The following is a 57,671-nucleotide window of genomic DNA, read 5'->3' on the forward strand; positions in this document are numbered from 1 at the left end:
AGAGTTGACACAGCTGGAAAAAATTACTTTCCGTGTTGTGGAGCTACATGGAAAAAAACAACTTTCCGCGCTATATCATCATACCACCCAAGATGTGACTAAAAATTATTCATTCGAAGATGGCTTAGAACAGATTGCAGTGCTGATTACGCAATGCAAACAAGCGAATTTATTTGCCACTCATCAAGAAATCCAGCTTAAAAAAAATAAGAAAAAAGCCATGCTTAATATGGGTAAAAAACACAGCGTGACTACCGTTCCAACTGTACAAGCTCATGATCGTGAGAAACAGCGTTATGTACAGCAGGGTAGTGCATTTTTAAAAGAGCTTGGCATTACCGATGAGAAAGCTCAAATCATTCCAAGCATGGCTCGTAAATGGAAGCAGATTAATAAATTTATCGAAATTTTTGCGAGCGCATATGAGCAGATTGATGCTGAGCAAAAAGAGTTAAATATTGTCGATTTTGGTTCAGGAAAAGGGTATTTAACTTTTGCTTTGTATGATTATTTACAAGAACAACAAAAGGTTCCGCTCATTACGGGTGTAGAGCTGCGCCGTAATTTAGTGGAATTTTGCCAGAACGTTGCAGACAAAGTACATTTTAATCATTTAGACTTTTTTGAAGGTGACGTTCGTAGTTATCAGCCGGAAAAGCTGGACGTGATGATTGCTTTGCATGCATGTGATATTGCGACTGACTTTGCTATCCATACTGGAATTCGCTTAAATGCTTCGATGATTATGTGTGCGCCATGCTGTCACAAAGAGTTGCGTCCACAACTACATAGTCCTGAAGTTTTACAGCCAATGCTACAGTTTGGTATTCATGCGGGGCAACAAGCCGAGATGTTGACCGATACCTTACGTGCGTTACTTTTAAAAGCATATGGTTATGAAACTAAAGTTTTTGAGTTTGTATCGCTTGAACACACCAGCAAAAATAAAATGATTTTGGCGACTAAACGCAAAAACGTGACACAACCTGATGCCAAGATTATGGCTCAAATTCAAGCATTGAAAGAAATGTATGGAATTAAAAAACAGACATTGGAATTGTTATTACAAGATCAGCTGCCGATCGAAAATATTGGCTGCAAATGCTAGGAAGGTGAGTGGATGTATAAAGTTATAGCGGGTAGTTGGACGCAGTTTGAGGAAGATGCAAAATACATCCGTGAACAAGTCTTTATTCAAGAGCAAGGCATTGAGCCCAAAGATGAATGGGATGATTTCGACAGCACTGCTGTGCACTTTATGGTGTATGACAAAGAGCAGCCTATCGCTACAGCACGTTTGTTGCCACAGCATAGCGTAGGGCGTGTTGCTGTTTTAATGCTTTATCGAAAGCAGGGTATAGGTAAAATTCTAATGCAGCATATTATTGAATATGCGCGCCAACATAAATTGCCTTATTTAAAGCTTTCCGCGCAAACCTATGTAACAGCTTTTTATGAAGCTCTAGGTTTTAAAGTGCAGGGTGAAGTGTACCAAGACTGTGGTATTCCACATATTGATATGACTTTAGCGTTAAGTTGAGATTCCTTTTTAGAAATCTCAACTTTGAACTACTTCATCGCATTCCAGTTTTCGATGGCTTGTAAGCCTGTTTCCAAACCAACTTCATAACTGTAACGAAGCTTTTTCGGATTTGTCGTTAAACGCCCTGCCATATTTTTAAGAGGCGGTGGACATACCTCTAAAATTTGCTGTTCTGGGTTACTGCTACGAACAAATTCAACTGAAGCATTATAACGGGCACAGCGGTTACGCAAACTATTTGCAAAACCATAATGGTGTTTAAAAGCATATTTCGCAAGGAATTGGTCGCCTCGGCTACTGGCTTTAAAATAGTTCTTCGGACGAGTACGTAAAACTAATAGCTTTTTGACACCACTTTGCTGAGCCGCCCAGCGAACGGGTAGAGCATCTGCAACGCCGCCATCAAAGTAGGGTTCACCCATAATATCGACGGGATGACGAGTTAAAACCGGAATTGAGCTAGAAGCACGCAGTGCATTTAGCAAATTATCTTTACCAGCACGAAGATACTCAGCATGACCAGTTTTAGCATGCGTCAATACCATATAAAAATCTGGATTTTTGGCAAAAAGGCTCTGTTGATCGAGAGGATGTTCTTGCTCGCCAATTTCCCACATCCATTTTAAATCGAGTAAATCCCCTCCTTTAAAGAAGCGCTTGTAATCGATAAATTCAGGACGTAGTGAATGATCAATATAGAAGGTTAACGTGCGACCTTGTTGGCCTGCCAGGTAGTTAGCTACATTGGTCGAACCAGAAGATACACCAACGTATAAGTTAAAAGGATTGAACTGCTGTTGTAGAAAAGCATCAAGTACACCACTGGTAAAGGCACCACGCATGCCTCCACCTTCTACAACCAGTGCATTGCGAGAAAAATCTGTCATTTGAAAAATATCTGATTACTGATGTGAATGCTGATGTTCTTGCATGTCCATTTCAGGCATATTGTCATGCTGAGTTTGCTGATCTGTTGATTTCTCAGCTTTTTGCTGCATTTCATGCTGTTGAGCTTTGCGTTGTGCTCCTGGCATATAGTCAGGCTCATTACTCATTGCTAAATAGAAAAAGCCAAGGAAGATCGCACTTAAAACACCGACGATTAGAACAAATTTCCAGCCTAAAATTGCTGATTCGGAAGAATTTTTATCGGACATAAGGATATCTCGAATGTGCTGTAGAAGCACAGAAATGAAGTCTATTTATAGCATATTTAGGTATAAGGCTGAAATCTTAAAGGTCATAAAGAAAAACCCATATAAATAAAATATATTTATATGGGTAAGGTTTATGCAATTTTTAAATATTCAAGAGCTCTAACTTATTGAATATTTTGCTTCTGCTCAGCTTTAGTTTTTAGTAACGTTGGGGGCGTGAAGCGCTCACCATATTTGGCAGCCAGCTCTTCGGCACGTTTTTGTGCTTTATCAATACCATATTGATTTAAGAATTGAATCGCTCCTCCCGTCCACGGGGCATAACCAATTCCAAAAATAGAACCGACATTGGCATCAATCACTGACTCTAATACCCCTTCTTCGTAACAACGTAGGGTATCTAAGGCTTGTACAAACAAAATACGGTCAATCATATCTTGCTCGGAGATATCATGATCTTTTTGCCAACGGTTTAAACCTTCCCATAGGTGCTTTTTACCATTTTCAGGATAATCATAAAAACCTGCGCCAGCAGCTTTACCTTTACGGTTTAATTCATGAATCAAGGTATGAATCACTTCATCTACCGGTGTTTTCGGTAACTCTTTGCCTTCAGCTTGTAGTGCCTTACGCGTTTCACTTGCAACATGCTCGGTTAAAGTTAAAGACACTTCATCTTGAATCGCAAGTGGTCCCACTGGCATGCCAGCTTTCAGTGCTGCCATTTCAATACGCGCTGGATGGACGCCTTCTGCAAGTAAGCGCATGCCTTCTTGAATAAAAGTACCAAACACACGACTGGTAAAGAAGCCACGGCTATCATTGACAACAATTGGCGTTTTTCCAATTTGCTGTACAAAGTCGTAGGCTTTAGCAAGTGTTTCTGCGGAGGTGTTTTTACCTTTAATAATCTCAACCAACTGCATTTTGTCGACAGGGCTAAAGAAATGCAGGCCAATAAATGCTTTATCATCCTTACTTGCTTGCGCTAAACCTGTAATCGGTAGGGTGGATGTATTTGATGCCATTACACCATTAGGCGCTAAGTATTGTTCAGCTTCTTGAGTGACTTTCGCTTTGAGCTCTTGGTTTTCAAATACGGCTTCAATAATTAAATCACAACCTTGTAAGTCTTCAGCAGAAGCTGTAGCCGTAATGAGCGATAAAATCTGATCACGTTTTTCTGCCGTCATGCGGCCTTGTGAAACACGTTTATCTAAGAGCTTTTGTGAATATGCTTTGCCTTTTTCAGCATTTTCAACAGATACATCTTTAAGGATAACAGGAATGCCTTTAATTGCAGTGGCGTAGGCAATACCGGCACCCATCATGCCCGCACCCAACACGCCCACTTTAGTGGCTTGCCATTTTGCAATATCGGCAGGACGGCTAGCACCCGACTTAATTGCATTTAGACCATGCCAGAAAGTGCCAATCATATTTTTAGAAATTTGGCCTGTTGCTAGTTGAGTAAAGTAGCGAGACTCGATGCGCAAGGCGGTATCGACATCAACTTGAGCACCTTCAACTGCGGCAGCCATAATCGCTTCAGGAGCAGGATAGCAGCCCTTGGTTTTGTCTTTTAACATGGCAGGCGCAATGGCAAGAACTTGTGCAACTGCCGGAGTTTTTGGATCGCCACCCGGAATTTTATAACCCTTCACATCAAAAGGCTGTTGAGATTTTGGATTGGCTTTGATCCAAGCAATCGCTTTATCTAAAAGTTCTTGTTCATTTTCAGCTGTGTCATGAATTAAGCCTAAAGATTTTGCTTTATCGACACCGAACTGCTTACCTTCCATTAAAAATGGGAATGCATTTTGAAGACCAAGCAGACGGACCATACGTACAATACCACCGCCGCCCGGTAGTAAACCTAAGGTAACTTCTGGTAGGCCAAATTTGCTTTTCGGGTCATTGATTGCAATACGGTGATGGCAACTTAATGCGATTTCCCATCCTCCGCCCAGTGCCGTGCCATTTAATGCTGCAACAACTGGAACTCCTAGTGTTTCAATCGTTCTTAGATGACCTTTTAACTTCTCAACCATATTGAAAAAGTCAGTTGCATGCTCAGGTTGAACTTGAATCAGTTCATCTAAATCACCACCAGCAAAGAAAGTTTTTTTTGCTGAGCGAAAAATAACACCTGAAAGTTCTGTTTCTGCTTTAAGTTTCTGGGTGACCTCATCAAGCGAGTCACGAAATTCTGCATTCATGGTATTGGCAGACTGACCAGTTGAATCAAGTGTCAAGATGACAATATTGTCGGCATTTTTTTCGTATTGAATTGCACTCATCTTTATATATCCCTAAATTTTTATACACGTTCAATAATGGTGGCAATACCCATACCACCGCCGACACAGAGCGTTGCTAAACCGCGTTTTTTATTTTGACGTTCAAGCTCATCAAGTAATGTACCCAAAATCATGGCACCGGTTGCCCCTAATGGGTGGCCTAAAGCAATCGCACCGCCATTTACGTTGACTTTTTCAGCAGGTACATTAAGTTCATTTATAAAACGCATCACGACAGCTGCAAATGCTTCGTTAACTTCAAATAGGTCAATATCATCAATTGTTAAACCAGCTTTTTCCAAAGCTTTGCGTGCGGCAGGGGCAGGGCCAGTCAGCATAATGGTTGGATCAGTACCGACTAATGCAGTCGCCAAAACTTTAGCGCGTGGTTTTAAGTTTTGTTCTTTCACTGCTTTTTCTGAAGCCAGTAAAACAAGAGCTGCTCCATCGACAATACCTGATGAGTTACCGGCATGATGAACATGATTTACTTTTTGTGCTTCTGGATATTTTTGCAGGGCAACAGCATCAAAGCCCATTTGCCCCATCATTTCAAAACTTGGGTTGAGCTTTGCTAACCCTTCAAGTGTGGTATTGCCTTTAATAAATTCATCTTTTTCTAAAATCACAACACCTGCGTGATCTTTGACTGGCACAACTGATTGATCGAAATAACCATTTGCTTGAGCTGCCGCTGCTTTTTGTTGTGACTTTACGGCAAAATTATCAACATCTTCTCGGCTATAGCCATCTAAGGTTGCAATGAGGTCAGCGCCGACACCTTGTGGAACAAAAGATGATTTAAGGTTGGTTTCCGGATCTAACGCCCACGGTCCGCCATCAGAACCCATTGGGATACGTGACATTGATTCAACGCCACCAGCAACCACTAAATCTTCCCAACCAGAACGAACTTTCATGGCTGCCATGTTGACCGCTTCTAAACCTGAAGCACAAAAGCGGTTAATTTGCACACCTGCAACATCATCATTCCAGCCCGCTGCAATCGCTGCTGTTTTGGCAATATCACCGCCCTGATCACCAATTGGTGTCACGCAGCCCAGAACAATATCATCTACTTTAGATGTATCGAGTTGATGGCGTTGCTGTAATTCGTTTAATAGAGTGGTGAGTAATGTGATTGGTTTTACTTCGTAAAGAGAGCCGTCTTTTTTTCCTTTTCCGCGTGGTGTGCGAATGGCGTCAATAATATAAGCCTCGCTCATAACAGTTCCTTTTTTTATTACTTAAACTTTGTCGTGTTTTTGAGTGTACTGTTTTTAAGAGGGAGTGCAATGACGATAAGCGCACCAGTCAGGTGATGATTTTTGCCAATGGCGATACAAAAAAGCCCAAGTTGAACTTGGGCTAAATGTGAAACTAAAGAGATTTAAGAATTAATGGTAACCATGGAGCTGGCGATATAGACCGGGAGTAACACCAGTCCACTTTTTAAATGCACGGTGGAATGTACTGGTTTCACTAAAACCAACTTGCTGAGCAACATCTTCAAGTGTTAACTCAGGATTGAGTAATAAATGAATCGCAGCATCTCGGCGTAAAGCGTCTTTCACGCCCTGATAGCTTTTACCTTCGGCAGCTAGGCGGCGGCGTAAAGTTTGCGGAGATAAATACAACATTGATGCAACGTCATTGAGCGTTGGCATTTCTTCACCAATTTGGCTTTTGAGTACTTCACGAATACGTGAAGTCAACGAATTGGTATTTTTGAATTTTACTAAAAGCTGAGCAGGGGCTGCTTTTAAGAATTCTTCTAATGTTTTTTCATCTTGGCGAATTGGTAAGTCAAGATAATCAGCCGCAAAGGTTATTTCGGTACGCGGTGCGTCGAATTGCATAACCGGCGCAAAGAATAACGCGTCATATTCATCTGCATGTGCAGGACGTGGATAGCTAAAATGAACACGTTCTAATGGTAAGCGACGTTCAATCAGCCATGATGCCAATCCATGCCAGATCATGAGCATACTTTCAGTAATGAAATGATCCGGATCTAATGTTTTTGGAATGAGAGGTACTAAACGTGCTTCGTGTTTGTCACGCTCCAGTGTTACTGACCATTCATCACCAAATAATTTGTAAAATTGAGATGAAAGTTCAAGGGCTTGGCCCAAGGTTTTTGCATGAATAATCAACTGACACATAATGGCAAAAGTGCCCAAACGACGCGGTTGTACATCGAAACCGACGTGTTCGTCTTGTGTGACCATCCATAACATTTTTATAAAACGGGTATATTGTTCTGGTGAGATTCGAGCTTTAGGTTGACGTAATAGTTCCGCTTCGATACCCACATGTGAAAGTAACGTCTCGACATCCATGCCAAGGCGCTTTACGCCTGTCAAAGCCGCATTCACGAAGTGGATGCTAATCGTATCGCGACTCATATTGAATCCTTCAGTCTCTTTGATGTTCACTTTAAATTGACCTAAATGACCGTCTAAAAAAATAAATTGGCGATTTACAACAGTGTAAAAGCACTTTTTACATGTTAAATTGCCGAAATGATCAAGGTAAATGGCTGAACATGACATTGTTTTAGAATATTTGCTTAACTAATATAAAAGAAAATTCGAATAATAGTGGTTAAAAAAACGATGACGACTGCATTAAATGGACTTAAAGTTCTCGATTTCTCGACGCTCTTACCTGGACCTTTCGCCACAATGTATTTAGCCGATATGGGGGCAGAAGTCATCCATATTGAATCTCCATCACGTCCAGATCTCATTCGGATTATGCCGCCCTATGCAAATGGGCAGGCGACTGCACATAGTTATCTAAACCGAAATAAGCAGTCGATTGTTCTCGACTTAAAAGATGCTGCAAGTATTGATCTGATTAAAGCCAAGATTTCTGAATTTGATATTGTGATTGAGCAGTTTCGGCCAGATGTCATGCGCCGTTTAGGGCTGGACTATGCCACTCTTGCAGAAATTAACCCGCGTTTAATTTATTGTTCAATTACAGGTTATGGCCAAACTGGAAGTTATAAAGATCGGGCGGGACACGACATTAATTATTTAGCCTTAGCTGGTATTGCTGGGTATAGCGGCCGACAAGATAGCGGCCCACCACCGCTTGGTATTCAGGTTGCCGATATTGCTGGTGGTTCATTACATGCAGTCATTGCGATCTTGGCTGCTGTAGTTGAACGTAGCCGTAGCGGTATAGGTCAATATATTGATATTTCCATGACGGACTGTGTTGCGAGTCTAAATAGCATGGCAGCTTCAGCCACGCTTGCCGCACAAGTTGAACAGGCGCCCGAGCAGGGGATGCTCAATGGTGGGATTTTTTATGACTATTATATGACGCAAGATGGCCGTTATTTTTCTATCGGTAGCCTTGAACCACAATTTATGGCAGGTTTGTCTGCGGCATTAGACTTACCTGTGTTATTACAAAAAGGTGCGTCATTAGATGAGCAAGATCGACAGGAAGTTAAGCAAGCCATTCAAGAAAAAATTAAAGCCAAAACATTTAAAGAATGGCATGAAATTTTTGCAAATCTCGATGTTTGTGTAGAGCCCGTATTGAGTTTAAGTGAAGCTTTAAATTCACCGTTAGCACAACAACGTGGATGGATTGTGAATGTTCCTTTGCAAAATAATACGCCAGATACAGAACCACAAATTGCATGCCCAATTAAGTTTTCACGTTCGCAAATGCGATATTCCTTTGTAGGTCAAAAACTTGGCGAAGGGCAGTGGTGAGGTTAAGGGGCTATTTCTTATACAGTATGTATTGAAATTATTATCTGAATAATCAATTGATTAACATTTTGAATAATTTCTTTACATAAAATTAGCGTAACCTTTATAAACAAAGACATAAAAGGTTCGTAAACATGAAAACGCATAAATCTTTGATGGTTTCCTGTTTATCCGTTTTATCAATTACTCTTTTTGTTCAGCATGCACAAGCTGCTGCTGCATTTGACCCAAATGGTTCTTGGATGTTGGGTGATTGGAACGGGCAACGTACAGCGTTGCAAGCACAAGGTTATGATTTTTCTTTTGGATATACCGGTGAATATGCCGGTATTTTAGATTCCAAACAAACATCTACACACGGTAGTGCTTATACAGGGCAACTTGCTTTAGGTTCTCATTTGGACCTAGGTAAAATTTTAGGGTGGCAAGATACAGAAGCTCAAATCACATTAACTTATCGTGATGGGCAATCGCTTTCTGAACATTCTCCAGCATTGGCTGGGCACCAAAGTTCTGTTCAAGAAGTGTGGGGCCGTGAACAAACTTGGCGTTTAACAGATTTATGGATCAAGAAAAAATTCCTTGATCAGAAGTTAGATGTTAAAGTGGGCCGTTTTGGTGAGGGTGAAGACTTTAATAGTTTTGACTGTGATTTCCAGAACTTGGCACTTTGTGGTTCACAAGTGGGTAACTGGGTAGGCGATCAGTGGTATAACTGGCCAGTTAGCCAATGGGCAATGCGTGTCAAATATAACTTGCAACCTGATTTATATACACAAGTGGGTGTATATGAATATAACCCTGAAAACTTGGAACGTGGCAAAGGCTTCAACCTAAGTACAGATGGTTCTCACGGTGCAATTATTCCAGCAGAAGTAGTTTGGTCACCTAAATTAGGTGTGCAAAGCATGCCTGGTGAATACCGTTTAGGTTATTACTATAGTACTGCCGATGCCAAAGAAATTGCAGATTCAACTAAAACATCTCATAAGCAAGGTGTTTGGGTAACTGCAAAACAGAAATTATTCCAGCCAGCTGATCAAACTGACCGTGGTTTAACAGGGTTTGTGAACCTGACTTTCCACGACTCAGATACCAACAAAGTTGATAACATGCAAAATATAGGCTTAGTCTATAAAGGTTTGCTCAATCAACGTCCTCAAGATGAGTTGGCACTTGGTGTTGCTCGTATCCATATCAATGATGATTGGAACGATGTTCAAGCCAAAGAATACGACACCGAATATAATACCGAGCTTTACTATGGTATTCATGCCACTAACTGGCTAACTATTCGTCCAAATGTGCAATATGTTCGTCATGTTGGTGCATTAAAAAATGGTGATAACACTTGGGTAGGCGGTATTAAGTTCTCAACTGCATTCTAAGTAATTATTCCGAAAACGGATTGTCGAGGGCTAAATCATTGATTGAAGTATCCTGACCTTCCGTTTTTTTCTTTATGCCTGAATTTTGTTTTAGACGTATTGGTGATGTCATTTTTCTATAAGTTTTTTGGCACATCTTTCCGATAAAAATGATGATTGATAAGAGGTGGTTTATGAATCAACCTTCTTCAAGATCAGGTTTAACGACTTTTACCGTAATTATTATTGGGTTATTGGCGTTATTCCTGCTAATTGGAGGTATTTGGCTCGCTACACTAGGCGGTTCAATTTACTATATTGTAGCTGGAGTCTTACTTCTCATTGTTGCATGGCAACTCTACAAGCGCGCTTCTGCTGCTTTGTGGGTTTATGCCGCATTAATGCTAGGTACTATTATCTGGAGTGTCTGGGAAGTTGGAACAGACTTTTGGGCGCTTGCACCACGTTTAGATATTTTAGGTATTCTTGGTTTATGGTTATTGGTTCCGGCTGTAACTCGTGGAATCAACAACCTTGGATCAAGTAAAGTTGCCTTATCTTCAACTTTAGCAATTGCAATCGTGTTGATGGTTTATTCTATCTTCAATGATCCGCAAGAAATTAATGGTGAAATCAAGACACCTCAACCAGAAACTGCTCAAGCCGTTCCGGGTGTTGCAGAGAGCGACTGGCCTGCTTATGGTCGTACTCAAGCTGGTGAACGTTATTCTCCATTGAAACAGATTAATGACCAGAACGTAAAAGATCTGAAAGTTGCCTGGACATTCCGTACTGGTGATTTCAAAACAGATAATGACTCTGGCGAAACAACCAATCAGGTTACACCAATTAAAATTGGTAATAACATGTTTATCTGTACGGCTCACCAGCAGTTAATTGCGATTGACCCAGCTACAGGTAAAGAAAAATGGCGTTTTGATCCGAAGCTTAAAACGGATAAATCGTTCCAGCATTTAACTTGTCGTGGTGTAATGTATTACGATGCAAACAACACAACTGAATTTGCGACAAGCTTACAAACTAAAAAGTCGACTTCAACTCAATGTCCACGTAAAGTCTTTGTTCCAGTCAATGACGGACGTTTAGTTGCTGTAAATGCTGACACAGGTAAAGCATGTACTGACTTTGGTCAAAATGGTGAAGTGAATTTACAAGAATTCATGCCATATGCTTATCCAGGTGGTTATAACCCAACATCTCCAGGTGTTGTTACTGGTTCAACAGTGGTTATTGCCGGTTCAGTTACCGACAACTATTCAAATAAAGAGCCATCAGGTGTTATCCGTGGATATGACGTAAACACTGGTAAGCTTCTTTGGGTATTTGATACTGGAGCAGCAGATCCAAATGCAATGCCAGGTGAAGGTACAACCTTTGTTCATAACTCACCAAATGCTTGGGCACCTTTAGCATACGATGCCAAACTTGATATCGTTTATGTTCCAACAGGTGTAGGTACTCCAGATATCTGGGGTGGTGACCGTACCGAGTTGAAAGAACGTTATGCAAACTCTATGTTAGCGATTAACGCTTCAACAGGTAAATTGATTTGGAACTTCCAGACAACCCATCACGATTTATGGGATATGGACGTACCGTCACAACCATCTTTGGCAGATATTAAAGATAAATCTGGTAAAACTGTTCCAGCAATTTATGTCTTGACCAAAACAGGTAATGCCTTTGTTCTTGATCGTCGTAATGGTCAGCCAATTGTTCCTGTAACTGAGAAACCAGTTCCACAAACAGTTAAACGCGGACCACAGACTAAAGGTGAGCATTATTCAAAAACTCAGCCATTCTCTGATTTGAACTTGGCACCACAAGATAAATTAACTGATAAAGACATGTGGGGTGCTACTATGCTTGATCAGCTTATGTGTCGTGTGTCTTTCAAACGCCTCAATTACGATGGTATTTATACGCCACCATCTGAAAACGGTACTTTAGTTTTCCCTGGTAACTTAGGTGTGTTTGAATGGGGCGGTATGTCAGTTAACCCTGACCGTCAAGTTGCTGTAATGAACCCGATTGGTCTGCCATTCGTGAGTCGTTTAATTCCTGCTGATCCAAACCGTGCGCAAACTGCAAAAGGTGCGGGAACTGAGCAGGGTGTACAGCCAATGTATGGCGTACCTTATGGTGTTGAAATCAGCGCATTCTTATCTCCACTTGGTTTACCTTGTAAACAACCTGCTTGGGGATATGTTGCTGGCGTAGATTTGAAAACTCATGAAGTCGTTTGGAAAAAACGTATTGGTACAATTCGTGACAGTTTACCGAACTTGTTCCAGTTACCAGCTGTAAAAATTGGTGTTCCTGGTTTAGGTGGTTCTATTTCTACCGCAGGTAATGTCATGTTTGTTGGTGCAACTCAAGATAACTACATCCGTGCGTTTAACGTAACGAATGGTGAGAAACTTTGGGAAGCGCGTTTACCAGCAGGTGGACAAGCAACACCAATGACTTATGAAATTAATGGTAAACAATATGTTGTAATTATGGCCGGTGGTCATGGTTCATTTGGTACAAAAATGGGCGACTATTTAGTGGCTTATGCATTACCAGATAACAAATAAAAGTTTGCTATCAAAAAAGCCCGGATTTATCTGGGCTTTTTTTATGTCAATTTAGATTAAAGCTTATCAATAAAACCGTTATTAAATATGCAAAAAAAGCATTTTATTGATGAATAAAAGCTCGCTATGCTATCCGCCTTAATAATGAATCTACTAGCCATACGCCATGTATTTATATACCGATTTCGATCAGCAGCTGATTAATCAACGAGTTGCTCAGTTCCGCGATCAGACAGAGCGCTATTTAGCGGGCAAACTTTCTGAAGATGAATACCGCCCATTACGTTTGCAAAATGGTTTATATGTGCAACGTTATGCACCAATGCTACGTATTGCTGTGCCGTATGGCTTAATGAACTCAAAACAATTACGTAAAATTGCTGAAGTATCAACTCAATATGACCGTGGCTATGCACACGTATCTACGCGTCAAAATATTCAGCTAAACTGGCCTGCACTTGAAGATGTGCCAGAAATTTTAGCTGAACTCGCAACTGTACAAATGCATGCCATTCAAACCAGTGGTAACTGTATTCGTAACACGACTACTGACCAGTATGCAGGTGTAGTTGCTGGTGAAATTGCTGATCCACGCCCAACATGTGAATTGATTCGTCAGTGGAGTACATTCCACCCGGAATTTGCATTCTTACCACGTAAATTTAAAATTGCCGTTTCTGCACTTGAAGAAAAAGACCGTGCAGCAACAGCATTCCATGATATTGGTGTGTATATCGTGCGTAATGAAGCAGGCGAGATGGGCTACAAAATCATGGTGGGTGGTGGTTTAGGCCGTACTCCGATTATTGGTAGTGTCATTCGTGAGTTTTTACCACGTGAAGATTTAATTGCTTATTTAGAAGCAGTTTTACGTGTTTATAACTTACATGGCCGTCGTGATAACAAGTATAAGGCGCGTATCAAAATCTTGGTTAAAGCATTAACGCCTGAAGTATTTGCACAGAAAGTTGAAGCTGAATTTGAACACACACGTGAAACATTAAAAATTCAGCCAGAAATCTTGAAAAAATTAGACGAAGAGTTCACGCCGTTTGATTATCAAGATTTAGAAGATGAAGACTTTACAGCTTTATTTGCTGAGCATCCAAAATTCAAACAATGGTTCAATATCAATACGCATGCACATAAAGTAAAGGGCTATCGTATTGTTACGATTTCTTTAAAACGTGCAGGCATCGCACCGGGCGATATGACCACTGAAGAAATGAACTTCATTGCAGATCTCGCTGATAAATATACGTTTGGTGAACTTCGTACGACTCACGAACAAAACATTGCTTTAGCAGATGTACCTCAAAAAGATTTGTTCGATGTATGGCAAGCGCTTGAACAACACAACATGGCTCGTGCGCATATCGGCTTTATTACCGATATTATTAGCTGCCCGGGTGGTGATTTCTGTTCACTTGCAAATGCGAAATCAATTCCTATTGCTGAAGCGATTACACGCCGTTTTGAAGATTTAGATAAAGTTTATGATCTTGGTCATTTAGACTTAAATATTTCTGGCTGTATGAATGCTTGTGGCCACCACCATGTGGGGAACATCGGTATTTTAGGTGTAGATAAAAAAGGCGCTGAGTTCTATCAAATTACATTAGGTGGTAATTCAGACCATGATGCTTCAATTGGTGACATCTTAGGACCATCATTTGCAGCAGAAGCCGTGCCTGATGTCATTGAAGAAGTATTAAATACGTATCTTGATTTACGTACTGAAGGTGAGCGTTTCGTTGATACATATCGCCGTGTAGGGATTCAACCATTTAAGGAGCGTGCATATGCTTAATACAGCTCTACCTGTGCTTTATAAAGATGGCACGATTGCAGATAATACTTATCAAATCATTGCTGAAGATGGTGTGATTCCTCGAGGTGACGTTGTTTTAACAACAGCACAGCTCGATCAACTGGCGAACATTCAAGGTAAAAAAGCTTTGTATGTGACTGTGAACGATTCACCAGAAGATCATACATTCCCACTTAGTGAACTTGATGCAATTTTTATCGAGTTCGCAGGTTTCGGAGATGGGCGAGGTTATTCATTCGCTGCATTATTACGTCGCCAAGGTTTCCAAGGTGAACTACGTGCAACAGGTGATGTATTTAAGGATGTCTTAAATTATTTAAAACGTTCAGGTTTTGATAGTTTTGTCATTAAAGAAGGTAAAGATGTGCAAGAAGCTGCTGCTGGTTTGCAAGACTTTACTCATCCTTACCAAGCTTCAACAGCTGTGCCAAAAGCAAGTTATCAAACTGGTGCTTAAATAGCTTCTAAGTGAAAAGGCTGAACTCAGGTTCAGCTTTTTTTATAAATAATTTTTTAAATAAATGAATTGAAGAATAAGAATGTTCGCTTTAATTTCAAACATAAATCCTGGTGCTTGGTGGTTAATATTCGCTATTGCGACGGATGTACTTTCAACCTTTTATTCAGCTAAAGGCAATGGATTAGTTAATAAAACTGCTCAGGGGATTGCTCTAGTTTTGTATATTATCTCTTTTGCATGTGCTGCTATTGCTTTGAAATATATGCAAGCTGGAATTTTATATGTGTTGTGGTCTGGGGTGGGGGTATTGGCGACCGCTTTTCTCGCAAAGATTTTTCTTGGGCAAAACATTGATGTCGCAGGATGGATTGGGATTGGTTTTATTACAGTCGGCTTAATGATTATTGCGCAATACTCTAATATCGATGTTTAAAGCCCTTATAGAAACACTGAGATCTCTATAAGGGCTAAAGAATTAAGTATCTAACTGGCAGTTAACCATCCATTTGACACCAAATTGATCAGTAAAAGCACCGTATAAAGCGCCCCAGAACGTTTTTTCTAGTGGCATTTCAATTTTGCCATTTACAGATAAGGCATCAAAAAGTTGCTTTGCCTTTTCTTGCTCATCTTTTTCAAGGTTAATTGCAATGTAATGATTATTACCCTGAGTAAATACACTATTTGGTGTACAGAATTGATCAATGACATCTGATGCCATGAGTACAGTGTATTCGTTAATCGGCAGGGAAACATGGAGCACTAAATTTTTTTGAGCTTCGGATAATGTCACACCGTCATTAGGCGGCATATCGCTATAGCGGCTCAGCATGGCAAATTCACCGCCGAATACTGATTTATAAAAATTAAAAGCTTGCTCTGCCTGGCCTTGAAAATTGAGATAGTGATTGAGTTGCATTGTTATTGTCCATTGTTGTTTTCATTTAGAAGAATAAGTTAAAACGGAAAAGAGATTTTGTGGGTCATTTTTTGTAGTTTTTTCATAAAAAATCCCACCGAAGTGGGATTTTAAAAAAAGCTTTAATTAAAGAATTTCGATGGCAACAGCTGTTGCTTCACCACCGCCGATGCAAAGAGCAGCGACACCCTTTTTACCACCAGTACGTTTAAGCGCATGAATAAGCGTAAGAATAATACGAGAACCTGTCGATCCTACAGGGTGACCAAGTGCACATGCCCCACCATGAATATTGACTTTTTCTGGATCAAGTTTGAAATCATCAATTGGGCACATTGTAACCATCGCAAATGCTTCATTAATTTCCCAAAGGTCAACGTCCTGAGCATTCCAACCTGCTTTTTTAAGTACTTTTTCAATAGCGCCAACAGGAGCAATTGTAAATTCTGAAGGATGTTGAGAATTTGACGCTGTGGCTATGATTTTTGCAAGTGACTGTAAGCCGCGCTGTGCTGCAACTTCACTCGATGTTAAAACTAGTGCAGAAGCACCATCAGAAATTGAACTCGCGTTTGCAGCAGTAATTGTACCGTCTTTTGCAAAAGCTGGTTTAAGAGATGGGATTTTATCAATCTTGGCATTTAAGGGTTGTTCATCCTGATCGACAATGACATCCCCTTTACGGGTAGAAACAGTAACAGGTACAATTTCATCTTTGAAGTAGCCTTCAGTAATCGCAGTTTGAGCACGTTTTAAAGAACGAATTGCAAAGTCATCCATTTGCTCACGAGTATAACCACGTGTATTTGCCATATCTTGAGCAAATGAACCCATTAAACGACCAGTTTCAGCATCTTCTAAGCCATCAAAGAACATATGGTCTTTAATTTCACCGTGGCCCATACGGTATCCCGCACGTGCTTTGGGTAAGACATAAGGCGCATTGGTCATCGACTCCATACCACCGGCAACTACAATTTCAGCACTTCCTGCTTTAATCATATCAGCCGCTTGCATTACCGCCTTCATGCCTGAACCACAAAGTTTATTAATTGTCACAGCTCCTGTTGAATCAGGTAAACCTGCTTTACGCATGGCTTGACGAGCAGGGCCTTGCTTTAAACCCGCTGGTAATACGCAACCCATAATGACTTCTTCGACATCTGTAGGCTGTAAACCTGCTCGTGCGATTGCTTCTTTAATTGTTACTGCTCCTAGTTCAGGAGCAGTTAGTCCTGATAGTGATCCTTGAAAACCACCCATAGCAGTACGAGCACCATTAACAATTACGATGTCAGTCATTGTTGTAATCTCCGATTGTTCTTAATCTCAAAATAAGAAATGTTTAAAACCTAAGCAGTATATTGCAAAATGAAGAACGGGTTAGCTTCTGCATTAGACTGTAGAGTTCTAACAATTTTTAAGCTCTTCTAAGCGCACATGGCCCATTTTGCTAAGAATTAATTTAAAGTTTTTAAGCTGGTCATAAGAACAATAGATAAAACTGCCATTCGACTCGATGGGTAATCCAGAACTACCTTGAAAAATAATACTATTTTGTTTTTTTCCAAAACGTTGTAATTTCATAGAACCGTAGTGATGGTTAAGATCTATAGAGGTCAATAATTCTTCATTTAAATCATGCTGTAGATTACGGTTATTATCTACAAAGCTGATTACGCGGTTATCCCAATTCGTATTGCAGACCAATTGATCAGAACTTGGACAAAGTACAACATTCTTATGCCTAATAATTGCGTCATATTTGGCTTTTTGTATATGAATTGTGAGTATACGCGGCGTATTTTTTAGTTCTACAGATGCCATAAATTGATGGTATAAAGGAATGGCTATAACTGACATAATCACAAGAATTACGAGTGTTATAGTGAGCTCAACTGTAGTAAAACCAGGAGATTTAAACATTAAAAAACCTTAATATATGTATAAATAGAGCAATTTTATGTTTTCTGACAATGATTTATATTATTTTTTATAATGAGGAAACACAAAATTAAATAAGGGTTATCAGTCGGCTAGAATACTGGTAAAATCACGGCAAGCGAAACAAAGAAGTTGTTCATATTTGCTAGTTGGGTAAAAAATTACCGAATTACAACGGAAATTGTAAGTAATTTTGTCAATAATTTACTTGATTAAAATTATCAAGCACTTGGAAAGTCTATCAAGTGTTTGTATGATTCAAATGTGAATAGCTTAAAAATAATACTGGGGTAAAAAAATATCTCAGGGGCCAATAAATTTAGGCTGAGCTTGAACAACAATTGTTATCTCTGGAGGATATCCATGAAATTGAGTCGTATTGCACTTGCTACTATGCTTGTTGCTGCTCCATTAGCTGCTGCTAATGCTGGCGTAACAGTTACTCCATTATTGCTTGGTTACACATTCCAAGATTCTGAACATAACAACCATAAATTAACTGATAGCCCAGAGCTACAAGATGATTTATTTGTTGGTGCAGCTCTTGGTATCGAGTTAACACCATGGTTAGGTTTCGAAGCTGAATATAACCAAGTTAAAGGTGATGTAGACACGAACTATGGTGAATATAAGCAGAAACAAATCAACGGTAACTTCTATGTTACTTCTGATTTAATTACTAAAAACTACGATAGCAAAATCAAACCTTACGTATTGTTAGGTGCAGGTCATTATAAATATGATTTTGATGATGCTCGTTTAGCTTACCATGATGGTGAAGAAGGTACTTTAGGTAACGCTGGTGTTGGTGCTTTCTGGCGCTTAAATGATGCTTTATCTCTTCGTACAGAAGCTCGTGGTACTTATAACTTTGACGAAAAATTCTGGAACTATACAGCTCTTGCTGGCTTAAACGTAGTTCTTGGTGGTCACTTGAAGCCCGCTGCTCCTGTAGTAGAAGTTGCTCCAGTTGAACCAACTCCAGTTGCTCCACAACCACAAGAGTTAACTGAAGACCTTAACATGGAACTTCGTGTGTTCTTTGATACTAACAAATCAAACATCAAAGACCAATACAAGCCAGAAATTGCTAAAGTTGCTGAAAAATTATCTGAATACCCTAACGCTACTGCACGTATCGAAGGTCACACAGATAACACTGGCCCACGTAAGTTGAACGAACGTTTATCTTTAGCTCGTGCTAACTCTGTTAAATCAGCTCTTGTAAACGAATATAACGTTGACGCTTCTCGTTTGTCTACTCAAGGTTTCGCTTGGGATCAACCGATTGCTGACAACAAAACTAAAGAAGGTCGTGCTATGAACCGTCGTGTATTCGCGACAATCACTGGTAGCCGTACTGTAGTAGTTCAACCTGGTCAACAAGCTCAATAATTTGAGTTCTTGAACAGTAAAAAAGCGACTCGCTAGAGTCGCTTTTTTTATGGCGATTTTTAAAATATTTGGTCATTTGTAAATCTCCTGATTCATAATCTCTTCCCATCATTACTTAAAATAGTTACCAAACACCTTTCTTCAATTGCTGTTTAGTATCTTGTCTATTTCTACGATGTTGAGCACGAGGTTTTTCTGTTTCGTGCATACCACCTTTATGAAGTAGAGGGGATAGAGCCACTTGATTACGGACCTTAATTTTCGGCATTTCTTTAATTTTCATGTCTTAACCTTTAATACATAAAACTTGTTTAAGAGTATGAACGACTTCAATGAGATCTGCTTGATTGGCTATAACCTCATCAATATCTTTATAGGCACTAGGAATTTCATCGACTACATCACTGTCTTTACGGCATTCAATCCCTTGTGTTTGTTCAATCAAGTCTTGCTGATTAAAAAGAACTTTTGCTTTGCTTCGGCTCATTTTGCGGCCAGCTCCATGAGAACAAGAACAAAAAGATTCAGGGTTTGCTTTACCTTTAACAATATACGAGCGTGCTCCCATAGAACCTGGAATAATTCCTAACTCATCTAAACCTGCTCGAATTGCCCCTTTTCTTGTAACAAAAAGGTTTTCACCAAAGTGTGTTTCTTGACTCACATAGTTATGGTGACAATTGATTGCTTCTTTCGTCATTTGAAAAGAAGGTAGAAGAGGGCGAATTGCTTCTAATATTAATCGCATCATTTCTTTACGATTTTCAAAAGCATATTCTTGAGCCCACTCTACTGCTTCTACATAATCATTAAAGCTTTGCGAGCCTTCAGCAAAATAACTTAAATCTTTATCAGGCACGTGCCCAAAGCGATGTTGTGCCTCTTTCTTGGCTAACTCAATAAAATAAGTACCTATGACGTTACCAAGACCTCGGCTGCCCGAATGGAGCATCACCCATATATCTTGATTTTCATCAATACATAACTCTATAAAGTGATTACCGCCGCCTAAAGTACCCAACTGTTTTTGCCATGTTGCCTCAAACTGACGAAGCATTCGGACAAGACCCGGATGCTTTTTAATAATAGGTTCTAAGCGTTTTTCAAGTGGAATAATGCTAGAAGCTTTCGCTTTGACTTGTTTGTGCAAAGCAAATCCAACCGGCACTTTCCGTTCAATGGCGTCCCGCAAGCGGCTTAAGTTATCTGGAAGTTGTGAAGCTTTCAGGCTCAAACGAATAGCATTCATTCCGCAGCCAATATCTACTCCCACTGCAGCTGGAATAATGGCATGTTTAGTAGGAATGACGCTGCCTACAGTTGCACCTTTTCCAACATGCACATCAGGCATAACAGCAATATGAGAATATATAAATTGCAGTTGTGCCATTTTCTTGAGTTGTTCAATACTTTCACTATCTATGTCTTGAGTGAAAATTTTAACGGGGACACCATATTGTGCCTCTTCGTTTAATATCTTTTGTATGCCCATAATTATTCTCTTATTTATTGTCCGAATAGGCATAAAAAAACCTAGCGAATGCTAGGTTTTAAATTCGAGCATTCGGACAAGTGAATTAAATTTGTACACTTGTCCGTGAGCTGACATCGTGCCAAATCGTTACTGTGTTTTACCTTGTAGTATTGGCATGATGTCCTCCTTTTTTAAAAAGTGCCGTTGAAAATCTGAACGGCATTTTACCTGTTTTTAACTAAAGATCAAGTTTTTGACCTTTGATAAGCGCTGATTAATTACTTGAACTCAGTATTAATCTTGCTCTGGTTTTACATCCATTTGATCGTAAGGGATTAATTTAGTTTTATTTTTCCATTTATATCCAAGCCAGATTACTAAGAATAAAGGCAAGCTGATATAAGTAGAAAGTAAGCCAATCCAGTCAATTTTACCGCCTAAAACCGCTTGGTAGTTTTGTCCTAAAATAATGACAGAACAGAGGATAAAGGCAAACCAAGGTGCGAATGGGAAAAACTTAGCGCGGTATGCAAGATCTTCTAATTTATAACCTTGAGCAATATAACCTTTACGGAAACGATAATGCGAAATTGCAATACCTAACCAGACAATGAAACCACACATTCCTGACATATTGAGGAGCCAGTTAAAGACTTGCTTTTCTCCGATAAAAGTCGTTAAGAAGCAGAATGCAGCAATGAATGTAGTTGCATATAACGCATTCATTGGAACACCACGATTATCGAGTTTTGCAAACCATTTTGGTGCACGGCCTTGTTGCGCCATATCAAATAACATACGGGTAGAAGAGTACATGCCCGAGTTACCTGCCGACAAAATAGCAGTCAAAATAACTGCATTCATTAAGCTTGCAGCAAAAGCAAAACCTACTTTTTCATAAAGTAAGGTGAAAGGAGAAAGAGCAATATTTTCTGTTGCTGCTGCTTGTAATAAGTTTGGATCATCATAGGCAATTAGGGTGCCGATAATGAAAATACACAAGATATAGAATAATAAAATTCGCCAGAAAATCTGTTTAATTGCAAGCGGAATCGTCTTCTTCGGATCTTTTGATTCACCCGCTGCAACACCCACCATCTCGGTTCCCTGAAATGAGAACCCGGCAATCATGGCTACCCCAATCATGGCTTGTAAACCACCTACGAATGGTGCCTCTTTATAAGTCCAGTTGCCAAAAGTTGCTACTCCTGGTGTCAACATAATCTTAATAATCATGGCGATACCAATAATAATAAAGGCAACAATGGCAATTACTTTAACCATGGAGAACCAGAATTCACTTTCACCAAATCCTTTTACGGTCATCGCATTAATCATAAAGATAATGACGAGAAAGAGGGCGCTCCAATAGAATCCGGGAACATCTGGGAACCAGAATTTCATAATAAACTGTACGGCAACGAGTTCAAACGCAACCGTAATTGCCCAGTTGTACCAGTAGTTCCAGCCTAGAGCGAAACCAAAACCTTCTTCGACGTAGCGACTTCCATAGGTAAAGAATGCACCGGATGTTGGTGTGTGTGTCGCAAGTTCACCTAAACTGGTCATTAAGAAGTAAATCATAATACCAATGAGGGAGTAGGCGAGTAACGCCCCGCCTGGACCTGCATTTGCAATCGTTGACCCAGAAGCAAGGAAGAGACCTGTACCAATGGAACCACCAATGGCGATCATATTCAGATGACGAGCCCCAAGCTTACGCTGGAGTTTTTCAGGAGCATGTGTTTCGCTCATGGAGATTCCTTACATAGTTTGTTATGCACAGGCATATAACACCTTAAAGCCTTGAAGATCAGTTTTAATCTCACACTGACCAAAGTGCTTCTCAATTAAGATCGGATAGTTTAAAAAACGGTTCGCTACAATCCATAGCTCACCTGATGCCTTTAAATGTTTTTTAGCGTTCTGGCAGAGTCCTTCACTTGCATCATAGTTGGTATGAATACCCTGATGGAAGGGAGGATTACTGACAATGGCATCAAGTTCTGTTGGGGCGTCTGCAATTCCTGTAACAGGCTGCAATCTCAACTGGTCTGAACCTATTCCATTTCGACTAAAAGTCATTTCCGTTGACTGTAAAGCGAAGGCATCAATATCTAGGGCATGGATAATATTACTTGAATTTGCTTTTGCCAAATAGCAACTGATAATTCCAGCTCCACACCCGAAGTCGGCAATTCTACCTGATTTCACCTGATTTAGATAAGGGAGTAAAACAGCAGTTCCGGCATCTAGATGAGTTTGGCTGAAAACGCCAGGTAAGGCACAAATGGTAAGTTCTTGCTCATTTACTTGAACAGTATAGGTTTTTAACCAGCTTTCAAGAGGTTTGATCTTTTCAATTTTCTCAATTTTTAAATGCCATAACTGACAATGTCGGGCACTATCAAGTTTAAGTATTGTGCCAAAGTTTTGTAGTTGTTTGGCAGCTCTCTCAACACCACCTTTTTTTTCACCTACTAAAAAAACTGATTGGTCAGTTTTCAGATGGCTCATCACTACATGCAATATATAGTTTAAAAGCTCTTTTGATTTTGGAACAAAAATTATAGCCTGATCAAATTCTTGTGATGGAAACTCAACCGAGAAATGAGCTGGTGTGCCTGTATTCACAAAACCCTGATAGTCAGCATAATTCCATGTCCAGACTGATGCATCAATCTCAGTTGATAATTGACTGACTAGGGCGTCATTCGGTGCATTAATTAACAAGACCCTACCTTTTAAATAGTCTTGTTGTCTTAATATCACTTCACTTCTAGGGTCCATGTACATCTCTCATGAAGAAGAATGCCCAGTGAAAACTGGGCAGTAATCAAAATTAAAATTGGTTATTTATGTGTTTCTGGGAGTACAACATTTAAAATTAATGCTGCAATACCACCTGTTGCTACGCCGGAACTAAAAATATTTTTAAATAATTCTGGCAGATGCTCCAAAATTTGTGGCACTTGAGCAACACCCAAACCTAATGCAAGTGAAATCGCAATAATTAAAAGGGCACGGCGATCTAAATGAATTGATGAAAGTATATTAATACCTGAGGCAGCAACGGCGCCGAACATTACCATGACTGCTCCACCTAATACGGCTTGTGGAACAGCTTGTATTACACCAGCTACAGCAGGGAATAGACCTAATAAAATGAGTAAAGCAGCAATCCAGATTCCTACATAACGACTTGCTACGCCAGTTAATTGGATAACACCATTATTTTGGGCAAACACGGAGCTTGGGAAAGTATTGAATAGGCCAGCAAGTAGTGAATTTGCACCATTTACTAACACACCACCCTTAATACGTTGCATCCACTGAGGACCATCTACAGGTTGGTTTGATAGTTTACTGGTTGCCGTTACGTCACCAATTGCTTCTAAAGACGTAACCAAATAAATAAATGCCATTGGAATAAATAAGCCCCATGAGAAGCTTAAGCCAAAATGCATCGGTGTCGGAATTTGAATCACGGGCGCATCTTTTAGACCAGAGAAGTCTAGATATCCCATAAAGCCGGCAAGAATGTAGCCAATCACTAAAGCAATTAAAATAGCTGAACTTTTAATCCAGACAATACGAATACGGTTTAGGACAATAATAATAGCAAGAACCGTACATGACATTATAAGGTTATCAGCACTGGCAAAAGTATGGTCCTGCATGGCTTGATAACCACCGCCCATACTAATCAAACCTTCTTTAATGAGCGTTAGACCAATCAGGAGTACCACAATACCTGTCACAAGGGGAGTAATTAGCTTTTTTACCCATGGGAGAATTTGTGATACGCCCATTTCAATAAATGAACCTGCAATCACAACACCAAAAATAGCAGCCATAACTTGATTGACTGGTGTACCTGCAGCAACCATTGCACTGCCAATACCGATAATCGGGCCAATAAAGTTAAAACTTGTACCTTGAACAATAAGTAAGCCTGCACCAAACGGACCAACTTTTTTACATTGTAAGAAAGTCGCGATTCCTGAAATGACCAAAGACATTGATAAAATCATGTTGGTTTCATTTCGTGGAACGCCTAATGCTAAGCAAATTAGAAGTCCGGGAGTAACAATCGGGACAATAATTGCAAGCAAATGTTGAAAGGCTGCCAAAAAAGCCACGAACGGTTTTGGCCGGTCATCTAGCCCATAAACGAGGTCAAGACGGTCTTGTGATGGTTGATTGGACATGGGAGTAAATACGCCGCAATTTCGCAAATTGGCGCTATTCTAATCGAGATACCTATCTTTACAAAACGAAATACAGACTATTGGAAAATTTTTTTGTCAATGTCAATAAACTGTCACTACTCAAGAGTAGTGTTTTTCTGTATAATTTGCCCTCAAATTTTAGGCGTTTCGAATTTTCATGTCAGATATCAAAAATCTCCGTAATATCGCAATTATTGCGCACGTCGACCACGGGAAAACCACACTTGTCGATAAACTACTTCAGCAATCAGGTGCTCTCGGTGACCGAGCAGGCGAGATTGAGCGTGTCATGGACTCGAATGCGCTTGAAAGTGAACGTGGTATTACCATCTTAGCGAAAAACACCGCTATTACTTGGTTAGACAAACGTACAGATACAACTTATCGTATCAACATCGTGGATACCCCGGGACACGCCGACTTCGGTGGTGAAGTAGAACGTGTAATGTCGATGGTTGACTGCGTACTACTTCTTGTTGACTCACAAGAAGGCCCAATGCCACAAACTCGCTTTGTGACTCAAAAAGCCTTTGCCCGTGGTTTAAAACCAATCGTGATTATCAACAAAGTTGACAAGCCAAGTGCGCGTCCAGACTGGGTAATCGATCAAGTATTTGATTTGTTTGATAACCTTGGCGCAACTGATGAGCAACTTGATTTCCCAATCGTTTATGCATCAGGTTTACGTGGTGTAGCGGGTCCTGCTCCTGAAGAGCTTGCAGAAGACATGACTCCGTTGTTCGAAACGATTGTAGACATCGTTGAGCCACCAGCTGTTGATGTTGATGGTCCATTCCAAATGCAGATTTCATCACTTGACTATAACAGCTTCGTAGGTGTTATCGGTGTTGGTCGTATTCAACGTGGTTCTGTAAAACTAAATACTCCTGTTACTGTAATTGACAAAGAAGGCAATACACGTAATGGTCGTATCTTAAAAATCATGGGTTACCATGGTTTAGAGCGTATTGATGTTGATTCTGCATCTGCGGGCGATATCGTATGTATTACTGGTATTGATGCACTTAACATTTCTGACACGATTTGTGATCCGAAAAATGTTGAAGCATTACCACCTTTATCTGTAGATGAACCTACAGTGTCTATGACTTTCCAAGTAAACAACTCTCCGTTTGCTGGTAAAGAAGGTAAATTCGTAACTTCACGTAATATTCGTGAGCGTCTTGACCGCGAATTAATTCACAACGTAGCTTTACGTGTTGAAGATACTGACAGTCCAGACCGTTTCAAAGTATCTGGCCGTGGTGAACTTCACCTTTCAGTTTTAATTGAAAACATGCGTCGTGAAGGCTTCGAATTAGGTGTATCACGTCCGCAAGTAATCATTAAAGAAATTGATGGTGAAAAACAAGAACCTTACGAAAACGTAACGTTTGACGTTGAAGAGCAGCACCAAGGCGCTGTAATGGAACAAATGGGTCACCGTAAAGGCGAAATGACCAATATGGAAGTTGACGGTAAAGGCCGTATCCGTATTGAAGCAACTGTTCCTTCACGTGGTTTAATTGGTTTCCGTTCTGAATTCTTAACCATGACCTCTGGTACTGGTATTATGACTTCAAGCTTCTCTCACTATGGTCCTCTTAAACAAGGTACTGTTGCGAAGCGTCAAAACGGTGTGTTGATTTCTATGGTTCAAGGTACATGCTTGGGCTATGCATTATTCAGCTTACAAGACCGCGGTCGTTTATTCGCTAAGCCACAGTTAGAAGTTTACGAAGGTATGATCGTAGGTATTAACTCTCGTTCAGACGATATGGTTGTAAACCCAACTAAAGCGAAACAGTTAACTAACGTTCGTGCGTCTGGTACTGATGATGCCTTAACTTTAACACCTGCAATTGAATTCACGCTTGAACAAGCTCTTGAATTTATTGAAGATGACGAGTTAGTAGAAGTTACTCCAAAATCAATTCGTATCCGTAAGCGTTACTTGACTGAAAACGAACGTAAACGTAACCGTGATAAATAATTTTTCTTAAATGAAAAAGAAAAACCGCTAAATTCGTTTAGCGGTTTTTTATTGCTTACTGGTAAAGCTGAAAGTAACCTTAAAGTCATATTTTTCTTGTAAGCAAATATGTTGTTAAAGTGTGAAATAGCTTTCTTTTTTTGAAAAAAATATTAAATTATCAATATCATGGCGAGTACTATCTAGACGGATAAGAGGCCAGTGAAAAAGAAAAATATGATGTGTTCCTCCCCCCTACATCTGGAGATGTTTAGATGAGTATTATTCAAGAATTTAAAGAATTTGCCATTAAAGGCAATATGATGGATTTGGCCATTGGTGTAATTATTGGTGGTGCTTTTGGCAAAATCGTAGACTCGTTAGTAAAAGATATCATCATGCCGCTTATCACTGTAATTACTGGTGGTGGTGTTGATTTCTCTCAGAAATTTATCGTGTTAGGTGCAAACCCTAATAACTTACAATCTCTAGATGCCTTACAAAAAGCAGGGATCAATGTATTAACTTATGGTAACTTCCTGACCATTTTAATTAACTTCCTGATTTTGGCTTGGGTTGTGTTCTTAATGGTGAAATTATTAAACAAACTTCGCCGTGATAAGAATGAGCCAGAAGCTCCAGCTGCAACTCCAGAAGATATCCAATTATTACGTGAAATTCGTGATGAGTTGAAAAAACAAGCTTAATAAAAAGAATTTGAGTATAAAAAACGGTACCTAGAGTACCGTTTTTTATTACATAGCATTTTATACTGGACTAGAGATATTGATAAACTTACTAAATCACAGTTAAGTTTAGCTAAGCAGATAGAACAAGGAACATAAATTAATGAATCAGCTTTTTGTATATGGAACTTTATGCCCTAATAAAGCAAATGCTCATATTTTAGAGCAGATTGGTGGTAACTGGACAAAAGCGAGTGTACGAGGAGTGATTCATATTTTAGATTGGGGACCAGACAAAGGTTTAAAGGCCTTAGAGTTAGATCCAGAAGCAGATTGGGTAGAAGGCTATTTGTTTAGCACAGAAAAGTTAGCAGAAAACTGGCAAATGTTAGATGATTTTGAAGGCTTTCAATACCAACGCGTGACCGCAGATATAAAATTAGAATCGGGTGAGTATGTTGAAGCCTGGACATATCAAATCAATATGCAGGCTAAAGCTTCTCACAATTACAAGTAAAATGCTGAAATCAACGTAAGCCAGTCATTCTGAATTTAACTTCTAAGAGATGATAGCCAAACTGGCTTTTGATTGGACCTTGTAACACACGTTCAGCAGCTGTAAAAACTACTTTGTCAATGACAGGCACCAATTGCCCTTTTTTGACTTCACCAAGTTCACCACCACGTTTTGCCGAATTACAGGTGGAGTATTGTTTGGCAAGTTTGGCAAAGTCAGCACCACTTTGTAGCTTCTTTTTCAGCTGCTCAGCTAAGTCTTTATCTTTGACTAAAATATGTCGGACAATTGCTGTTTGCATGTTGTCTTCCTCCAAAAAATTAAGGCTTTCTCAGCTTTTTAAGCGGTTGGCACTGTGGGCAAAATACGCTGGCACGCTGACCGAGTTTTAAGTTTTCTAATGTGGTTTCACAGTTAACACACATTTCTCCGGCACGACCATAAGCGAGTAAAGTCTGTTGAAAATAACCATTTTCACCCATGGCATTGCTGTAGTCTCGTAAAGTCGAGCCGCCTAAATCAATTGCTGACTTTAAAATTCGCTTAATCTCAACAACCAGTTTCTCAATCTGTTGCATGGTTAAATCACCAGCAGGCTGTGCTGGATGAATGCCAACATTAAACAAGCTTTCAGTTGCATAGATATTGCCAGCACCAACCACTACATGATTATCCATGAGTGCAATTTTTATGCCGACAGATTTATTCTTGAGTTTAGAAGCTAAATATTCTGCATGAAAGTCAGTACTTAAAGGCTCTGGCCCTAAAGTGTCAATGAGCTTTCCTTGAGTTTCAGGGTTAAGCCAAAGAATACAGCCAAAACGACGTGGGTCATGGTAACGTAACTGCTGATCTTCAAATTGAATAATGAGATGATCGTGTTTTCTCAATTCATCGTTTGGTTGACACAAGCGAAAACTACCTGACATTCCTAAATGCCAGAGCATTTGATCTTGTTCAAACTCTGCCAAAATATATTTTGAACGTCGATTTAACCCAATGAGACATTGCCCAACAAGTTTCTGAACATCATCGGGGATAGGCCAACGTAAGCTCGGATTGCGTACTTCAACACTTAGAACTTTTTGATTCAATAAGGGAAATAAACTGGTTTTGGTGGTTTCGACTTCGGGTAACTCAGGCATGCCAACTCGCAGAATTAACAGATATACTGGATTAATCAAGTATAACGTGTGGTATGTAATATTTCAGAGAATACTATGTCAGATATTTTACCATTAAGCTGGTTTCAACGAGAAACTTCGGAAGTAGCATATGATTTAATCGGCTGCGTATTATGTAAGCGACAGCCTGATGGACAAGTTATCCGCTGTACAATTAGTGAAACAGAAGCTTATTTGGGCGTTCGCGATAAAGCCTGCCATAGCTACAATGACAAACGTACCGCACGAACAGAGGTGATGTATCGCCATGGTGGTACCATTTATGTCTATTTAATTTATGGCATGTATGAAATGCTCAACATTATTACTCAAACAGAAGGTGTACCTGAAGGAGTGATGATTCGATCAGCATTTTTAAATAGTGCTTCAACTAAAAAAGAATATAAGCTTTTGGCTGGACCCGGCAAACTGACACGTTATTTGGGCATTGATCGGACCTTAAAGGGCCAGACTTTAGGTGAAGAATCTGGACTATGGATTGAAGCAGCCACTACACAGCCAGAAGTGGTTTTAACGCCACGTATTGGAATTGATTATGCCGAAGAAGCAAAAGACTGGCCTGAACGGTATTGCTGGAAAGATCATCCATCATTAAGTCGATAATTCTCATTTGGCAAACAAATTTATATGGCAAAACGAGCGTTCCAGATTTACAACAATGTAGACCGAATTCTATATCCAGACAAGACACTGCTTTTTGTTATCATAACTACAATATAAATAAAGGAAATAAGCATGTCCTTATTACGCTTAGACCGACTTCATTACTGTATTTTGATGAGTATGGGCTGTATTTCTAGCCCACTTGTTTGGGCAGAAGACTTAAATTCAGACGTTGCCAAATTACCAACTTTACATGTGGAAGCGACACGTACTGACACCGGTTATTTACAAACACCAGCTTCGGTTTTCCGAATCGAGGTACCTCAAGTGGATAGTTCTTCACAAGTAAATTTAACTGAAGTTGTGAAGGGCATACCGAGTTTACAGATTCGTAACCGTGAAAATTATGCGCAAGATCTACAGCTATCTATGCGTGGTTTTGGTGCACGTTCTACGTTTGGTGTCCGTGGTATTCGTCTTTATGTGGATGGTATCCCTGCAACAATGCCAGATGGGCAGGGCCAAACATCTAATATCGACTTAAGCAGTCTTGATCATGTTGAAGTTCTAACAGGACCTTTTTCTTCACTTTATGGAAATTCATCAGGCGGGACTATTTTAACTTCTACTAAAGAAGGGCAAGGGAAAGACTCAATTGAGCTGAGTTATTCGGGTGGTAGCCATGATAAAAGCCGAGTAGGACTTGTGCTACAAGGTGGGGCAAAAGGGGCAAATGAACCAAGTTATATTATTAGCTCATCATACTTTGATACCGACGGTTACCGCGAACATAGCGGTGCAGAAAAAGTGTTAAATAATGCAAAGCTCAGCTGGAATCTTGATGATGGTAGTAAAATCAACTGGGTAACCAACTATGTAAAAATCCACGCCGATGATCCGCAGGGTCTAACGCATGATCAGTGGAATGCAAATCCAAAGCAACAAGTTCCATTTTTAAAGCAATTTAATGTTCGTAAAGATATTGAACAAACCCAAACGGGCGTGACATGGTCTAAGCCGATTAATGACAAAAATGAACTCTATGCCATGGCATATTTAGGCAATCGTCAAGTCACACAATATCAATCTATTCCTAAGTCCACCCAAGATGCGAGCATAAACCATGCCGGTGGAGTCATTGATTTTGAACGTAATTATTATGGCGCTGATTTCCGTTGGACGGGTAAAGAGTTACTTCCAAATACCACGCTAAGTGTCGGTGTTGCACTTGATGCAATGGATGAAGATCGTAAAGGTTTTGAAAACTTTAATTTAGTAAATGGTCAACCTTCTTATGGTGTCAAAGGTAATTTACGTCGTGATGAAGACAATACTTTATGGAATATCGATCCATATTTACAAGCTTCATGGCAGTTCTTACCTACATGGCGTTTAGACACGGGTGTTCGCTATAGCAATGTCCACTACAAATCTGAAGATAACTATTTAAGTAATGGTGATGATAGTGGTAAGACGGATTACGATAAAGTTTTACCGTCGGTCACTTTAAGTTGGCAAATTTTACCTGAACTCATGGCCTATGTAAGTTATGCCAAAGGTTTTGAAACACCAACTTTTACTGAAATGGCATATCGACCTGATGGTCAAAGTGGTTTTAATTTTGATTTAACAGCTTCAACAAGTGATACCTATGAAACAGGTTTAAAGTCACAAAACCAACTAGGTGATTTTACTTTGGCAGTTTTCCAGACTAAAACCAAAGATGACATTGTTTCGGCCGGTAACTCAAATGGCCGATCAACGTTCCGTAATGCAGATAAAACCTTACGTGAAGGCGTAGAATTTGCATGGAATAAAAAGTTATGGCGAGACTTAACAGCTACCGCAAGCTACTCGTATTTAGATGCAACCTTTGATGCTGACATTCCAGCATTAGGAAATATTGCTCAGATTTCCTCAGGAAATGCCATACCGGGTATTGCCAAAAACCAAGCTTATGCCTCTTTGGCATGGCAGCCATCGCACGGTCTATATGGTGGTGTAGATGTACAGTATATGGACAAAGTATACGTGAATGATACCAACAGTGACGCAGCACCGAGCTACAGTGTAACCTCAGCAAATGTTGGTTATGCATGGGTAATGGGCGATTGGAAAGTCAATAGCTTTGCTCGTGTAGATAACCTCTTTGATAAAAAATATGTAGGTTCAGTGATTGTAAATGACGGTAATAGCCGCTATTTCGAACCTGCTGATGGACGTAACTGGAGTGCAGGTTTACGTGTAATTAAACAATTCTAGGAATTAAAAATGGCAAAATTATTTGAAACGGTTAATTTCGATTCACTACAACTGGTCAATAGAATTGTAATTGCCCCAATGTGCCAATATTCGGCAACAGATGAAGGCGAAATTACCTATTGGCATGAACAGCAATGGGCAAATTACGCGTTGTCTGGAGCTGGGCTATGTATTGTGGAAGCTACAGCTGTACAGGCGGAAGGCCGAATTAGTTATGCAGATCTTGGCCTTTGGAATGATCAGCAACGTGACCAGATCAAAACTTTATTGGGAAAAGTTAAAACACTTTCTCCTATGCCATTTGGAATTCAGTTAGCTCATGCTGGACGTAAGGCATCTACTGAAAAGCCTTGGTTAGGTAAAGGCCAAATTGCAAAAGATCAGCCACATGGTTGGCAAACAGTTGCTCCAAGTACAAGTACTTTTTCGGTTCACGATGCAGCGCCACATGCTTTAACCATTGCCGAGATTAAACAAATTCAACAAGACTTTGCAGCTGCGGCAAAACGTGCAGTTGAAGCGGGCTTTGAGCTAATTGAGGTACATGCTGCTCATGGTTACTTGCTACACCAATTCTTATCGCCAATTGCCAATCAACGTACTGACGAATATGGTGGCTCTTTAGAAAACCGTATGCGTATGACGCTTGAGGTTCTTCAGGCAATTAAACTTGCTGTTCCCGAAGGTTATCCGGTAGGGGTACGTTTATCTGCAACAGATTGGATGGATGGCAATGAGCAGTGGGATATTGAGTCTACGGTTGGTTTATCAAAAGCCTTAGAGCAGTTAGGCGCGGCCTATATTCATGTCTCTAGTGGCGGTTTACATGAGCATCAAAATATTACTATTGGAGCAGGTTACCAAGTTCCTTTCGCGGAACAGGTTAAAAAACATGTAGCTATTCCTGTGATTGCGGTAGGGCTTATTACTGACCCACAGCATGCTGAACAAATTTTAGAAAACCAGCAAGCTGATGCCATTGGTCTTGCGCGTGCAATGTTATATGACCCACGTTGGCCATGGCATGCTGCTGCTACATTGGGTGCAAAAGTCAAAATTGCTCCTCAATATTTGCGTTGCCAACCACATGGCTTAAAACAGCTTTTTGATTCTTTTTAGTTTTTAATATTCGGGCAAATTAAGATTTGCCCGTTTTTCTTTTGAAATGAGTGAGGAAGTAGTCTGTGGTTTTTCAGGTAATTTTACCAATTTTGATTTTATTATTGATGGGGTACTGTAGTGTCCTCATTAAACTGGTAACACCTGAACAAATTAAGGCTCTGAGTGCATTTGTTATTAAAATTTCTTTACCTGCTTTTTTAATCCAATCTTTAGCCAATAAAAACTTACAAGATATTTGGCACCCAGCTTATTTTATTGCTTATGGTGGCGGCTCTTTAATCTTGTTTTTTTTGGCTTTTATCCTTTACCGCAAGTATTTTAAAAATAGCCTAACACATAGTGCAGTCATATCGATGGGCGCTTCTATGTCAAATACAGGTTTTATGGGTACAGCGATTCTAACCATGCTAATGGGGAGTCATGCTGCAATCTATATATCTTTAACCTTAATTATCGAAAATTTATTAATAGTTGCTTTAATGCTTATTTTGGCAGAAGCGGGTTTGCATCAACAGCAACGGCTTTTGCCTTTACTGAAAAAAACATTCATTAATTTACTTAAAAACCCTGTAATTATTGCAATTTTAGTTGGGATGAGCTGCATTTTGCTAGATATTCATCTGCCTTCAAAACTTGGACAAGCCTTAGAACTTTTAGGAAGAACAGCTTCTCCTCTAGCATTATTTGCTATTGGTGGCAGCTTGGTTGGTATTGGTATTACCGCCCTGAATTTTCAAAGTATATTGTTGGCTGGATTTAATGTCATCCTTATGCCTGTTGTGATTTTTGGGCTGTTCCTTTTACTGCCAAACGTGAGCCAAGAGATGTTATATGCTGGCACTTTACTTGCTGCGCTGCCAATGCCGATCGCTTTTGGTATTTTTGGGCAAGCCTACGGTTTAAATGAAAGAGCATTAACCCCCTTAATGATTAGTACCATTATTGGCTTTATGGGGGTGAGTGGGCTTATTGCTTTGTGGTGGTAAAAGAAAAGCCCCATGTGGGGCATTGTCTCTTTACTATTTTTTAGGAGCTGGCTGCGTAGGAGCGGCGGCAGCTTGTTTATTCTTCTCAGCAATAATTTTTTCGACCGAAGCTAAAGATTCTCTAGCATTAGGAACATTTTGCTTAGCAAGCTCAGTAAAGATCTGTTTTGCTTGAGGCAAGTTCTGAGGAATGATATTGCCATTTGCCATCATGGTTGCTAAAGCCATAGATGCAGGCGCATAACCCTTTTGGGCAATTGTTTGTAAAGCTTCAATGCCTTGGCGTTTCATTAAAGGATTTTTATTTTCAACCCCTTGGCTAATATCATAAAGCGCTTTGACCTGAATAGCAGGGTAGTTTCCTTTTCTAATCAAAGGCGCTAGCTTTTGTAAAGCAATTTGGTGAGATTGAGGTTTTTTCTGCGCAAATAAAATGGTCGCTATTTTGACAGTTGCATCATCAGAACCTTGAGCTGCTGCCTTTTGAATATATTGACTGAATTTGTTGCTATCTTTGGCAACACCTAATTCACCAGTCTCATAAATTTGTGCAAGCGTGTAACTCGCTTGAGCATAACCTTTATTTGAGGCATCTTCATAATATTTTAGAGCTTTGGCATTATCTTTGGCAGTGCCTTGGCCCATTTGTGTCATATAGCCTAAGTTATAGATGGCTTGAGCATTTCCTGTTTGTGCAAGACGTTGGACTTCTTGAAAAGCAGCAGGATAATTTTTTGCTGCGTATAGCTGCTCAGCCTGTTTAAATACATCGTTTTTAGCTGCAGATGTCGTAGTGTCTGCTGCAAAGATTGATGAACTTGAAATGGCAATTAGACTGGCGATAAGTAATTTCTTCATTTCTTTTTAACCTTTTACTTTGTAGCTACCTCATTCCATCGATGTATTAGCTCAATTCAATTTCTCATCATAAATATTGATGGGCGAAAGTAAACAGCCGATTTGTATATAAAACGATGTCTATAAAGCAAACTGTGGAGAAAAATAATACGCCACTCTACTTAAGAGAATGGCGTATTGGATTATTTTACTGACTGTAATAATGCTTCAATCTGTTTTGCATCACTTGGTACGCCAGAGATTCTTTGACCATCTTGTAAGAACAGAGTTGGTGTGCCATCTATATTTAATTTCTGGCCTAAAGCAATATTTTTCTGAATTGGACTTGTACAGCTTTTGCCAGCTGCTGGCAATTTACGGTTAAGCATATAATTTGTCCAAGCTTCTGAAGGGTTTTTAGAGCACCAGATTTGATTAGAAACCTTTTCAGCATTTGGATGTAAGCTGGTCAGCGGATATAAGAATACATATACCGTTACGTTATCCACCCCAACCATATTTTGTTCTAGACGCTGACAGTAAGGGCAATCAGGGTCACTGAAAATATAAAGAGTACGCTCTCCTTTACCTTTGACGTATTTAATTGCCTGATTTAATGGGAGACTTTTAACATCAATTTTACCCAATTCGGCAATTCGCTCTTCTGTCATATTTTTTTGTTGTTTGATATCAACTAAATTGCCTACAAAAAAGTATTTTGCATCTTGATTGGTATAAACAATACGGCCACTTGTATAGACTTCATAAATTCCAGCGACAGGTGACTGATAGACACCTTTTACAGGGAGGTCTGGATAATTTGTCTTCAGATTTTGTTCAAGTGTTTTAACATCAGCATGAGCAGAACCGAAAAAAGCCAAACTCAACATGAGTGTAGCAAGTTTAGTTTTCATATTTTTTCTCTTAGATTACAACATGGATTATGATGGCATAGAAAACTTAAAAAATTGATGTCCTAATTTAATGAATTCATTAGAATTTTGTATCTATAGAAAAGCCCGTAGATTTATCCACGGGCTTTTAATTTATTAAATATAATTATTGTGGTCTAGCAACATCACCACTTAAAGCTTCTGGTAAATCTAAAACTTGAAGCCCTAACTCTTGAAGGGCGGCAGGTTTCGCAACAACTAAGGCAATATAACCCTCAGTAGTTTGGGTACTATTAACCACTTCTACATCATTGTGCAGTTGAGTTGCTGGAGCTGGTGCATCACCTGTACCTTGAACTAAATGCAACCAGTGTTTGGGTTTTGCTTTAAACCAAAGGCGCGCCACAATTTCTTGACCTAAGTAACAGCCTTTATCGTAATTGACGCCTTCGCGTTGATGTAAACGTAATTCTTGTGGCTGAAACTCATGTTCAGTCGCTTGAGCAATCCATGCTTGACCTGTCATGATGGCTTGTTTTTGCCATTCGGAAATATCAGTTTCTGTAGAGCTGAACTCAGTATGGCCATTCACAACTTTTGGGAATACAGCACCTTGTTCACTTAAGGTCATTTTTGAAAAAGCACCATATTTTTTAATGTGCTTCGCGAATTCTTCAGCTTGATCTTGAGTGACAATAATGTCAAAACTTTCTGCATTATTCTTTTTTAGCCACAAGCCAAAATGGATGCGGCCTTTAAGATCACAAATGGCTGTATAGCGTGTTTCATTTTCAGCTAAACGTTCAGTATCTACAGTCACTTGGCCTTGTAAAAACTTTTGTGCATCTACACCGTTTAATGCATATGAGGAGAAAGCGAGCAGACTCATGATTAATCTCAAATTCAATATGTTTCTTTATGATTGCTGACTATTTTGCTCCATTTTTACTAAAAAATCAGCCATAGTTTTCGTAATTTACTTTTGTATAAAACAATAGGTTTAGGTCAAAAAAACACCAAAAATATACGTTAAAAGAAATTCTAAGGTTTAAGCTATTCAACATAATTTTTATAACTTAAATGGACTTAAAATAAGGAGAAGACAATGGCAACAGGTACAGTAAAATTACATCGAGTGTTTAAGGCACCAGCTGAACGAGTTTATCGTGCTTTTCTTGACCCAGATGCTTTAGTTAAATGGATGGCACCTCACGGTTTTACCGCGAAGGTTCATAGTTTTGATGCAAAAGTAGGGGGCTCATACAAAATGAGCTTTACCAATTTCTCAACCGGGTCAACGCATTCATTTGGGGGAACTTATGTTGAACTGGTTCCCAATGAATTAATTCGTTATAACGACCAATTTGACGACGCAAATTTACCAGGCACAATGCAGGTCACCATTACATTAAAAACAGTATTGGTCGGCACAGAAATACACATTACCCAAGAAGGAATACCTGAAGTTATTCCTGTGGAAGCATGCTATTTAGGCTGGCAAGAGCCTTTATCTTTATTGAAGTTGTTAGTAGAAGCCGACATTCCAGATCAATAATTGTCTTTTTAAATTGAGATTTAAATAAAAAGTGAGTAGAAAAACTACTCATTTTTTTATTTTTAAACACTATCAAAAATGAACAAAATATTGAATGATCATATGAAGCTCAATGAGTTAAGACTTCTTGTGAGATAAAGATATGAACATACAAATTAAAAGAATTTATGAGGATGTAAGCGGTGATGATGGAAAGCGAATTTTGGTTGACCGACTATGGAGTCGAGGGATTAGCAAAGAAAATGCTCATTTAGATTTATGGTTAAAAGAAATAGCTCCTTCAACTGAACTTCGTAAGTGGTTTCATGCAGAGTCCGCAGAACATTGGGATGAGTTCAAACAACGTTATTTAAAAGAACTAGAAACCAACCCCGCAGTTAAAGAGTTATTAGAAATCGTTTCACATCATAAAGTCACACTTTTATATTCGGCTAAAGATGTGGAACATAACCATGCGATTATTTTAAAAGAATATTTATTAGAAAAGAGCAAAAGTTAAATATATAAATTTTTTTTTGGTAAAAGTCTTTTATTTAAAACTTTAAAAAATGAGTCATATCTCGCATAATATACTTTTTGAGATTTTTTTATGTCTTTGCCAAACTGTCCAAAATGCCAATCAGAATATACATATCAAGACGGCGATTTATTAATTTGTCCAGAATGCTCACACGAGTGGAAAGAAGGGGAAGCTTTAGTAACTGAAGAGCAAGAAGTGATTAAAGATGCTAATGGAAACGTTTTGGCGGATGGCGATAGCGTTACTGTAATTAAAGATTTAAAAATTAAAGGTTCTTCTTCAGTTGTTAAAGTCGGAACAAAAGTAAAAAGTATTCGTTTAGTTCCAGACGCAAGTGATGGTCACAATATTGACTGTAAAATTGATGGTATTGGTCAGATGAAGTTAAAATCTGAATTTGTAAAAAAAGCTTAATTTGTTAATTTTAATTACATTTTGGTAGAGATTGCAGGCGTGATCTCTACCTTTTTACATTTCAACATCCTTATAATTTTATTACGATAATGTATAAAAAGTAGACTATCCAAAGCTTAATAGCTCATTTATATTGTCATTAAGAAGAATTAACTTTCGTCCAGAATAATAACGAAAGTCATACCCACACCAACAAAAAAACGAGGTTCATATGGCAGGATGGTACGAAATTACACAAGCGAATGATGGACAATATCGCTTTGTACTTAAGGCTGGTAATGGCGAAATTATTTTAAATAGTGAGCTATATAAAGCAAAAGCATCAGCAGTCAATGGTATTGAGTCAGTTCAAAAAAATAGTAGTGACGATGCGCGATATGATCGTTTAACTGCAAAAAATGGGAAACCTTACTTCAATTTAAAAGCTGCAAATCATCAAATTATTGGTTCGAGCCAGTTCTATGCCAGTGAAGCTTCACGAGATAAAGGTATTGAATCGGTTAAAAACAATGGATCTTCCACAACCATTAAAGACTTAACAGTTCAGGCGTAAAATTAAATTTAAAAAAAAGCAGCTTCTAAAAGCTGCTTTTTTATTTATGTATTTATTAACGCGCTAATTTAGCTAAAAGTTCTTCTTTAGTTAAATTGCTCGCTTCAGCATCACGGCGACCTTTATATTCAAAAGTACCCGCATCAAGTCCTTTTTCACCAATCACAATACGGTGTGGAATACCCATTAATTCAAGGTCAGAGAATTTAACGCCCGGACGTTCGTTACGGTCATCAAGTAATACGTCAAAGCCTTGGGCTTGAAGTTCTGCATAAAGCGCTTCTGCTGCTTCAAGAGTACGTGGTGATTTGTGTGCATTCATTGGAACAATTGCGATTTCAAAAGGAGCAATCGCTTGTGGCCAAATAATCCCTTTGTCATCGTAGTTTTGTTCAATTGCAGCTGCAACTACACGTGTCACACCAATACCATAACAGCCCATTGTTACTGTAAATGGTTTGCCATCTTCACCGAGAACTTTACATCCTAAAGCTTCAGAGTATTTAGTACCAAGTTGGAAAATATGGCCCACTTCAATACCGCGTTTAATTTGTAGTGTACCTTTACCATCTGGAGATGGGTCACCTTCAACCACATTACGCAAATCGAAAACTTCAGTAATCTGTGCATCACGTTCCCAGTTTACGCCTACAGCATGTTTGTCTGCCTCATTTGCACCAGCAACGAAGTCAGAAAGAACAGATGCAGCACGGTCAACAATTACAGTGATACCTTTTTCAACTAAACCTTGTGGACCAGTGAAGCCAGCAGTTAAGCCAAATGTTTGAAGTTGTTCTTCTGTGGCAAACGCAAGAGGAGCGGCCACTAAAGGATGCTTCTCGGCTTTAATTTCATTAAGTTCGTGGTCACCACGTAAGAATAGGGCAACGACAGGTACATTGCCTTTCTCATCAGCAACGCCTTGAACCAATAATGCTTTTACAGATTGTTTAGGATCAGCATTTAAGAACTGGCAAACATCAGCAATTGTTTTTTGATTTGGTGTTTCAACCAATTTAAATTCTTGTGTAGGCGCTGCACGCTCACCCACTAAAACAGCTTCAGCCATTTCAACGTTTGCTGCATAATCAGACTCAGTTGAAAATGCAATGTCATCTTCACCACTTGCAGCTAATACGTGGAATTCATGTGAAGCTGAACCACCAATTGAACCTGTATCTGCTTGTACTGGGCGGAAATCTAAACCTAAACGAGTGAAAATACGGCTATAGGTGTCATACATCACATCATAAGTTTCTTGTAATGATTCTTGAGTTGCATGGAAAGAATAAGCATCTTTCATGATGAACTCGCGTGAACGCATTACACCAAAACGTGGGCGGATCTCATCACGGAATTTGGTTTGAATTTGATAGAAATTTACAGGAAGCTGTTTATAACTTTTTAGCTCGTTACGTGCTAAATCGGTAATCACTTCTTCATGTGTAGGACCAAGCACAAACGGATTGTCGTGACGATCTTTGAAGCGTAATAATTCAGGACCATATTGTTCATAACGACCCGATTCTTCCCACAAGCTTGCGGGTTGCGTTACGGGCATGAACACTTCCATAGCACCTGAACGGTTCATTTCTTCACGAACAATGGCATCAACTTTTTTAAGCACACGTGTTCCCATCGGCAGCCATGTATATAAACCAGATGCCAATTTACGAATCATCCCCGCACGTAACATGAGCTGATGTGAAATCACTTCAGCATCGTTTGGGGTTTCTCTCAACGTTGCAAATAAAAAGCGGCTTGCGCGCATGGAAAAAGTCCTAAAAGTTAAGCGTTATAAAAACGCGGATTATACGATAGTCGCTGCATTATGACATGAATCGTTGGGTTTGACGCAGCATAAAGTTTTTCAAGTCATCCAGATAAGTGAAAATGACGGGGACAACCACAAGAGTTAATAAGGTAGAGGTAATAACGCCACCAATTACAGCATGAGCCATTGGTGCACTTTGTTCACCACCTTCACCTAGACCTAGAGCTAATGGAACCATACCCATTACCATCGCACTTGTTGTCATCAAGATTGGGCGTAAACGGGTTTTGCCTGCTTGTAAAATAGCATCATAACGACTTATCCCATCTTCCATCGCTTTTTTAATAAAGTCGATAAGCAAAATCGCGTTTTTGGTTACCAGCCCCATCAGCATAATAATGCCAATAATTGAAAATAGATTTAGGGTACTCCTAAATAAGAATAAGGCCAGGAAGACACCAATCAGGGACAATGGTAAAGATGCCATAATCGCAGCAGGGTGAATAAAACTATTAAACTGAGAACCCAACACAATATAAATAAATACAATCGAAAGGGTAATTGCCGTTAACGCATAACCCGCAGATTCAGCCATATCGGCATTTGCCCCTTGAGTATCAAAGGTATAACCAGCTGGCAATTTGAATGCTTTTTGCATTTTATCGATATCTTGACCGATATCCCCACTTGGACGTCCTGAAGTGTTTGCTTCAATTAAAACTTCACGTTCAAGGTCACGTCGGTTAATTTGCGAAGCTCCAAGTTTTTCTTGGGTTGTGGCTACGGCGCTTAATGGAACTAAAATATTTTGTCCATTTGCATTGGTTTTATTCGAGTTGAGATATAGGTTCTGAACATCTTGGGGAAGCACACGTTTATTTTCATTTAAACGGATATTCACATCATAAGTTTCGCCGTCACGATCTTCCCATGTTGTGACATTGTCACCTGCAATGAGTGGTCGAATCGCATTCGCAATTTGAGAAACAGATAAACCTAAATCACTGGCCAGTACACGGTTAATATGTACACCTAAAGTCGGTTTAGGTTCTTTTAAAGAGCTTTCTAAATCGACCACACCATCAATTTTTTCCATTTCAGCCATGAAACGATCCGAGATTTTTTGTAGTTCATTTAGATCAGATCCTTTAATAGAAATCATGATTGGCTTTTGACCACCAGACACTGAGTCTTGAGCAGCAGCGACTGAAGTCACTCGGATGCCAGCTACACTTTGTAAACGATCACGGAATTCATTGTTGAGTGTTGTCAGGTCTGCACTACGTTCTTGTTTTGGTTTTAGGGTGACTCCTAAACCTGCATGGTTTTTACCGGAGTCGACTTCACTGTTAACCACTCCATAAGTAGAAACGACATCAGGGAATTGCCTAATAATCTGATCAACCTGATGTAATTTTGCTTGGGTATATTCTAAAGAAGAATCAACAGGGGTTTCGAACTGAATACGAATTTCACCTTTATCTGGTGTAGGTACAAATTCGGTTCCGATCATTTTTGATAAGCCTAATGCCACAACCAATGAAACAATTGCAATAATGACTGTGATGAAACGAAAGCGTAAGGCAAGCTTTAAAAGCTTTTCATAGATGTGCGTTAGGCCATCTAATAGATTAGAAATATAGTTAAAGAAACGTTGCAGTCGACTTTCTTTTTTCTTTATAGGATCTTTCCAGTGTGCGGAAAGCATTGGGTCGAGTGTAAAGCTGATGAACATGGAAATAAGAACAGCTGTACTTACAGTTACCCCAAATTGGTAGAAGAAACGCCCAATTAAGCCTCCCATAAATGCAACTGGTAAAAATACCGCCACAATGGTGAGTGTGGTTGCAAGTACTGCTAACCCAATTTCTTTAGTACCGTCTAAAGCCGCGGTGACATGGTCTTTGCCGAGCTCTGTATGTCTGACAATGTTTTCCCGAACCACAATCGCATCATCAATTAATAGACCAATACTCAGTGACAGGGCCAACAGTGTCATCATGTTAATGCTAAACCCAAATGCCCAGATGAATGTTAATGTGCCAAGTAGGGTAATCGGTAAGGTTAAACCTGTAATAACAGTAGATCGGAAGGAGCCCAAAAAGAGTAATACAATTAAAACCGCTAAGACCGCTCCTTCAATAATGGTGCGAACAACGTCTTTAATTGAAGCACGAATACCTTTAGAGCTGTCAGCGACGACTTTATAATTCAAACCCGCAGGCATTTGAGCTTTTAGCTTCTCTAAAGTTTGATAAGTCTTATCAACAACCTGAATTACATTGGCATCGGAACTTTTTAAAATATCGACAGAAACCGCTGTTCTTCCATTATAAAAAGCACTTGATTGCAGTTCTGCTTGAGTATCTTCAACGGTTGCTACTTGTTTTAGAAAAATAGGGGAACCATTTTTATTAGCAATAACTAAATCACCAAATCCAAGAGGATGGATGACTTTTGATTGAATCTGAACAACCAGTTCAGAATTCTTTTGTTGTAAGGTTCCTGCAGGTACTTCTATATTTTCATTTTTTAGCGTGTTAATGACCTGATCAATACCTATACCATAGCTTTGTAATTGTTCAGGATGAACCTTAATCCGAGTTTGACGTTTAGCATCACCTAGTAAATTGACATTACCCACACCAGAAACAGTTTTAAGCTGAGGCACAATTTTTTTGTCTACATAGGAGCTTAATTGAGCCAAGCTCATGCTGTTCGATTCAAACACGACTGACATAATGGGGCTAGATGATGGATCGTAGCGTTGTACAATCGGCGTATCTATTTCATCGCGGAATTGGGCAATAACTGGAGCAATTTTGTCGCGAACATCTTGTGCTGCAATTGCCGAAGACGTATCAAGATTAAACTCTGCAATCACCATCGAAAGCCCTTCACTTGAGCGTGAAGTAATTTGTTTAATACCCGAAATGGTATTGATTTGATCTTCGAGTTTTTTGGTAATGTCCGATTCAACTGCTTCAGGTGAAGCACCCGCATATTGCGTAGTGACAACTACGAATGGGAAATCAATATTTGGAAACTCTTCAACGTTCATACGTTTCCAAGATGCTAACCCGAGTACCATTAGACTGAGCATCATCATGATGGTAAAAACGGGGTACTTCACACTAATTCGGGTAAACCACATAAGCTATTTGCTACCTTATTTATTTTTTTCGGTTGTAAGCGTCACTTTTTTATTGATATCAGAATCTTCAAACTGGATACGACTTACCTGATCTGTACTTTGTAAACCCTGAACTAAAGCAATATTTTCGTTGTATCGTTGCTCAACCACTCGAATTTTGACTTTCTGAATCGTTTGATTGCGTATCACCCATACAAAAGGATCATGTTGCAGATTTTGAATACTATCTAAAGGAATGGTTTGTCCCTGATTGCTATCATTATGCAAAATAATACCGTTAATGAACGCACCAATACTTAATGAATCAATCGCTTCTTTAGGGCTCGCAAAGAATTCAATTTGTCGGCTATCTTGATCTGCTACAGGTGAAATACGGGTCAGTATGGCATGTAATTGTTTCGAGTTACCCTGAATCTGATACTGGATAGAGCTACCTACTTTTAAGGCAGATTGTTGCTCAATAGGTAGTTTCGCTTGTATTTCTAATTGATCCGGATTAACGATTTCAAATAATGTTTGTCCAACCGAAACGGTTTGTCCCGGTTCAACTTGTCGTTTCGTAATCACACCTGAAATGGGGCTAGTAATAATACCGTCTCGATCAGCTTTTTTAGCAATATCCACATTGGCTTGTTGAGCTCTAACACTTTCAAGTTGACCTTTATAATCCACCTGACTTTGCTCAAACTCTACACGGGCAATAAAGCCTTGATTGAGTAATCTTTGTTTTCGATTCATCAAATTACGTGCAAGTTCTGCTTGTGCCTGAGCAGAAGCAAGATTAGCCTGTGCCTGAGCTAAGCGTGCAGCGTTGTCTTGATTATTTAATCTAACTAAAACTTGGCCTTTTTGTACCTTTTGACCTACATTGGCTGTAACGGCAGTCGCTGTTGCACTAACCTGGGCTTGAATAGAACTTTGTTGTACTGCACGAATAGTTCCTGTAAAAGCGGTTTGAGCGGCGAGTGAGCCTTCTTTTACAGGAATTAAATCTTGAGGAATGAGTTCAATTTTTTTAGGTTCAGATGCTGTTGTTTTTGGTACTTCTTGCTGGTTACATGCAGCTAAGATTAAACTCAGACTGATCAAGCTTAATTTAAAAAAAGTAGAAGGGGTAAGATGCGTTGTGCGCATACAGCATCATCCTGTAATTCAAATTTTATTTTGCCCCTATTCTTGATAAAGCTGTAACCTTATTCAAGCTTTTTTAAACGTTCGATAATATTTTCATAATCTTTATTGGTGCGATTATAGGTTTTCGAAAGTATTTCAAGTGTTTGTTTAACCTTATTAATATTCATAAGATTGTTTTCAATCAAGGTTTTATGTCTTTCGGGAACTTGTTCACCCTTACGAAAATATTCCATTTCTTGCCGCTTAAATAAAATTTTGTCTTGTTGTAATTGGCTCAGTTGGTCCTGCTGATAATTTATTTGTTTTTTAATCGCCAATAATGCTTGGTCTCTTTTAATCGTCGCAGTTTTACTATTGCTATATGCTCTTTTTAATTTGTTATCTTCTTCTCTGTATCGAGCTGATAATGCACGCTGTGAGGACTGATTTAAATCAGCTTCAGAATTATAAGGATGATTTCTTTTAATGACTTGCATATTCTGGTCGAGTGCTTCATATCCATAGCGAATATGAGCCGGCGTTACGGATGTACTAATATTCGCAATACCATGCTGATCATAATAACGATACCAGACAGCTTTAGGAGCTGCATTGGCAGCCAACGTTGGGGAAGAGAAAAACAGTGCTCCGCAAGAGGCAATGCCTATAGATACAGACAAGCAGTTCCTATAAAAGGCATATTTCATCCGCTTATTCATAAAATTCCCCAAAAAAGAAAGGTAAGTCACTTATTTTTAAATAATTAATCTTAAATATATTAGTTATTATTTAACTGAATAAAAATATCGACATTATAAAAAAAATGATAATTTTTTTGAAAGTGTGATGAGGTTAAAAGTTATTGTTTATAAATGAGAAAGTAGACAAAAAGCTTTCATTGAAAATAGAAGTATAGATATGTTAAAAATGCGTATAAATCTGTAAAAACAAATTTAAGTTAAATTGCATTTATATTTTATGTTATGGGGATGGAAGATTAAATGGAAGATGCATTCCAAAATCTGAAAGTAATGGTTATTGATGACTCAAAAACTATTCGCCGTACCGCAGAAACTCTATTGCAACGCGAAGGTTGCGAAGTGATTACTGCTGTCGATGGATTTGAAGCTTTATCTAAAATTGCTGAAGCGAATCCGGATATTGTTTTTGTAGATATCATGATGCCTCGTTTAGACGGTTATCAAACTTGTGCTCTGATTAAGAACTCTCAAAATTATCAGAACATTCCCGTTATCATGCTCTCTAGTAAAGATGGTTTATTTGATCAGGCAAAAGGGCGTGTGGTAGGTTCAGATGAATACTTGACGAAACCTTTTAGCAAAGATGAATTGCTAAATGCGATTCGTAATCATGTAAGTTCATAATAAGTAATTTGAGGGCAAAAGAAATGGCACGTATTCTCATTGTTGATGACTCACCAACAGAAACTTTTCGTTTTAAAGAAATCCTAACTAAGCATGGCTATGACGTACTTGAAGCATCTAACGGTGCAGATGGTGTGACTTTGGCAAAAGCTGAGCAGCCTGACTTGGTATTAATGGATGTGGTCATGCCAGGTGTAAATGGTTTTCAGGCAACGCGCCAGATTACCCGTGATGAAGACACGAAGCATATTCCGGTGGTGATTGTGAGTACTAAAGATCAGGCAACTGACCGAGTATGGGGTAAACGTCAAGGCGCAATCGATTACTTAATCAAGCCAATCGAAGAAAAGCAATTAATTGATGTAATTAAACAATTTCTAAATTAACTCATCCATCCATAAAAACATAAATAACGGGATAAATACGCCCGTTTTATAGGATCGAGTATGGCAGCGAATGGATTTATCGAGTTACTTCGTTTGTCTAAACGGGGTAATAAGAATTACGCTTCAGTTCAAAATGAAGCACAGCGATGGTCAGGAATTGCTTTTGAAATGAGAGGGCAATACTTCGTCGCACCACTTGGGGAAGTGTCAGAAGTTATCTATCCACCGAAATATACACCAGTTCCAAATACTCAAAGTTGGGTCAAGGGATTGGCAAACATTCGTGGTAGATTACTTTCGGTATCTGATTTGGCTCATTTTATTTCAGGGCAGCGGAGTTCATTTTCGTCTACCCAAAAAGTGCTGTGTATTAGCCATCATGACCAGTATGTGGGGTTGGTTGTGGATCAGGTTTTGGGGATTCAGCACTTTAATAAAAAAAGTTTTTTTTCTCAGAGTTTAGACTTAGAGGAAAACCTAAAAGAATATTGCCAAGGGTATTTTCACCAACACAATCAACATTGGCATGTCTTTTTATTTAGTCGGTTATTGCAAAACCCACACTACATGAACGCATCGACAAAATTTATAAACTAATTTTTATGCTGTGAATGAACAGCGTATTTTTCTGGGGAGAAGCTGTATGGGCTTTAAACTTAAAAAGAAAAGTGGCAATCGCGGTGCTACCGGAAAATCGAGTGTCAATTTTATTGCAAAAATCCAGTCAAAAATTGAGCAGTTTGCCAGTTTATTTGGGGAAAGTGAAAAGTCCAAGCCTATCCTTTATGCAGCGCTGTTATGTTTAGTATGTGCGTTAATTTCATTAGCTTATCTATTTTATAATGTGCCTCGTCATAACCAGTTAATTCGAAGTCTTGGTGAGTTACGTCTGTTATCTCAAACCATTTCTAAACAAGCAACTGAAGCAACAGAGTCGGGTTCTCAAGAGGCGATCACAAAGCTACAGCAATCTAAAAAAGACTTTGATGAGAACTTACTTGAAATTGAAAATATTCACGGTAAGTCGACCGATGAATATCAAAAAGTTGAGAAAATATGGGGTGAGGTTTCAAAAAATATTGATTTGATTTCATCACATCAACGAGTTCTTAACCAGTTATATGATACCAACATCTCGATTAGTGAAACGGTTCCAGAGATTCAGGCAGAATATAACTTGATGGTCGACCAAATGGCTCGCCAAGGTTTGCCAAGTAGTCAGGTAATTATTGCTAAAAACCAGGTATTTATTGCAGAGCGTATTTTACGTTCGATTAACTCGGTGTTAAGTGGTACGGACGGAAATGTATCAACTAGTGACTTTAGTGTCGATATTGAGACTTTTGGTACCTATTTAAATGCTGAACTGAATGGTAATGCCGAGTTAGGTGTTGATCGTATTGCTGATCCGGCTTTACGTGAATCTTTAGAAAGTATTAAGTCTGAATATGACAAAGTCTTAAAATCTGCTGCTGCAACGGTATTAAAAAATGGTAGCCAGATTGTCAATGTTCGTCAGGCTTCTTCTCAGATTTTCGCTAAATCGGATGTAATGTTGGAAAGTCTAGGACATTTATCTGATGTTGCAAGAAAGAACTGGCTCACCTTATTTTTAGGTGCTGTTCTTATTCTTTCATTAGGCGGACTAATTTTCTCTGTATTCAAGTTAATTACACTACGTAGTGTAATGGATAAGCAGCGTGTTGCTCGATTACAGGAAGAATATGACCGTAACCAGAATGCGATTTTACGTTTACTTGATGAAATTGCTGATTTGGCGGATGGTGACTTACGTTCATATGCAACTGTATCTGAAGACTTTACGGGTGCCATTGCCGACTCGATTAACTTCGCAATTGACCAACTACGAGATTTGGTTTCACGAATTCATGAAACCTCTCAGGAAGTTGCACGCTATACACAAGATACGCAAAGTATTACTAACCAGTTAGCAGAGGCATCAGAACATCAGGCGCAAGAAATTGCAGGTGCTTCTACTGCCATGAATGAAATGGCACAGTCAATTGACCAAGTATCTGCCAACGCTTCTGAATCTGCGGAAGTAGCACAGCGTTCAGTACAAATTGCATCAAATGGTGCACAAGTGGTAAATCGTTCAATTGAAGGTATGGATACTATTCGTGAGCAGATTCAGGAAACTTCTAAACGTATTAAGCGCTTAGGTGAGTCTTCTCAAGAAATTGGTAACATCGTATCGCTCATTAACGATATTGCAGACCAAACGAACATCCTTGCATTAAATGCAGCAATTCAAGCATCTATGGCAGGTGAGGCTGGTCGTGGTTTCGCCGTGGTTGCCGATGAAGTACAACGTCTTGCTGAGCGCTCAGCATCTGCAACCAAACAGATCGAAACACTGGTTAAAACAATTCAGACCGATACCAACGAAGCCGTTATTTCAATGGAACAAACAACAACGGAAGTTGTACGTGGTGCGAATTTGGCAAAAGATGCGGGTATTGCACTGGATGAAATCCAAAAAGTCTCGGGTGACTTGGCAAAATTGATTGCGAGCATTTCCGATGCAGCAAAACTTCAGTCAGCATCTGCGAGTCACATTGCAACCACCATGACGGTTGTACAAGAAATTACTTCGCAAACAACAACGGCAACGTTTGATACTGCTCGCTCCGTATCAGAGTTGGCGAATATGGCAGAGTCATTACGTGAGTCAGTAACGGACTTTAAATTACCAGACTAAATTGGGGGATAAGAATAGCTATTCTCATATCGCTATTCTTTTAAAAGTATGAGTAGCGCCAGACAAATATTGGGGAGATAGTTATTTTTCTGGTGTTGACTCTGTAGTTTTCCCCACTCAGGGGGTAAGCAAAAGAAGCCTTTGCTATGAAAGAAATATTAAAAACTTTAACTGAAGCAATGACGCTACCTGAAGATAGCTATTCTGAACAAGATGCTGAGTTTCTTGAGATCTTCATTGAAGAAATTGAAGAGATTTTTGTTGATTTGCAACCTTTGATAAATAAATGGATGCAGTCTGAGAATATTGCTACGCTCACTGAAATTCGTCGTCATTTCCATACCTTAAAAGGTTCCGGAAGAATGATTGGCGCTAAATCTTCAGCTGAGCTTGCGTGGAAAGTTGAAGATACACTCAACCGGGTAATCAACCAAAGCTTACAATTAACGCCAACTATTCAGAGCTATGTGCAGTTAGTATTTAAGTTCTATTTCCTTAAATTAGTAGATAATTTTAAGCAAAAACGAGCACATACCTTAGATTTCAGACCTCTTATTTTATTAGGCCAACAACTACAACAACAGCAAAGTTTAGAGCCAGCTTTAGAAGAGCTTTTACAACTTTCAAATACGCTTATGGCCGAAACAGTGACTGGTCTTGAGCTAGATTATATTGAACAAGATTCGTTAGCCGAGCCAATCATTCAAGCTACACATACTGAAATTGAAATAAATCTAGATGAAACTTTGACCTTATTTATGGAAGAGGCGGAAGAACATTTAGCCACGATTCATCAATTCTTAGATCAAGAGTTACATCAGTATGACAGTTACAATGCTTTAATACGTGCTTTACATACTTTGCGTGGTAGCTCTGCAATGGCACAGGTCGAAACAATTTTCGAGGCCAGTACCAAAGTTGAGCATTTATTTAAAATACTGCTACAAGAAGAGTTATCTTCTCACTCGGAAGAAATTTTATTATTACAAGAATATCGTGAGTTTGTTCGAGATAGCTTGGAACTACTATCTAGATATAGTTCAAGTGAACAGCTCGAAGCGAGATTGCAGCAATTTAATCAATCTTGGGATGCATATGTTGAGCAACATGGTGACCGAACAGATCCGTTAATGCCTTCTCATGGCTTGGTATCGCAATTATTACAATTAGATGTTTCTGAATTACTGGATGCAGAATTAGATTTTGAGAAGGGAATTCGTAATGAGTTTCCTGATTACCTTGAACGCCTAAGTGAACAGGCTGATTTATTACTGCAACATACACATTCTCAAGCAATGCTGGGTTTACATGAATATACCAGCCAACTTAAAGAAAGTTATGAAGTACTACTTGATAAACCTGCGTTATTACAATCAGACTATATATTTGAAATTTATCAAAAAGCACATCAACAGCTCATTCAATTATTTGATGCTTTAGCTGCTGGTCAGCGAGTCGGTGTTGTTAAGCAACATCAAAGTATTTTAGAAGAATTAAAACTTTATACGCAGTACATTCCAGACATATCAAATGATCTGCCTCAGCAGGATTCGACATCTTTTGAACCAATATCCAATATTGAACCAGAGCCAGAAGTAGTAGCTACTGTAGAGAATTTCTCAGACTCTGCAGACTGGGCGGTATTAGGTCAAAGTGTGCAGCAAGATCGACAATATATTTCATCTACACAAGTGAATCGAAATTTTGATGCTGATCTTTTAGATATCTTTCTTGAAGAAGCTGAAGAATTACTTGAGGGAATTGATACCGATCTTAATATTTGGGTAAGTGAGCAAGAAAACTTTGCAGCTCTGAACAATCTAATGCGTTATTTGCATACCTTGAAAGGGGGAGCAAATATGGTTCAGGCAACGTATCTTGGTTTGATTGCCCATGAATTAGAAAGCATTTATGAGCGTTTAATTCAAAAGCAATTAGTGGTAACTTCAGATTTAATTGATTTTATTCGTTTGGTTCAAGATGACTTGGCTGATCGTTTACAAATCATGCGTGAACAACAACTAGATTATGCAGCCCCTTACACAATTAACGCATTAAAACGAGCGGGTCAAAACTTTAACTTCCAACCTTTACCAGTGGTTGAGGCATTTGATACTGAAAGTGAGATATTCTCTGAGCAAGAGGTGATATCTGAAATAATAATAGATGAGATACCAGTAGAACTTGAACCTGCTCTTGCAGAGCTAGAAACTCATCACGATCAGGTATTCGATACAGCGGTTACCGAGTTAGCTACTCCAGTTGAGATGATTACCACGGTTACATCGCAAGAGAGTGAAGTTGCAGCTGATGAACAGGACATTGAGGCTGTTGTTGAACAGACGTTCCTAGAAGAAGCTACTGAATTGTTAGAAATGGCTGAGTCGCTATTAAAACAATGGTTTGAACAGCGTACAAACCGTAGTATTTTGCTTCAGCTTCAAAGAGCCGTACACAGTTTAAAAGGTGGTGCACGAATGGTGGGTTTAGAAGCCGTACAAGCAATTGCCTACCAACTAGAAAATGCTTTTGAACAATTTGCGCTGCATCACTTCAATTCGAATATTTATGATCATTTATTAGAAAGTGCGATTGCATGGTTAAAAGATGCAATTTTCAACCACAACTATCAGCATTTCGATGGATTACAGCAAAGTTTAGAAAATATTCAATTCTTTGAAACTACAATCCAGATTCCGACTAAGTTAACTAGAGCGGACTTGTTTAGCTCAGAACCAGTGATGACCTTTATACAAGGTGATGGTACAGAGCCTCCACCAATGATGGGTGCATGGGAGCAAACAGAGCGTCTGGATCAGAATAATGAAATGATCCGTGTTTCAGCCGACTTAATCGAGAAAATGATTGATTTGTCTGGTGAAAATTCCATTAACCGTTCACGAATTGAAATGGACCTAAGCCAGTTTAGCCATACACTAGTTGAAATGGAGTTGGCGATTCAACGACTTGCCGATCAGTTACGTCGAATGGAAGGTGAGTTAGAAACACAGATTATTGCTAAACATGGAATTGAACATTCTCGTTATACTGACTTTGACCCATTAGAGATGGACCAATATTCATCTTTAAATCAATTGTCGAAATCGCTTGCTGAATCTGCATCGGACTTGGTCGACTTTAAAAATACGTTATCTGACAAAATCAGAGATACCGAAAGTTTGCTTTTACAACAATCACGAATTCAAGCGGAAATTCAAGAAGGTTTAATGCGGACACGTTTGGTCCCATTTTCGCGTTTATTGCCGCGTTTACAACGAATTGTTCGTCAGACGTCTACAGCATTGAATAGACCTGCTGAGCTTTTCGTAAATAATACGGAAGGTGAGTTGGACCGCAACATTTTAGAACGGTTAGTGACTCCGCTTGAGCATATGCTCAGAAACGCAATTGACCATGGTTTAGAGGACCGAGCGCAGCGGCAACAAGCAAATAAACCGGAAACAGGGCGTATTGAACTTAATATTCAGCGTCAAGGTACGGATGTTGTGGTTGTCTTTAGTGATGATGGTCAAGGTATTGATGTTGAAAAAGTACGTCAGAAAGCACTCCTTGCCGGATTGATCAAGCCAGAACAAGACTTAGAACAGCAAGACATACTGCAACTCATTTTCCATCCGGGTTTAAGTACAGCAGAACAAGTCACTCAGATTTCCGGGCGTGGTGTAGGTCTTGATGTCGTACAGAGTGATATTAAGTCTTTGGGGGGACATGTCAGCGTTGAATCCGTCTATGGGCAGGGAACAACATTTACGATTCGCGTACCGACTACAGTAGCGGTAAGTGATGCCTTAATGGTTAAAGTGGCAGATCAACAATTTGCGATTCCACTCGCTCAAATCGATCGAATTATTCGGGTGTCACCAGCCTCTTTAGAGCAGTATTTTGAAAGTCCTCAAGAACTATTTGAGTATGAAAATAAACGTTATCCATTACGTTATCTTTCTGAATTTGTTGGTAACCAACCCATACCACGTTTAAATGGTGTGATGTATTCATTACCTGTGTTAATGATTAAAGCCAATAATGGCCAAACTGTGGCACTACTTGTTGACCAGTTAATTGGCTCTCGAGCACAAATTGTAGTGAAACCAATTGGTCAACAGTTCTCTAGCATTGGAGCAATTGCAGGCGCCACAATTTTAGGTGATGGACAGGTCTGCTTAATTTTAGACGGACAAAATATTGCGCGACAAATTCAGTCAACTCAGCGTCATAAACAACTTAGTGAAGCAATATATAGACAACGAGAGTCTGATGAACGCCGTCTCATCATGATTGTAGATGACTCAGTAACTGTGCGTAAGGTCACTTCCCGATTACTTGAACGCCAAGGCTATGATGTGGTTACGGCTAAAGATGGTGTTGACGCCATAGAGCAGCTAGAAAATATTAAGCCAGATTTGATGCTACTTGATATTGAAATGCCACGTATGGATGGTTTTGAGGTTCTCAATCTTGTACGACATCATGATATGCATCAATACATGCCAATTATTATGATTACATCTAGAACAGGCGAAAAACATCGTGAACGAGCATTCTCGTTAGGTGTAAGTCAATATATGGGTAAACCTTTCCAAGAAGAAGAGTTACTAGACAATATCGATGCTTTACTTGTAGCGTCTGAAAGTGAGGTCAAATCATGAAAGGTAGTGTAAATACATCATTGATCGCTAATATGGACCAACAAGAGCTACAGCATCTTATTACGGTTTCAACTGGTTTTATTGACGCTTATATCATTGAATGTAACGATCAGGTACCTATGCTATTGCCACAAAACATCGTGTTGTCTGCCATGGATGTAAAAAATGGCGTAAAACATATTGAATGGCATGATGTGAAGCTACCGGTCTACTCAGTACATAACGCAATTGATCAACATGCAGTCGCATTAGTGATTGAAGGGGAAGATATTAGCCAACGTTTTGCATTAATCTGTAAAACTATGCCAGTTTCTACTCGTCTGCGTATTTCTGAAATTGTCGATGAAATGGATGAGCATGAGGCTGAACAACACCCAGCAGTATTTAAATATGTGCGTATGCAAGATCAACGCTACTATATACCTAACTTAGAATATATTGAAAAAACACTTGGTTTATAAAGGAAAAAGGAACTCATTTGAGTTCCTTTTTTATTTTATTGAGCTAATAAATTTTCTAAAATTTGCTCATAAATATCAGTTAATGGATCAAGATCATGTACATCAACATGTTCATTAATTTGATGGATAGTAGCGTTTAGAACACCGAGTTCTAAAACTTGTGCACCTGTTGGAGCAATGAAGCGCCCATCAGATGTACCACCACTTGTTGAAAGCTCAGTCTCAGTACCAGTCACATTTAAAATAGCAGTTTGAGCTGCGTTAACTAATTCACCTACTGGAGTTAAGAATGGTAAGCCAGACAAATTCCAGACAATTTCATACTGCAAGCCATGCTTGTCTAAAATTTCATGAACACGTTGTTTAAGCTGTTCTGCTGTAACCTCGGTTGAATAACGGAAATTAAAAGTAACTTCTAAAGCACCAGGGATCACATTGGTTGCGCCAGTACCTGCATGGATATTTGAAATCTGGAATGAAGTTGCAGGGAAATACTCATTGCCATTGTCCCAAACTGTTTGGCACAACTCAGCTAACGCTGGAGATGCTTCATGAATTGGATTCCGTGCCAAGTGTGGGTAAGCTACATGACCTTGTTTGCCTTGAACCTTCAATACAGCATTAAGAGAGCCACGACGGCCATTCTTAACAATATCACCTAATTTATGAGTACTTGATGGTTCACCAACCAAACACCAAGTAATTTTTTCATTACGCTTTTCCAGTGTTTCGATGACTTTAACTGTACCGTTAACAGCAGGACCTTCTTCATCTGAAGTAATTAAAAAAGCAATTGAACCTTTATGGTTTGGGTGTTTCGCTACAAAACGTTCAGATGCAACTACCATTGCAGCTAATGCAGTTTTCATATCTGCTGAACCACGACCATATAATTTGCCGTCACGAATTTCTGGTGCAAATGGGTCTGAATTCCAAGCGTCTAAACGTCCTGTTGGTACTACGTCGGTATGACCAGCAAAACAAAATACAGGGCCTTCGGTTCCACGTCGAGCCCATAAATTATCGACATCTCCAAAGCGCATAGGTTCAATATGGAAGCCAACTTTAGCTAAGCGGTCAGCCATAATAGTTTGGCAAGTATGATCAATAGGAGTAACAGAAGGCTGTTGTAAAAGTTCTAAGCTAAGCGAGAGAGTGTCTGAGTGGTTCATACCGGAAATTGCGTACTGATGAGGTGAAATATAGTCCGATATAATAGGCGAATCTCTAAGGGATGGGTATTTAAAAATAAAAAAACCTTATCGAAACGATAAGGTTTTTAAATGTTAAGCATAACTTACATTTTATTTTCAGTTTTTTGTGCGGTGTTAGTTACAGCATCACCAGCTTTAGAGACATCTTGACCAAAACCCTTGAACGTATTACAACCTGTTAAAACAAATGCCACCATTACAGATGCGACTAAAACTTTTTTCATCATTTTCTCCGTATAAATTTAATAATGAAGTAAATTTAGATTAAAAAACAAACGGAAAAAGAAACATGATTGTTTAATAGTAAAAACGTTATAAATTGTTTCTATAAGGACGTGGTCTCTTGTAAAACACCGTTATTTTTGATGAGAGAAGGTTTTAAGCTTAGTAAAGCAGGGTGCCTGAACATATAAAATCGGGTTTCATTAATATTTTGACAATACAGGCCATCAGTCCACCAATAAGCAGTGTTTGAACTCGCTTTTTGATGAGGACAAAGCCATTCATGTCTTTCTAAGCGGTAAAAGTCAGATTTAGGGATTTCTGTACCCCAAGTACCTAAGCGACGTTTTAAATTTACCCATTCAGGAATAGGCTGTTCTTGAGGTAAATTTAGAGGAAGATAAAGTTGCCCTTTTAAGACAGCGAAACGTTGTTGAACTTTAAAACCCAAAGCTTCTGAAAATTGAAATTGTTTGTCAGTAAAGTGGTAAAGCTTTTTACTTAAAGTATCTTGTTTATTTAAACCAATCCATTGTTCTAAATTTAATTGACCTTCACCTAGGTAATATTTTAGAGCAACTTCCCAATGTTCAATTTCTTGAGTATTTTGATTTAAAACTAAAAAATCGAGTTCACCTAAAGTTTTTGCTCCATCAATTTTTTGAATGCTATGGCCTAATAACTGATAAGGATGATATTGATCTTCTTGTAGCCAAAACCAAAGTAAATTTTCAAAACGTAAACCTAAGCGTGTACTCTTAAGCCGAGACATAAATTGAAGTAAGGGTTCTGGTGCTGCATCAAGCTGCTTTAGGCGGGGTAAGTAATTTTGAAAATGTTGTTCCCAACTTTGATCCGTATGTAATTGAAAATTATGTCGAATAGTAAGGCTACGAGGAAGCTGGCTAAGTAGATTCGGGCTGGCAATTGTAAAGGCCAATTGTCTTACCATTGGGTGACTGAACTGTAACCATGGCTCAAAATAGGATGTTTTAATTGAGGCAATATTCATACGTTGAGTACTCGAAATAATTCATCCAAATTTCATGGTCAATCAACAAAACAATACCAGAAAAACACTTTATACTACGAGTAACAATAGCTTAAGGTTTATATATGCGAACATTGTTTTGGCGAACTCTGGTCGTGATTTTTATCACGCTTGGTATTATTGGAGCAATTTTACCAGGCATGCCGACAACAGTGTTTCTTATTCTGGCTGCTTGGGCGGCCTCAAAGGGATGGCCTCAGATGGATGCGTGGTTGTTAAACCACCCCAAGTATGGACCAACCCTGCGGGACTGGCGAGCAAATGGGACAGTACCGCGTAAGGCAAAGTGGATTGCAACCATTATGATGACCGCAAGTGGTATTCTGATGCTGTTTACTTCGGCGCCGTTTTGGGTCAAGGTTTTTACCGATACTACCATGCTTGTTGTTGCAATTTGGTTATGGCTACGTCCTGAGCCAAAATTAAAAGATTGATAATCTTTTAATTTTGGCGCAAGAC

52 protein-coding genes (1 of these 52 only partly in view) are annotated in these 57,671 nt (G+C 39.2%); 27 read left to right on the top strand and 25 right to left on the bottom strand.

Annotation, left to right across the window (positions count from 1 at the left end; translation table 11 throughout):
• Positions 1 to 1,108: the 3' portion of an SAM-dependent methyltransferase gene (locus tag RFX69_RS00300; RefSeq protein WP_086300377.1), read on the top strand. 104 nt of this gene lie to the left of the window's left edge; the window shows 1,108 of its 1,212 coding nt (coding positions 105–1,212); its start codon lies off the left edge, out of view; it ends in the stop codon at positions 1,106 to 1,108.
• Between the two features lie 12 nt (positions 1,109 to 1,120).
• Entirely contained in the window at positions 1,121 to 1,540 is a 420-nt protein-coding gene (locus RFX69_RS00305) for a GNAT family N-acetyltransferase (protein WP_000278752.1), read from the top strand.
• 29 nt (positions 1,541 to 1,569) lie between these two features.
• On the opposite strand, the gene RFX69_RS00310 is transcribed toward RFX69_RS00305, so the two are convergent.
• From RFX69_RS00310 to RFX69_RS00330, 5 genes are all read right to left on the bottom strand, one after another.
• The gene (locus RFX69_RS00310; RefSeq protein WP_004838242.1) at positions 1,570 to 2,430 is read right to left on the bottom strand and encodes a patatin family protein; all 861 of its coding nucleotides are present in this window, start codon (positions 2,428 to 2,430) and stop codon (positions 1,570 to 1,572) included.
• A gap of 15 nt (positions 2,431 to 2,445) precedes the next feature.
• On the bottom strand, positions 2,446 to 2,700 hold the full coding sequence (locus RFX69_RS00315) for a hypothetical protein (protein WP_001280986.1): 255 nt from the start codon (positions 2,698 to 2,700) through the stop codon (positions 2,446 to 2,448).
• Between the two features lie 164 nt (positions 2,701 to 2,864).
• Positions 2,865 to 5,000 carry a 3-hydroxyacyl-CoA dehydrogenase NAD-binding domain-containing protein gene (locus RFX69_RS00320; protein WP_289332899.1) on the bottom strand — a complete coding sequence of 712 codons (2,136 nt, stop codon included), beginning with the start codon at positions 4,998 to 5,000 and terminating at the stop codon, positions 2,865 to 2,867.
• A 20-nt stretch (positions 5,001 to 5,020) separates the two neighbouring features.
• Positions 5,021 to 6,226 carry an acetyl-CoA C-acetyltransferase gene (locus RFX69_RS00325; RefSeq protein ID WP_001287646.1) on the bottom strand — a complete coding sequence of 402 codons (1,206 nt, stop codon included), beginning with the start codon at positions 6,224 to 6,226 and terminating at the stop codon, positions 5,021 to 5,023.
• A 171-nt stretch (positions 6,227 to 6,397) separates the two neighbouring features.
• Entirely contained in the window at positions 6,398 to 7,408 is a 1,011-nt protein-coding gene (locus RFX69_RS00330) for an AraC family transcriptional regulator (RefSeq protein ID WP_000085721.1), read from the bottom strand.
• A gap of 210 nt (positions 7,409 to 7,618) precedes the next feature.
• On the opposite strand from RFX69_RS00330, the gene RFX69_RS00335 reads away from it, so the two are divergent.
• From RFX69_RS00335 to RFX69_RS00360, 6 genes are all read left to right on the top strand, one after another.
• A complete protein-coding gene (locus RFX69_RS00335; RefSeq protein WP_004838246.1) occupies positions 7,619 to 8,737 on the top strand; it encodes a CaiB/BaiF CoA-transferase family protein in 1,119 nt (372 codons plus the stop codon).
• A 155-nt stretch (positions 8,738 to 8,892) separates the two neighbouring features.
• Entirely contained in the window at positions 8,893 to 10,125 is a 1,233-nt protein-coding gene (locus RFX69_RS00340; protein ID WP_002001352.1) for a carbohydrate porin, read from the top strand.
• Between the two features lie 173 nt (positions 10,126 to 10,298).
• Entirely contained in the window at positions 10,299 to 12,704 is a 2,406-nt protein-coding gene (locus RFX69_RS00345; protein WP_001075596.1) for a glucose/quinate/shikimate family membrane-bound PQQ-dependent dehydrogenase, read from the top strand.
• Between the two features lie 166 nt (positions 12,705 to 12,870).
• Positions 12,871 to 14,514 (top strand): nitrite/sulfite reductase, encoded by a 1,644-nt coding sequence (locus tag RFX69_RS00350; protein WP_000281766.1) that lies wholly within the window; start codon positions 12,871 to 12,873, stop codon positions 14,512 to 14,514.
• Positions 14,507 to 14,992, top strand: a complete 486-nt coding sequence (locus RFX69_RS00355) for a DUF934 domain-containing protein (RefSeq protein ID WP_000935253.1) — start codon at positions 14,507 to 14,509, stop codon at positions 14,990 to 14,992. The genes RFX69_RS00350 and RFX69_RS00355 overlap by 8 nt, the downstream gene beginning before the upstream one ends.
• A gap of 82 nt (positions 14,993 to 15,074) precedes the next feature.
• The gene (locus tag RFX69_RS00360; protein WP_289332900.1) at positions 15,075 to 15,428 is read left to right on the top strand and encodes a multidrug efflux SMR transporter; all 354 of its coding nucleotides are present in this window, start codon (positions 15,075 to 15,077) and stop codon (positions 15,426 to 15,428) included.
• 42 nt (positions 15,429 to 15,470) lie between these two features.
• Here the strand turns inward: RFX69_RS00360 and RFX69_RS00365 are convergent, their stop codons facing one another.
• The 3 genes from RFX69_RS00365 to RFX69_RS00375 form a co-directional block, all read right to left on the bottom strand.
• Entirely contained in the window at positions 15,471 to 15,914 is a 444-nt protein-coding gene (locus RFX69_RS00365) for a VOC family protein (RefSeq protein ID WP_001176583.1), read from the bottom strand.
• Between the two features lie 126 nt (positions 15,915 to 16,040).
• A complete protein-coding gene (locus RFX69_RS00370) occupies positions 16,041 to 17,216 on the bottom strand; it encodes a thiolase family protein (protein ID WP_000129971.1) in 1,176 nt (391 codons plus the stop codon).
• Between the two features lie 108 nt (positions 17,217 to 17,324).
• Positions 17,325 to 17,840 (bottom strand): GspH/FimT family pseudopilin, encoded by a 516-nt coding sequence (locus RFX69_RS00375; RefSeq protein ID WP_000477156.1) that lies wholly within the window; start codon positions 17,838 to 17,840, stop codon positions 17,325 to 17,327.
• A gap of 381 nt (positions 17,841 to 18,221) precedes the next feature.
• Between RFX69_RS00375 and omp38 the strand changes: the two genes are divergently transcribed.
• Complete coding sequence (gene omp38, locus RFX69_RS00380; RefSeq protein WP_057693493.1) at positions 18,222 to 19,253, top strand: outer membrane protein Omp38; 1,032 nt, start codon at positions 18,222 to 18,224, stop codon at positions 19,251 to 19,253.
• A 124-nt stretch (positions 19,254 to 19,377) separates the two neighbouring features.
• Here the strand turns inward: omp38 and RFX69_RS00385 are convergent, their stop codons facing one another.
• The 5 genes from RFX69_RS00385 to RFX69_RS00405 form a co-directional block, all read right to left on the bottom strand.
• Positions 19,378 to 19,536 carry a hypothetical protein gene (locus RFX69_RS00385; protein WP_000692859.1) on the bottom strand — a complete coding sequence of 53 codons (159 nt, stop codon included), beginning with the start codon at positions 19,534 to 19,536 and terminating at the stop codon, positions 19,378 to 19,380.
• A 3-nt stretch (positions 19,537 to 19,539) separates the two neighbouring features.
• Positions 19,540 to 20,745 carry an RtcB family protein gene (locus RFX69_RS00390; RefSeq protein ID WP_000512696.1) on the bottom strand — a complete coding sequence of 402 codons (1,206 nt, stop codon included), beginning with the start codon at positions 20,743 to 20,745 and terminating at the stop codon, positions 19,540 to 19,542.
• 276 nt (positions 20,746 to 21,021) lie between these two features.
• Positions 21,022 to 22,482 carry an amino acid permease gene (locus RFX69_RS00395; RefSeq protein WP_000004971.1) on the bottom strand — a complete coding sequence of 487 codons (1,461 nt, stop codon included), beginning with the start codon at positions 22,480 to 22,482 and terminating at the stop codon, positions 21,022 to 21,024.
• A 21-nt stretch (positions 22,483 to 22,503) separates the two neighbouring features.
• Positions 22,504 to 23,517: a methyltransferase gene (locus RFX69_RS00400; protein WP_289332901.1), complete on the bottom strand. Its 1,014-nt coding sequence runs from the start codon at positions 23,515 to 23,517 to the stop codon at positions 22,504 to 22,506.
• A gap of 62 nt (positions 23,518 to 23,579) precedes the next feature.
• On the bottom strand, positions 23,580 to 24,938 hold the full coding sequence (locus RFX69_RS00405; RefSeq protein WP_000070856.1) for a uracil-xanthine permease family protein: 1,359 nt from the start codon (positions 24,936 to 24,938) through the stop codon (positions 23,580 to 23,582).
• Positions 24,939 to 25,116: 178 nt separating this feature from the next.
• Here RFX69_RS00405 and typA point away from each other — a divergent pair, with 178 nt between their 5' ends.
• From typA to RFX69_RS00420, 3 genes are all read left to right on the top strand, one after another.
• Positions 25,117 to 26,952, top strand: coding sequence for a translational GTPase TypA (gene typA, locus RFX69_RS00410; RefSeq protein WP_001280092.1), 1,836 nt, complete (start codon positions 25,117 to 25,119; stop codon positions 26,950 to 26,952).
• 254 nt (positions 26,953 to 27,206) lie between these two features.
• On the top strand, positions 27,207 to 27,638 hold the full coding sequence (gene mscL / locus RFX69_RS00415; RefSeq protein WP_000022555.1) for a large conductance mechanosensitive channel protein MscL: 432 nt from the start codon (positions 27,207 to 27,209) through the stop codon (positions 27,636 to 27,638).
• 142 nt (positions 27,639 to 27,780) lie between these two features.
• Complete coding sequence (locus tag RFX69_RS00420) at positions 27,781 to 28,134, top strand: gamma-glutamylcyclotransferase family protein (protein WP_270900941.1); 354 nt, start codon at positions 27,781 to 27,783, stop codon at positions 28,132 to 28,134.
• Positions 28,135 to 28,144: 10 nt separating this feature from the next.
• Here RFX69_RS00420 and RFX69_RS00425 read toward each other — a convergent pair whose 3' ends face one another.
• Positions 28,145 to 28,435 (bottom strand): peptidylprolyl isomerase, encoded by a 291-nt coding sequence (locus RFX69_RS00425; RefSeq protein ID WP_001192454.1) that lies wholly within the window; start codon positions 28,433 to 28,435, stop codon positions 28,145 to 28,147.
• Positions 28,436 to 28,454: 19 nt separating this feature from the next.
• Complete coding sequence (mutM, locus tag RFX69_RS00430) at positions 28,455 to 29,279, bottom strand: bifunctional DNA-formamidopyrimidine glycosylase/DNA-(apurinic or apyrimidinic site) lyase (protein WP_289332902.1); 825 nt, start codon at positions 29,277 to 29,279, stop codon at positions 28,455 to 28,457.
• Positions 29,280 to 29,354: 75 nt separating this feature from the next.
• On the opposite strand from mutM, the gene RFX69_RS00435 reads away from it, so the two are divergent.
• The 4 genes from RFX69_RS00435 to RFX69_RS00450 all read left to right on the top strand — a co-directional run bounded on the left by RFX69_RS00435 (position 29,355) and on the right by RFX69_RS00450 (position 34,291).
• A complete protein-coding gene (locus RFX69_RS00435; protein ID WP_001280163.1) occupies positions 29,355 to 29,921 on the top strand; it encodes a DNA-3-methyladenine glycosylase in 567 nt (188 codons plus the stop codon).
• A gap of 132 nt (positions 29,922 to 30,053) precedes the next feature.
• Entirely contained in the window at positions 30,054 to 32,183 is a 2,130-nt protein-coding gene (locus RFX69_RS00440; RefSeq protein ID WP_289332903.1) for a TonB-dependent receptor, read from the top strand.
• 9 nt (positions 32,184 to 32,192) lie between these two features.
• Positions 32,193 to 33,302, top strand: coding sequence for an NADH:flavin oxidoreductase/NADH oxidase (locus tag RFX69_RS00445; protein WP_001096154.1), 1,110 nt, complete (start codon positions 32,193 to 32,195; stop codon positions 33,300 to 33,302).
• 65 nt (positions 33,303 to 33,367) lie between these two features.
• The gene (locus RFX69_RS00450; protein WP_109426750.1) at positions 33,368 to 34,291 is read left to right on the top strand and encodes an AEC family transporter; all 924 of its coding nucleotides are present in this window, start codon (positions 33,368 to 33,370) and stop codon (positions 34,289 to 34,291) included.
• A 33-nt stretch (positions 34,292 to 34,324) separates the two neighbouring features.
• Here RFX69_RS00450 and RFX69_RS00455 read toward each other — a convergent pair whose 3' ends face one another.
• The 3 genes from RFX69_RS00455 to RFX69_RS00465 all read right to left on the bottom strand — a co-directional run bounded on the left by RFX69_RS00455 (position 34,325) and on the right by RFX69_RS00465 (position 36,910).
• Positions 34,325 to 35,149 (bottom strand): tetratricopeptide repeat protein, encoded by an 825-nt coding sequence (locus tag RFX69_RS00455; RefSeq protein WP_000734697.1) that lies wholly within the window; start codon positions 35,147 to 35,149, stop codon positions 34,325 to 34,327.
• 182 nt (positions 35,150 to 35,331) lie between these two features.
• Positions 35,332 to 36,042 carry a DsbC family protein gene (locus RFX69_RS00460; protein ID WP_000850476.1) on the bottom strand — a complete coding sequence of 237 codons (711 nt, stop codon included), beginning with the start codon at positions 36,040 to 36,042 and terminating at the stop codon, positions 35,332 to 35,334.
• A 145-nt stretch (positions 36,043 to 36,187) separates the two neighbouring features.
• Positions 36,188 to 36,910, bottom strand: coding sequence for a folate-binding protein YgfZ (locus tag RFX69_RS00465; RefSeq protein WP_031988254.1), 723 nt, complete (start codon positions 36,908 to 36,910; stop codon positions 36,188 to 36,190).
• A 216-nt stretch (positions 36,911 to 37,126) separates the two neighbouring features.
• Between RFX69_RS00465 and RFX69_RS00470 the strand changes: the two genes are divergently transcribed.
• The 4 genes from RFX69_RS00470 to RFX69_RS00485 all read left to right on the top strand — a co-directional run bounded on the left by RFX69_RS00470 (position 37,127) and on the right by RFX69_RS00485 (position 39,063).
• Entirely contained in the window at positions 37,127 to 37,576 is a 450-nt protein-coding gene (locus RFX69_RS00470) for an SRPBCC family protein (RefSeq protein WP_289332904.1), read from the top strand.
• 142 nt (positions 37,577 to 37,718) lie between these two features.
• Positions 37,719 to 38,075, top strand: coding sequence for a DUF488 domain-containing protein (locus RFX69_RS00475; protein ID WP_002124284.1), 357 nt, complete (start codon positions 37,719 to 37,721; stop codon positions 38,073 to 38,075).
• A gap of 90 nt (positions 38,076 to 38,165) precedes the next feature.
• Entirely contained in the window at positions 38,166 to 38,510 is a 345-nt protein-coding gene (locus RFX69_RS00480; RefSeq protein WP_000056785.1) for a zinc ribbon domain-containing protein YjdM, read from the top strand.
• Positions 38,511 to 38,721: 211 nt separating this feature from the next.
• Positions 38,722 to 39,063: a YegP family protein gene (locus RFX69_RS00485; protein ID WP_000929502.1), complete on the top strand. Its 342-nt coding sequence runs from the start codon at positions 38,722 to 38,724 to the stop codon at positions 39,061 to 39,063.
• 55 nt (positions 39,064 to 39,118) lie between these two features.
• Here the strand turns inward: RFX69_RS00485 and RFX69_RS00490 are convergent, their stop codons facing one another.
• Genes RFX69_RS00490 through RFX69_RS00505 form a run of 4 tightly spaced genes read right to left on the bottom strand, consistent with a single transcriptional unit; the run spans position 39,119 to position 45,823 of the window.
• Entirely contained in the window at positions 39,119 to 40,834 is a 1,716-nt protein-coding gene (locus RFX69_RS00490; protein ID WP_001202766.1) for a proline--tRNA ligase, read from the bottom strand.
• 58 nt (positions 40,835 to 40,892) lie between these two features.
• Positions 40,893 to 43,991: an efflux RND transporter permease subunit gene (locus RFX69_RS00495; protein WP_289332905.1), complete on the bottom strand. Its 3,099-nt coding sequence runs from the start codon at positions 43,989 to 43,991 to the stop codon at positions 40,893 to 40,895.
• A 15-nt stretch (positions 43,992 to 44,006) separates the two neighbouring features.
• Positions 44,007 to 45,125, bottom strand: a complete 1,119-nt coding sequence (locus tag RFX69_RS00500) for an efflux RND transporter periplasmic adaptor subunit (protein ID WP_001260821.1) — start codon at positions 45,123 to 45,125, stop codon at positions 44,007 to 44,009.
• A gap of 59 nt (positions 45,126 to 45,184) precedes the next feature.
• Positions 45,185 to 45,823: a hypothetical protein gene (locus RFX69_RS00505; RefSeq protein ID WP_002027721.1), complete on the bottom strand. Its 639-nt coding sequence runs from the start codon at positions 45,821 to 45,823 to the stop codon at positions 45,185 to 45,187.
• Between the two features lie 282 nt (positions 45,824 to 46,105).
• Here RFX69_RS00505 and pilG point away from each other — a divergent pair, with 282 nt between their 5' ends.
• From pilG to RFX69_RS00535, 6 genes are all read left to right on the top strand, one after another.
• Positions 46,106 to 46,489 carry a twitching motility response regulator PilG gene (pilG, locus tag RFX69_RS00510; protein ID WP_000389061.1) on the top strand — a complete coding sequence of 128 codons (384 nt, stop codon included), beginning with the start codon at positions 46,106 to 46,108 and terminating at the stop codon, positions 46,487 to 46,489.
• A gap of 23 nt (positions 46,490 to 46,512) precedes the next feature.
• The gene (locus RFX69_RS00515) at positions 46,513 to 46,875 is read left to right on the top strand and encodes a PleD family two-component system response regulator (RefSeq protein WP_000101096.1); all 363 of its coding nucleotides are present in this window, start codon (positions 46,513 to 46,515) and stop codon (positions 46,873 to 46,875) included.
• 60 nt (positions 46,876 to 46,935) lie between these two features.
• The gene (locus RFX69_RS00520) at positions 46,936 to 47,472 is read left to right on the top strand and encodes a chemotaxis protein CheW (protein ID WP_000729761.1); all 537 of its coding nucleotides are present in this window, start codon (positions 46,936 to 46,938) and stop codon (positions 47,470 to 47,472) included.
• A gap of 46 nt (positions 47,473 to 47,518) precedes the next feature.
• Entirely contained in the window at positions 47,519 to 49,597 is a 2,079-nt protein-coding gene (locus RFX69_RS00525; protein ID WP_000505929.1) for a methyl-accepting chemotaxis protein, read from the top strand.
• 146 nt (positions 49,598 to 49,743) lie between these two features.
• Positions 49,744 to 54,264 (top strand): hybrid sensor histidine kinase/response regulator, encoded by a 4,521-nt coding sequence (locus RFX69_RS00530; protein ID WP_289332906.1) that lies wholly within the window; start codon positions 49,744 to 49,746, stop codon positions 54,262 to 54,264.
• The gene (locus RFX69_RS00535) at positions 54,261 to 54,725 is read left to right on the top strand and encodes a hypothetical protein (protein ID WP_000678925.1); all 465 of its coding nucleotides are present in this window, start codon (positions 54,261 to 54,263) and stop codon (positions 54,723 to 54,725) included. The genes RFX69_RS00530 and RFX69_RS00535 overlap by 4 nt, the downstream gene beginning before the upstream one ends.
• A gap of 35 nt (positions 54,726 to 54,760) precedes the next feature.
• On the opposite strand, the gene dapE is transcribed toward RFX69_RS00535, so the two are convergent.
• From dapE to RFX69_RS00550, 3 genes are all read right to left on the bottom strand, one after another.
• Entirely contained in the window at positions 54,761 to 55,897 is a 1,137-nt protein-coding gene (gene dapE, locus RFX69_RS00540; RefSeq protein WP_001016573.1) for a succinyl-diaminopimelate desuccinylase, read from the bottom strand.
• Positions 55,898 to 56,022: 125 nt separating this feature from the next.
• Entirely contained in the window at positions 56,023 to 56,166 is a 144-nt protein-coding gene (locus RFX69_RS00545; RefSeq protein ID WP_001984826.1) for an entericidin A/B family lipoprotein, read from the bottom strand.
• A gap of 98 nt (positions 56,167 to 56,264) precedes the next feature.
• Positions 56,265 to 57,173 carry a DUF1853 family protein gene (locus tag RFX69_RS00550; RefSeq protein WP_289332907.1) on the bottom strand — a complete coding sequence of 303 codons (909 nt, stop codon included), beginning with the start codon at positions 57,171 to 57,173 and terminating at the stop codon, positions 56,265 to 56,267.
• A 104-nt stretch (positions 57,174 to 57,277) separates the two neighbouring features.
• On the opposite strand from RFX69_RS00550, the gene RFX69_RS00555 reads away from it, so the two are divergent.
• On the top strand, positions 57,278 to 57,646 hold the full coding sequence (locus tag RFX69_RS00555; protein WP_001259501.1) for a YbaN family protein: 369 nt from the start codon (positions 57,278 to 57,280) through the stop codon (positions 57,644 to 57,646).
• The last annotated feature ends 25 nt before the right edge of the window (positions 57,647 to 57,671 follow it).

It is taken from the genome of Acinetobacter sp. 148 (assembly GCF_031196675.1).
GTDB classification, from domain to species: domain Bacteria; phylum Pseudomonadota; class Gammaproteobacteria; order Pseudomonadales; family Moraxellaceae; genus Acinetobacter; species Acinetobacter baumannii.

Bases quoted from the DNA above. Each gene is read 5' to 3' on its own strand.
- RFX69_RS00305 (WP_000278752.1), top strand. From the start codon at position 1,121: ATGTATAAAGTTATAGCGGGTAGTTGGACGCAGTTTGAGGAAGATGCA.
- RFX69_RS00310 (WP_004838242.1), bottom strand. From the start codon at position 2,430: ATGACAGATTTTTCTCGCAATGCACTGGTTGTAGAAGGTGGAGGCATG.
- RFX69_RS00315 (WP_001280986.1), bottom strand. From the start codon at position 2,700: ATGTCCGATAAAAATTCTTCCGAATCAGCAATTTTAGGCTGGAAATTT.
- RFX69_RS00320 (WP_289332899.1), bottom strand. From the start codon at position 5,000: ATGAGTGCAATTCAATACGAAAAAAATGCCGACAATATTGTCATCTTG.
- RFX69_RS00325 (WP_001287646.1), bottom strand. From the start codon at position 6,226: ATGAGCGAGGCTTATATTATTGACGCCATTCGCACACCACGCGGAAAA.
- RFX69_RS00330 (WP_000085721.1), bottom strand. From the start codon at position 7,408: ATGAGTCGCGATACGATTAGCATCCACTTCGTGAATGCGGCTTTGACA.
- RFX69_RS00335 (WP_004838246.1), top strand. From the start codon at position 7,619: ATGACGACTGCATTAAATGGACTTAAAGTTCTCGATTTCTCGACGCTC.
- RFX69_RS00340 (WP_002001352.1), top strand. From the start codon at position 8,893: ATGGTTTCCTGTTTATCCGTTTTATCAATTACTCTTTTTGTTCAGCAT.
- RFX69_RS00345 (WP_001075596.1), top strand. From the start codon at position 10,299: ATGAATCAACCTTCTTCAAGATCAGGTTTAACGACTTTTACCGTAATT.
- RFX69_RS00350 (WP_000281766.1), top strand. From the start codon at position 12,871: ATGTATTTATATACCGATTTCGATCAGCAGCTGATTAATCAACGAGTT.
- RFX69_RS00355 (WP_000935253.1), top strand. From the start codon at position 14,507: ATGCTTAATACAGCTCTACCTGTGCTTTATAAAGATGGCACGATTGCA.
- RFX69_RS00360 (WP_289332900.1), top strand. From the start codon at position 15,075: ATGTTCGCTTTAATTTCAAACATAAATCCTGGTGCTTGGTGGTTAATA.
- RFX69_RS00365 (WP_001176583.1), bottom strand. From the start codon at position 15,914: ATGCAACTCAATCACTATCTCAATTTTCAAGGCCAGGCAGAGCAAGCT.
- RFX69_RS00370 (WP_000129971.1), bottom strand. From the start codon at position 17,216: ATGACTGACATCGTAATTGTTAATGGTGCTCGTACTGCTATGGGTGGT.
- RFX69_RS00375 (WP_000477156.1), bottom strand. From the start codon at position 17,840: ATGTTTAAATCTCCTGGTTTTACTACAGTTGAGCTCACTATAACACTC.
- omp38 (WP_057693493.1), top strand. From the start codon at position 18,222: ATGAAATTGAGTCGTATTGCACTTGCTACTATGCTTGTTGCTGCTCCA.
- RFX69_RS00385 (WP_000692859.1), bottom strand. From the start codon at position 19,536: ATGAAAATTAAAGAAATGCCGAAAATTAAGGTCCGTAATCAAGTGGCT.
- RFX69_RS00390 (WP_000512696.1), bottom strand. From the start codon at position 20,745: ATGGGCATACAAAAGATATTAAACGAAGAGGCACAATATGGTGTCCCC.
- RFX69_RS00395 (WP_000004971.1), bottom strand. From the start codon at position 22,482: ATGAGCGAAACACATGCTCCTGAAAAACTCCAGCGTAAGCTTGGGGCT.
- RFX69_RS00400 (WP_289332901.1), bottom strand. From the start codon at position 23,517: ATGGACCCTAGAAGTGAAGTGATATTAAGACAACAAGACTATTTAAAA.
- RFX69_RS00405 (WP_000070856.1), bottom strand. From the start codon at position 24,938: ATGTCCAATCAACCATCACAAGACCGTCTTGACCTCGTTTATGGGCTA.
- typA (WP_001280092.1), top strand. From the start codon at position 25,117: ATGTCAGATATCAAAAATCTCCGTAATATCGCAATTATTGCGCACGTC.
- mscL (WP_000022555.1), top strand. From the start codon at position 27,207: ATGAGTATTATTCAAGAATTTAAAGAATTTGCCATTAAAGGCAATATG.
- RFX69_RS00420 (WP_270900941.1), top strand. From the start codon at position 27,781: ATGAATCAGCTTTTTGTATATGGAACTTTATGCCCTAATAAAGCAAAT.
- RFX69_RS00425 (WP_001192454.1), bottom strand. From the start codon at position 28,435: ATGCAAACAGCAATTGTCCGACATATTTTAGTCAAAGATAAAGACTTA.
- mutM (WP_289332902.1), bottom strand. From the start codon at position 29,279: ATGCCTGAGTTACCCGAAGTCGAAACCACCAAAACCAGTTTATTTCCC.
- RFX69_RS00435 (WP_001280163.1), top strand. From the start codon at position 29,355: ATGTCAGATATTTTACCATTAAGCTGGTTTCAACGAGAAACTTCGGAA.
- RFX69_RS00440 (WP_289332903.1), top strand. From the start codon at position 30,054: ATGTCCTTATTACGCTTAGACCGACTTCATTACTGTATTTTGATGAGT.
- RFX69_RS00445 (WP_001096154.1), top strand. From the start codon at position 32,193: ATGGCAAAATTATTTGAAACGGTTAATTTCGATTCACTACAACTGGTC.
- RFX69_RS00455 (WP_000734697.1), bottom strand. From the start codon at position 35,149: ATGAAGAAATTACTTATCGCCAGTCTAATTGCCATTTCAAGTTCATCA.
- RFX69_RS00460 (WP_000850476.1), bottom strand. From the start codon at position 36,042: ATGAAAACTAAACTTGCTACACTCATGTTGAGTTTGGCTTTTTTCGGT.
- RFX69_RS00465 (WP_031988254.1), bottom strand. From the start codon at position 36,910: ATGAGTCTGCTCGCTTTCTCCTCATATGCATTAAACGGTGTAGATGCA.
- RFX69_RS00470 (WP_289332904.1), top strand. From the start codon at position 37,127: ATGGCAACAGGTACAGTAAAATTACATCGAGTGTTTAAGGCACCAGCT.
- RFX69_RS00475 (WP_002124284.1), top strand. From the start codon at position 37,719: ATGAACATACAAATTAAAAGAATTTATGAGGATGTAAGCGGTGATGAT.
- RFX69_RS00480 (WP_000056785.1), top strand. From the start codon at position 38,166: ATGTCTTTGCCAAACTGTCCAAAATGCCAATCAGAATATACATATCAA.
- RFX69_RS00485 (WP_000929502.1), top strand. From the start codon at position 38,722: ATGGCAGGATGGTACGAAATTACACAAGCGAATGATGGACAATATCGC.
- RFX69_RS00490 (WP_001202766.1), bottom strand. From the start codon at position 40,834: ATGCGCGCAAGCCGCTTTTTATTTGCAACGTTGAGAGAAACCCCAAAC.
- RFX69_RS00495 (WP_289332905.1), bottom strand. From the start codon at position 43,991: ATGTGGTTTACCCGAATTAGTGTGAAGTACCCCGTTTTTACCATCATG.
- RFX69_RS00500 (WP_001260821.1), bottom strand. From the start codon at position 45,125: ATGCGCACAACGCATCTTACCCCTTCTACTTTTTTTAAATTAAGCTTG.
- RFX69_RS00505 (WP_002027721.1), bottom strand. From the start codon at position 45,823: ATGAATAAGCGGATGAAATATGCCTTTTATAGGAACTGCTTGTCTGTA.
- pilG (WP_000389061.1), top strand. From the start codon at position 46,106: ATGGAAGATGCATTCCAAAATCTGAAAGTAATGGTTATTGATGACTCA.
- RFX69_RS00515 (WP_000101096.1), top strand. From the start codon at position 46,513: ATGGCACGTATTCTCATTGTTGATGACTCACCAACAGAAACTTTTCGT.
- RFX69_RS00520 (WP_000729761.1), top strand. From the start codon at position 46,936: ATGGCAGCGAATGGATTTATCGAGTTACTTCGTTTGTCTAAACGGGGT.
- RFX69_RS00525 (WP_000505929.1), top strand. From the start codon at position 47,519: ATGGGCTTTAAACTTAAAAAGAAAAGTGGCAATCGCGGTGCTACCGGA.
- RFX69_RS00530 (WP_289332906.1), top strand. From the start codon at position 49,744: ATGAAAGAAATATTAAAAACTTTAACTGAAGCAATGACGCTACCTGAA.
- RFX69_RS00535 (WP_000678925.1), top strand. From the start codon at position 54,261: ATGAAAGGTAGTGTAAATACATCATTGATCGCTAATATGGACCAACAA.
- dapE (WP_001016573.1), bottom strand. From the start codon at position 55,897: ATGAACCACTCAGACACTCTCTCGCTTAGCTTAGAACTTTTACAACAG.
- RFX69_RS00545 (WP_001984826.1), bottom strand. From the start codon at position 56,166: ATGATGAAAAAAGTTTTAGTCGCATCTGTAATGGTGGCATTTGTTTTA.
- RFX69_RS00550 (WP_289332907.1), bottom strand. From the start codon at position 57,173: ATGAATATTGCCTCAATTAAAACATCCTATTTTGAGCCATGGTTACAG.
- RFX69_RS00555 (WP_001259501.1), top strand. From the start codon at position 57,278: ATGCGAACATTGTTTTGGCGAACTCTGGTCGTGATTTTTATCACGCTT.